The sequence below is a fragment of the Promicromonospora sp. NPDC060271 genome (assembly GCF_042726755.1).
Classification (GTDB): domain Bacteria; phylum Actinomycetota; class Actinomycetes; order Actinomycetales; family Cellulomonadaceae; genus Promicromonospora.
Genome location: NZ_JBHXBG010000021.1, coordinates 1 through 45773, shown reverse-complemented (window position 1 = coordinate 45773; position 45773 = coordinate 1). Strand labels below are relative to the sequence as shown.

The 45773-nt window shown below is 72.6% G+C and carries 48 protein-coding genes, 1 pseudogene and 1 riboswitch; of the genes and pseudogenes, 45 read left to right on the top strand and 4 right to left on the bottom strand.

Annotated elements, in window-relative coordinates:
- A partial coding sequence (locus tag ACFWE2_RS05765) for a type II 3-dehydroquinate dehydratase (protein ID WP_377223256.1) occupies positions 1–106 on the top strand: 106 nt, incomplete at its 5' end.
- Between the two features lie 20 nt (positions 107–126).
- On the opposite strand, the gene ACFWE2_RS05760 is transcribed toward ACFWE2_RS05765, so the two are convergent.
- Positions 127–585, bottom strand: coding sequence for a Pycsar system effector family protein (locus ACFWE2_RS05760; RefSeq protein WP_377223251.1), 459 nt, complete (start codon positions 583–585; stop codon positions 127–129).
- A 295-nt stretch (positions 586–880) separates the two neighbouring features.
- On the opposite strand from ACFWE2_RS05760, the gene ACFWE2_RS05755 reads away from it, so the two are divergent.
- From ACFWE2_RS05755 to ACFWE2_RS05660, 20 genes and pseudogenes are all read left to right on the top strand, one after another.
- The gene (locus tag ACFWE2_RS05755) at positions 881–1597 is read left to right on the top strand and encodes a hypothetical protein (RefSeq protein ID WP_377223250.1); all 717 of its coding nucleotides are present in this window, start codon (positions 881–883) and stop codon (positions 1595–1597) included.
- Positions 1594–2121, top strand: coding sequence for a hypothetical protein (locus tag ACFWE2_RS05750; protein WP_377223249.1), 528 nt, complete (start codon positions 1594–1596; stop codon positions 2119–2121). Before ACFWE2_RS05755 ends, ACFWE2_RS05750 begins: the two co-directional genes overlap by 4 nt.
- Positions 2122–2264: 143 nt before the next feature.
- A complete protein-coding gene (gene efp, locus ACFWE2_RS05745) occupies positions 2265–2828 on the top strand; it encodes an elongation factor P (RefSeq protein WP_377223248.1) in 564 nt (187 codons plus the stop codon).
- Positions 2829–2919: 91 nt separating this feature from the next.
- On the top strand, positions 2920–3336 hold the full coding sequence (gene nusB, locus ACFWE2_RS05740; RefSeq protein ID WP_377223247.1) for a transcription antitermination factor NusB: 417 nt from the start codon (positions 2920–2922) through the stop codon (positions 3334–3336).
- Positions 3337–3373: 37 nt separating this feature from the next.
- Positions 3374–3928, top strand: a pseudogene (locus tag ACFWE2_RS05735) (MFS transporter); the annotation flags it as partial.
- Between the two features lie 106 nt (positions 3929–4034).
- Complete coding sequence (locus tag ACFWE2_RS05730) at positions 4035–4613, top strand: MFS transporter (protein ID WP_377223246.1); 579 nt, start codon at positions 4035–4037, stop codon at positions 4611–4613.
- Between the two features lie 168 nt (positions 4614–4781).
- Positions 4782–5441 carry a bifunctional pyr operon transcriptional regulator/uracil phosphoribosyltransferase PyrR gene (gene pyrR / locus ACFWE2_RS05725; RefSeq protein WP_377223245.1) on the top strand — a complete coding sequence of 220 codons (660 nt, stop codon included), beginning with the start codon at positions 4782–4784 and terminating at the stop codon, positions 5439–5441.
- Entirely contained in the window at positions 5438–6469 is a 1032-nt protein-coding gene (locus ACFWE2_RS05720) for an aspartate carbamoyltransferase catalytic subunit (protein ID WP_377223244.1), read from the top strand. The genes pyrR and ACFWE2_RS05720 overlap by 4 nt, the downstream gene beginning before the upstream one ends.
- The gene (locus tag ACFWE2_RS05715) at positions 6466–7809 is read left to right on the top strand and encodes a dihydroorotase (protein ID WP_377223243.1); all 1344 of its coding nucleotides are present in this window, start codon (positions 6466–6468) and stop codon (positions 7807–7809) included. Before ACFWE2_RS05720 ends, ACFWE2_RS05715 begins: the two co-directional genes overlap by 4 nt.
- Positions 7806–8426, top strand: coding sequence for a hypothetical protein (locus ACFWE2_RS05710; RefSeq protein WP_377223242.1), 621 nt, complete (start codon positions 7806–7808; stop codon positions 8424–8426). Before ACFWE2_RS05715 ends, ACFWE2_RS05710 begins: the two co-directional genes overlap by 4 nt.
- An 8-nt stretch (positions 8427–8434) precedes the next feature.
- Positions 8435–9721 carry a glutamine-hydrolyzing carbamoyl-phosphate synthase small subunit gene (carA, locus tag ACFWE2_RS05705; protein WP_377223255.1) on the top strand — a complete coding sequence of 429 codons (1287 nt, stop codon included), beginning with the start codon at positions 8435–8437 and terminating at the stop codon, positions 9719–9721.
- Positions 9721–13113, top strand: coding sequence for a carbamoyl-phosphate synthase large subunit (gene carB, locus ACFWE2_RS05700; protein WP_377223241.1), 3393 nt, complete (start codon positions 9721–9723; stop codon positions 13111–13113). Before carA ends, carB begins: the two co-directional genes overlap by 1 nt.
- 38 nt (positions 13114–13151) lie before the next feature.
- Complete coding sequence (gene pyrF / locus ACFWE2_RS05695; RefSeq protein ID WP_377223254.1) at positions 13152–14021, top strand: orotidine-5'-phosphate decarboxylase; 870 nt, start codon at positions 13152–13154, stop codon at positions 14019–14021.
- Positions 14022–14288: 267 nt separating this feature from the next.
- The gene (mihF, locus tag ACFWE2_RS05690; RefSeq protein WP_116675126.1) at positions 14289–14600 is read left to right on the top strand and encodes an integration host factor, actinobacterial type; all 312 of its coding nucleotides are present in this window, start codon (positions 14289–14291) and stop codon (positions 14598–14600) included.
- Between the two features lies 1 nt (position 14601).
- Positions 14602–15201 carry a guanylate kinase gene (gene gmk / locus ACFWE2_RS05685; RefSeq protein ID WP_377223253.1) on the top strand — a complete coding sequence of 200 codons (600 nt, stop codon included), beginning with the start codon at positions 14602–14604 and terminating at the stop codon, positions 15199–15201.
- 118 nt (positions 15202–15319) lie between these two features.
- Positions 15320–15655 (top strand): DNA-directed RNA polymerase subunit omega, encoded by a 336-nt coding sequence (gene rpoZ / locus ACFWE2_RS05680; RefSeq protein WP_377223240.1) that lies wholly within the window; start codon positions 15320–15322, stop codon positions 15653–15655.
- A gap of 61 nt (positions 15656–15716) precedes the next feature.
- On the top strand, positions 15717–16970 hold the full coding sequence (gene coaBC / locus ACFWE2_RS05675; RefSeq protein ID WP_377223239.1) for a bifunctional phosphopantothenoylcysteine decarboxylase/phosphopantothenate--cysteine ligase CoaBC: 1254 nt from the start codon (positions 15717–15719) through the stop codon (positions 16968–16970).
- 91 nt (positions 16971–17061) lie between these two features.
- Complete coding sequence (gene metK / locus ACFWE2_RS05670; protein WP_377223238.1) at positions 17062–18252, top strand: methionine adenosyltransferase; 1191 nt, start codon at positions 17062–17064, stop codon at positions 18250–18252.
- Between the two features lie 111 nt (positions 18253–18363).
- The gene (locus ACFWE2_RS05665) at positions 18364–20679 is read left to right on the top strand and encodes a primosomal protein N' (RefSeq protein ID WP_377223237.1); all 2316 of its coding nucleotides are present in this window, start codon (positions 18364–18366) and stop codon (positions 20677–20679) included.
- Positions 20676–21341, top strand: a complete 666-nt coding sequence (locus tag ACFWE2_RS05660; protein WP_377223236.1) for an HAD family hydrolase — start codon at positions 20676–20678, stop codon at positions 21339–21341. Before ACFWE2_RS05665 ends, ACFWE2_RS05660 begins: the two co-directional genes overlap by 4 nt.
- A 46-nt stretch (positions 21342–21387) precedes the next feature.
- Here ACFWE2_RS05660 and ACFWE2_RS05655 read toward each other — a convergent pair whose 3' ends face one another.
- Positions 21388–22137 (bottom strand): hypothetical protein, encoded by a 750-nt coding sequence (locus tag ACFWE2_RS05655; RefSeq protein WP_377223235.1) that lies wholly within the window; start codon positions 22135–22137, stop codon positions 21388–21390.
- A 134-nt stretch (positions 22138–22271) separates the two neighbouring features.
- Here ACFWE2_RS05655 and fmt point away from each other — a divergent pair, with 134 nt between their 5' ends.
- Positions 22272–23219 (top strand): methionyl-tRNA formyltransferase, encoded by a 948-nt coding sequence (gene fmt, locus ACFWE2_RS05650; RefSeq protein WP_377223234.1) that lies wholly within the window; start codon positions 22272–22274, stop codon positions 23217–23219.
- A gap of 52 nt (positions 23220–23271) precedes the next feature.
- The gene (locus ACFWE2_RS05645; protein WP_377223233.1) at positions 23272–24828 is read left to right on the top strand and encodes an RsmB/NOP family class I SAM-dependent RNA methyltransferase; all 1557 of its coding nucleotides are present in this window, start codon (positions 23272–23274) and stop codon (positions 24826–24828) included.
- A 36-nt stretch (positions 24829–24864) separates the two neighbouring features.
- Here the strand turns inward: ACFWE2_RS05645 and ACFWE2_RS05640 are convergent, their stop codons facing one another.
- Complete coding sequence (locus tag ACFWE2_RS05640; RefSeq protein ID WP_377223232.1) at positions 24865–25293, bottom strand: DUF1761 domain-containing protein; 429 nt, start codon at positions 25291–25293, stop codon at positions 24865–24867.
- A 94-nt stretch (positions 25294–25387) separates the two neighbouring features.
- Between ACFWE2_RS05640 and rpe the strand changes: the two genes are divergently transcribed.
- The 12 genes from rpe (at position 25388) to ACFWE2_RS05580 (ending at position 35501) form a co-directional block, all read left to right on the top strand.
- On the top strand, positions 25388–26050 hold the full coding sequence (rpe, locus tag ACFWE2_RS05635) for a ribulose-phosphate 3-epimerase (RefSeq protein WP_377223231.1): 663 nt from the start codon (positions 25388–25390) through the stop codon (positions 26048–26050).
- 217 nt (positions 26051–26267) lie between these two features.
- A complete protein-coding gene (locus ACFWE2_RS05630; protein WP_377223230.1) occupies positions 26268–27419 on the top strand; it encodes a sensor histidine kinase in 1152 nt (383 codons plus the stop codon).
- A complete protein-coding gene (locus ACFWE2_RS05625) occupies positions 27416–28111 on the top strand; it encodes a response regulator (RefSeq protein ID WP_377223229.1) in 696 nt (231 codons plus the stop codon). Before ACFWE2_RS05630 ends, ACFWE2_RS05625 begins: the two co-directional genes overlap by 4 nt.
- 86 nt (positions 28112–28197) lie before the next feature.
- Positions 28198–28851, top strand: coding sequence for a DUF2306 domain-containing protein (locus ACFWE2_RS05620; protein ID WP_377223228.1), 654 nt, complete (start codon positions 28198–28200; stop codon positions 28849–28851).
- 58 nt (positions 28852–28909) lie between these two features.
- Positions 28910–29044: riboswitch (FMN riboswitch) on the top strand.
- Between the two features lie 117 nt (positions 29045–29161).
- On the top strand, positions 29162–30352 hold the full coding sequence (ribD, locus tag ACFWE2_RS05615; RefSeq protein ID WP_377223227.1) for a bifunctional diaminohydroxyphosphoribosylaminopyrimidine deaminase/5-amino-6-(5-phosphoribosylamino)uracil reductase RibD: 1191 nt from the start codon (positions 29162–29164) through the stop codon (positions 30350–30352).
- Positions 30352–31062: a riboflavin synthase gene (locus ACFWE2_RS05610; protein ID WP_377223226.1), complete on the top strand. Its 711-nt coding sequence runs from the start codon at positions 30352–30354 to the stop codon at positions 31060–31062. The genes ribD and ACFWE2_RS05610 overlap by 1 nt, the downstream gene beginning before the upstream one ends.
- On the top strand, positions 31059–32474 hold the full coding sequence (ribA, locus tag ACFWE2_RS05605) for a GTP cyclohydrolase II (RefSeq protein ID WP_377223225.1): 1416 nt from the start codon (positions 31059–31061) through the stop codon (positions 32472–32474). Before ACFWE2_RS05610 ends, ribA begins: the two co-directional genes overlap by 4 nt.
- Positions 32471–32956 (top strand): 6,7-dimethyl-8-ribityllumazine synthase, encoded by a 486-nt coding sequence (gene ribH / locus ACFWE2_RS05600; RefSeq protein WP_377223224.1) that lies wholly within the window; start codon positions 32471–32473, stop codon positions 32954–32956. Before ribA ends, ribH begins: the two co-directional genes overlap by 4 nt.
- Positions 32957–33047: 91 nt before the next feature.
- Positions 33048–33743 (top strand): hypothetical protein, encoded by a 696-nt coding sequence (locus ACFWE2_RS05595; protein ID WP_377223223.1) that lies wholly within the window; start codon positions 33048–33050, stop codon positions 33741–33743.
- 65 nt (positions 33744–33808) lie between these two features.
- On the top strand, positions 33809–34072 hold the full coding sequence (locus ACFWE2_RS05590) for a phosphoribosyl-ATP diphosphatase (RefSeq protein ID WP_108494143.1): 264 nt from the start codon (positions 33809–33811) through the stop codon (positions 34070–34072).
- Positions 34073–34128: 56 nt separating this feature from the next.
- On the top strand, positions 34129–34992 hold the full coding sequence (gene hisG / locus ACFWE2_RS05585) for an ATP phosphoribosyltransferase (RefSeq protein WP_377223222.1): 864 nt from the start codon (positions 34129–34131) through the stop codon (positions 34990–34992).
- 5 nt (positions 34993–34997) lie between these two features.
- On the top strand, positions 34998–35501 hold the full coding sequence (locus ACFWE2_RS05580; RefSeq protein ID WP_377223221.1) for a PH domain-containing protein: 504 nt from the start codon (positions 34998–35000) through the stop codon (positions 35499–35501).
- A 104-nt stretch (positions 35502–35605) separates the two neighbouring features.
- On the opposite strand, the gene ACFWE2_RS05575 is transcribed toward ACFWE2_RS05580, so the two are convergent.
- Complete coding sequence (locus ACFWE2_RS05575) at positions 35606–37555, bottom strand: DEAD/DEAH box helicase (RefSeq protein ID WP_377223220.1); 1950 nt, start codon at positions 37553–37555, stop codon at positions 35606–35608.
- 363 nt (positions 37556–37918) lie between these two features.
- Here ACFWE2_RS05575 and ACFWE2_RS05570 point away from each other — a divergent pair, with 363 nt between their 5' ends.
- From ACFWE2_RS05570 to ACFWE2_RS05525, 10 genes are all read left to right on the top strand, one after another.
- Complete coding sequence (locus tag ACFWE2_RS05570) at positions 37919–38473, top strand: CDP-alcohol phosphatidyltransferase family protein (protein WP_377223219.1); 555 nt, start codon at positions 37919–37921, stop codon at positions 38471–38473.
- Entirely contained in the window at positions 38470–39399 is a 930-nt protein-coding gene (locus tag ACFWE2_RS05565) for a DUF881 domain-containing protein (protein ID WP_377223218.1), read from the top strand. The genes ACFWE2_RS05570 and ACFWE2_RS05565 overlap by 4 nt, the downstream gene beginning before the upstream one ends.
- On the top strand, positions 39396–39728 hold the full coding sequence (locus tag ACFWE2_RS05560; protein WP_377223217.1) for a small basic family protein: 333 nt from the start codon (positions 39396–39398) through the stop codon (positions 39726–39728). The genes ACFWE2_RS05565 and ACFWE2_RS05560 overlap by 4 nt, the downstream gene beginning before the upstream one ends.
- Positions 39729–39854: 126 nt before the next feature.
- A complete protein-coding gene (locus ACFWE2_RS05555; protein ID WP_377223216.1) occupies positions 39855–41081 on the top strand; it encodes a glycoside hydrolase family 27 protein in 1227 nt (408 codons plus the stop codon).
- 88 nt (positions 41082–41169) lie between these two features.
- Positions 41170–42006: a DUF881 domain-containing protein gene (locus tag ACFWE2_RS05550; RefSeq protein WP_377223215.1), complete on the top strand. Its 837-nt coding sequence runs from the start codon at positions 41170–41172 to the stop codon at positions 42004–42006.
- 260 nt (positions 42007–42266) lie between these two features.
- Entirely contained in the window at positions 42267–42740 is a 474-nt protein-coding gene (locus ACFWE2_RS05545; protein ID WP_116675148.1) for an FHA domain-containing protein, read from the top strand.
- Positions 42737–43540 carry a MerR family transcriptional regulator gene (locus tag ACFWE2_RS05540; protein WP_377223214.1) on the top strand — a complete coding sequence of 268 codons (804 nt, stop codon included), beginning with the start codon at positions 42737–42739 and terminating at the stop codon, positions 43538–43540. Before ACFWE2_RS05545 ends, ACFWE2_RS05540 begins: the two co-directional genes overlap by 4 nt.
- A gap of 132 nt (positions 43541–43672) precedes the next feature.
- Positions 43673–44182 carry a bifunctional nuclease family protein gene (locus ACFWE2_RS05535; protein WP_377223252.1) on the top strand — a complete coding sequence of 170 codons (510 nt, stop codon included), beginning with the start codon at positions 43673–43675 and terminating at the stop codon, positions 44180–44182.
- Positions 44183–44304: 122 nt separating this feature from the next.
- Positions 44305–44895 (top strand): MerR family transcriptional regulator, encoded by a 591-nt coding sequence (locus ACFWE2_RS05530; protein WP_377223213.1) that lies wholly within the window; start codon positions 44305–44307, stop codon positions 44893–44895.
- A 109-nt stretch (positions 44896–45004) separates the two neighbouring features.
- Positions 45005–45682: an MBL fold metallo-hydrolase gene (locus ACFWE2_RS05525; protein WP_377223212.1), complete on the top strand. Its 678-nt coding sequence runs from the start codon at positions 45005–45007 to the stop codon at positions 45680–45682.
- Positions 45683–45773: the final 91 nt, after the last annotated feature.

The following is a 45773-nucleotide window of genomic DNA, read 5'->3' as shown; positions in this document are numbered from 1 at the left end:
GCACTACTCGGTGGTCGCCGGGATCGCGACGGGCACCATCGCGGGGTTCGGGTTCGACTCGTACCGGCTGGCGCTGGCGGCCATGGCATCGAAGCTGAAGGCGTAGCAGGAGGTCGGGCTCTCGCCCTACCCGCTGACCGTGCTGGCGAGTACGAGGATTGCTCCTGCCACCGCGAACCCCATGGCCAGGCGGATCCGGCGGAACTTTCGAGCGACGACATGGGACACGCGCCACAGTTGATGTCTCGTGCGCGCGGCGTGGTCGATGCGTTGCGCGGTAAGCGCCTCGTTCAACGCCGCGAGAGTGGTGAACCTTGCGGCGTGACCCCAGTAGTGCACACCGTCGTTCACATCGGTCGACGTGTACCGAGGCCAGACGGCGGAGCCGGCGAAGTAGACGGCGAGGGCGCCGGCGGCGAGGCCGCACCACCACATGGCTTGACTCCAGGGTGTGAGCTCGTCAGGGCGCCAATCGCCGGCGACCAGGCCGGACAGCGAGGCGCCGAACCCTAGGCCGAGCACCGCGAGGATCACGGAGGCCTTCTGGTCGGCCGAGATCACCTCGTCGCGTGCCTCCTGCAACATCACCTGCTCGACTTCCGCCTGCTCTGTGACGTGCGGTCGTTCGCGCGCCGTGGACGCGCGCTTCCGGGCGCGCTGCCGTAGCCGGTGGGACGGATGCACCAAGGCCCCCCGATCCAGGTTTCAGGCTTGATGGGTTCGAATCCAGGTACTGTTGCGTATCTGCAACGGTACAGGTGAGAGACTAGGAAACAGCCAGACTCGGCGTCGAGACACGTCGAACAAGGCCCAAGCATTGATCGCAGATAATCAAGCCTCCGACCTTGATTGGGATTTATTCAGTGTGTGTGGTTGATCCGTGATTGTCCTGACTGTCGACCAGCGAGGTTCGACACGCGCGGGGGACAACGTTCCAGATCTGCTTCTACGTCTGGAGAGCTGGACGCGCGGTCGTGCCGGGCTCAACCTGGCGTTCGAACGAACTGTTGGCGATGAGGTCCAAGGGGTCCTTGACGGCACGGCCGACGGAGCCGAGCTCGCGGTCGATCTCACGCTGGACCTTCTGCGGGATCAGGGGTGGAGCGTCGGCATCGGAGTCGGATCCGTCGAGCTGCCCCTGCCAAAGGTGTCTCGTGATGCGCGGGGTCCGGCGTTCTACCGAGCTCGCGACGCCGTGGAGCGCGCCAAGTCGCGGGCGAAAGGCGTTTCGGTCGCTGTGGAAGGGCCGGGCGGCGCTGGCGGTTCGAGTCGCGCACGAGAGATCGAATCACTCCTGCGACTGCTCGGCGCGATTCGTGCACGCCGGACACCGCAGGGGTGGGAAGCCGCCGACACTCTCGCGTCGCTCGCCGACCGGCCCGGAAGGCAGAAGATCGCCGCGCAGGCGCTCGGGATCAGCGAGCAGGCGGTGAGCCAACGGGTCCGTGCCGCCCTGTGGCAGGAAGAAGAGGGCGTGCGTCCCGTCGTGGTCCGGCTGCTCGCCGAGCTCGCCGAGCAAGGCGGTGCGACGAGCAGCGCGCCGGACGGTGCCACGGAAGACGACGTACACGACGAGCGAGGGGACCTGGAGCCGTGACCTGGGAGACGCTGGACGACATCGACGGGTGGCGCTGGGTCGCGATGACAGCGATCTGGCTGGTCACCCTCTTGCTGAGCGTCGTGGTGGGCTCATGGGTGGTGCCATGGGTGCTCCGTCAGGCAAGCGGGGGAGACCTGCCCTGGGCGCGCTATCAGCCGCCGGTCCGTCCGCAGGCGCTGGAGCCGGACGAGGGGGAACCCGGGAGCGCGCCCAAAAGCGAGCCGTCGGGCGACGGCAGCGAGCCGCCGACAGGCACCATGGACCCTGCGGCCGTGGACATCCTGCGCGGCGGCGCGTGGCTGGGTCTCCTGGAACGCCTGGCGATCACCGGCGCCCTGCTCGCCGGCTACCCGTACGGCATAGCGGTGGTGGTGGCGATCAAGGGCCTGGGGCGCTACGCGGAGCTGCGTGACCAGCCGGTCGCGTCGGAGCGGTTCGTCGTGGGTACGCTCGCCTCGCTCATCTGGTCGGTCGCCATGGGTCTGCTGGGCCTTGTCGTCATCAACACGCTGGTGGTCTGACCGGTCGGCCAGATCCGAGCCTTCCGTTAGACTTGACCGCTGCTGCTTGACACCTGCTTGATCACCCAGCTCGATCACCCCAGCCGCCGGCCCCATGTCGGTGTGCCCTGGGTGCAACCCTTCACCGACACAGGAAGACGAACGTGGCTACCTCCAACGACATCAAGAACGGCACCGTGCTCCGGATCGACGGCAACCTCTGGACGGTCATCGAGTTCCAGCATGTCAAGCCGGGCAAGGGTGGAGCGTTCGTCCGGACGAAGATGAAGAACGTGCTGTCCGGCAAGGTCGTCGACAAGACGTTCAACGCCGGCATCAAGGTCGAGACGGCCAACGTCGACCGTCGTGACTTCCAGTACCTGTACATGGACGGCGACGACTTCGTCTTCATGGACAACGACACGTACGACCAGGTGACCGTGCCCGCGGCGACGGTCGGCGACGCCAAGGACTACATGCTCGAGGGCATGAGCGTCATGCTCGCCTCGAACGACGGTACGCCGCTGTACATTGAGCTGCCGGCGTCGGTGGTCCTCGAGATCACCTACACCGAGCCTGGCCTGCAGGGCGACCGGTCCACCGGTGGCACCAAGCCGGCGACGCTCGAGACCGGCGCCGAGATCCAGGTCCCGCTGTTCCTCGAGCAGGGCGTCAAGGTGAAGGTCGACACGCGCACCGGCGACTACCTCGGTCGCGTCACGGAGTGACGTGCTGCTGACGGGCAACCGGCGCACACCAGCCCGCCAGCGGGTTTCGTAGCAGAGCTCCAGTAGCGAACTTCAGTAGCAGAAAGAGACCATGGGCGCACGCACCAAGGCGCGCAAGCGCGCCGCCGACATCCTCTTCGAGGCGGAGCAGCGGGGCATCGACCCGCTCAAGCTCCTCGCTGACCGCGTGGCGGTGCCGCACACCGAGGCGGCCGTGCCGCAGTACACGGTCGAGATCGTCGAGGGTGTGGTCGAGCACCGCGACCGCATCGACGAGGTGCTCGAGACGTACTCGCAGGGCTGGACGCTCCAGCGCATGCCGGCCGTCGACCGTGCACTGCTGCGGATCGGTTCCTGGGAGATCCTGTTCAACGACGAGGTGCCCGACGCCGTCGCGGTCGACGAGGCGGTCGACCTCGTCGGCGACCTGTCGACGGACGACTCGCCGGCCTTCGTCAACGGTCTCCTCGGCCGGGTCAAGGACCTGAAGCCGACTCTGCTGGCGTGAGCGCCCACGCGAGGACGGGCACAGGTCCGCAGGACGCGTGAGCACCGGTCCCGGCGCTGAACGGTTCGACGAGCGACGTCTGCTCGTCGCCCTGTTCGGCGCCGGGACCGCTGCGTTCGCGCAGCTCTACGCGCCGCAGTCCGTCCTGCCCGACGCCGCCCGCGAGCTCGCGACGTCCGCCTCCGCGACGGCGCTGCTCGTCTCCGCCGGCACGCTCGGCCTGGCCGTCGGCGTCCTGCCGTGGGCCTGGGTGGCCGACCGTGTCGGGCGCGTGCGGGCGATGACCTTGGCGATGCTCGGCGCGACGGCGGTCGGCCTCGCGGTCCCGTTCGCGCCGACGTTCAACCTGATGGTCGCCGGGCGAGCGCTGGAAGGGCTGCTCGTCGCCGGGGTGCCCGCGGTGGCGATGGCGTACCTGACCGAGATGCTCGTCGACGCGGGAGCGGCCTCCGCCGTGCCCCGCGCCGCGGGGACGTACGTGGCGGGCACCTCGATGGGCGGGCTCCTGGGCCGGCTCGTGGCAGGTGGTGTCGCCGAGCTCTTCGGCTGGCGTGCGGGCGTGGCCGCCGTCGCGGTCGCCTGCCTCGTCGCGGCGGCCGTGTTCGTCTGGCTGGCGCCGCGCGACCGGAGGGTCACGAAGGGCGACGGCGAGCCGGCGGCGCCGCCGGACGACGGCCAGGCGCCACCAGAAGCACCAGGTGCCGAACGGCGGCCGCCCGGGCCGGCTCAAGGTGCTGCTCAGCCCGCGCCTCCTCGTGCTCGACGCGCAGGGCCTCCTGCTCATGGGCGGCTTCGTGGCCGTCTACAACTACCTCGGCTTCCGCCTGGCCGACGAGCCGTTCGGGCTGTCGCCCGGCGTGGTGAGCCTCGTGTTCCTCGCGTACCTGGCCGGCACGTGGTCGTCGGCGCGGACGGGCCGCCTGGTGGTGCGGCACGGGCGGCGCCGGGTGCTGCTCGCCTCGACCGGTCTGATGGCGGCCGGCGTCGCGGCCACGCTGTCGGGCCGGCTGCCGCTCGTCCTGGCTGGCCTGGTCGTGCTGACGGCGGGGTTCTTCGGCGCGCACGCGGTGGCCAGCGGGTGGACGCCGGTCGCGGCGCCGCAGGCCCGCACCCAGGCCGCGGCGGTCTACAACCTGGCGTACTACGCGGGGTCCAGCGTGTTCGGGTGGCTGGGCGGGGTCGGGTTCGCGCTGGCCGGCTGGCCGGGGACGGTGGGGATGGTGCTGGTCCTGGTGGCCGCCGCCGCGAGCCTGGCGGCCGCCGTGCTGCGGGAGTGACGGAACGGGAACGAGGTCGCCCTGCGGATGTGAGCAACGCCGCTCCGGCGGTCATGGGCGGCGGCTTCCTGCGCGTGGGCGGCGGGTTAGGGTGGTGGCTGTCAGACTCCCTTTAATCCCGTCCCGTGAGGCGGAGAAGGAGGTCGCCAGATGAAACCTGGCAGCCGCATGCCCGAATCCAGCACGACCCCCGGCAGCGCCGAGCCCGGCCCCGCCTCCGGCCCTGCTCCGAGCTCAGTTCCCGGCACCGCCGCACGGACGGTGCTCGGTGAGGCCGACATCGCCAGGGCCCTGACTCGCATCGCCCACGAGATCGTGGAGCGGAACAAGGGCGCCGCCGACCTCCTCCTGCTCGGCATCCCGACCCGCGGCGTGCAGCTCGCGCACCGGCTGGCCGAGCGCCTGGCGCAGATCGAGCCCTCGTTCAACGGCGAGTACGGCACGCTCGACGTCACCATGTACCGCGACGACCTGCGCCGCCAGCCCACGCGCGCCGTCGGGCAGACGGTCCTGCCGGGCAGCCTCGACGGCACCATCGACGACAAGGTGGTCGTCCTGGTCGACGACGTCCTGTTCTCGGGCCGCACCATCCGCGCGGCGCTCGACGCCCTGAACGACCTGGGCCGTCCCCGCGTGGTGCAGCTCGCCGCCCTGGTCGACCGCGGCCACCGCGAGCTCCCGATCCGCGCCGACTACGTGGGCAAGAACCTGCCCACGTCGCGCAGCGAGCGGGTACGGGTCCGGCTGTCCGACGTCGACGGGGGAGCCGACTTCGTGGTGATCAGCGGCGCCGAGCCCACGAACACCAGCGAAGGGGGTGCGCGGTGAAGCACCTGCTGACCACCCAGGGCCTGTCCAAGGACGACGCGATCCTGCTGCTGGACACCTCCGCGCAGATGGCCGCCACGCAGTCCCGCGAGAACAAGAAGCTGCCGACGCTGCGCGGGCGCACCGTCGTGAACCTGTTCTACGAGGACTCCACACGCACCCGGATCTCGTTCGAGACGGCGGCCAAGCGGCTGTCCGCCGACGTCATCAACTTCTCCGCCAAGGGATCGAGCGTGTCCAAGGGCGAGTCCCTGAAGGACACGGCACTGACCCTGCACGCCATGGGTGCCGATGCCGTGGTGGTGCGCCACTCGGCGTCGGGCGCGGCGCACCAGCTCGCCCATGCCGGCTGGCTCGACGCCGGTGTGCTCAACGCGGGCGACGGCATGCACCAGCACCCGACGCAGGCGCTGCTGGACGCGTTCACGATCCGCCGGCACCTGGTGGGCAATGTCGGGACGGGCGGCCCCGGGGGCAGGCAGAGCACCGATACCTCGGTGGGCGCGGACCTGGCCGGCCTGCGCATCGCGATCGTCGGCGACGTGCTGCACTCCCGCGTGGCCCGCTCGAACGTGTACCTGCTGCACACCCTCGGCGCCGAGGTGACGCTGGTCGCGCCGCCGACGCTGGTCCCGGTCGGCGTGGAGACGTGGCCGTGCCGCGTGTCGTACCACCTGGACGAGACGCTCGAGCAGTGGCAGCCCGATGCGGTCATGATGCTGCGGGTGCAGCGCGAGCGGATGTCGGGCGGCTCGGGTTCGTTCTTCCCGAGCCCCATGGAGTACAGCCGCAAGTTCGGGTTCGACGCCCGGCGGCTCGCCGTCCTGCCGGACCACGCCATCGTGATGCACCCCGGGCCGATGAACCGCGGCCTGGAGATTTCCGCGGCCGCCGCCGACCACCCGCGCTCCGTGATCGTGGAGCAGGTGGCCAACGGCGTCGCCGTCCGGATGGCTGCCCTGTACCTGCTGCTGTCCGGCGACACGGGCACCGAGAAGACCAGCACCGACGAGAGGAACACTCTGTGAGCGCCCCTTCAACCACGACCTACGTGCTGCGCGGGGTGCTTCCCTACGGCGCGGAGGCGGTCGACGTCGTCCTGGCGGACGGAGTGGTCGCCGCGATCGGGGCCCCCGGCACGGTAGTGGTGCCCGAGGGCGCCCGCGAGGTCCGCGCGGAGGGGCACGTGCTCCTGCCCGGCCTGGTCGACCTGCACACCCACCTGCGCGAGCCGGGCCGCGAGGACGCCGAGACGGTGTTCTCCGGCACCCGGGCCGCCGCCGCGGGCGGCTTCACGGCGGTGCACGCCATGGCCAACACGACGCCGACGCAGGACACCGCGGGCGTCGTCGAGCAGGTCTACCGGCTCGGCCAGGAGGCCGGCTGGGTGGACGTGCACCCCGTCGGCGCCGTCACCGTTGGTCTGGGCGGCGAGAAGCTCGCCGAGCTCGGCGCCATGGCGGACTCCGCCGCCCGCGTCCGGGTGTTCTCGGACGACGGCAAGTGCGTGCACGACCCGGTCCTGATGCGCCGCGCGCTGGAGTACGTCAAGGCGTTCGACGGCGTCGTGGCCCAGCACGCGCAGGAGCCACGGCTGACCGAGGGCGCGCAGATGAACGAGGGCGTCGTCTCGGCCCAGATCGGCCTGACGGGCTGGCCCGCCGTCGCCGAGGAGTCGATCATCGCGCGCGACGTGCTGCTCGCCGAGCACGTGGGCTCCCGCCTGCACGTGTGCCACCTGTCGACGGCCGGGTCCGTTGAGATCATCCGCTGGGCCAAGGGCCGGGGCATCGACGTCACCGCCGAGGTGACGCCGCACCACCTGGTGCTGACCGACGAGCTGGCCCGCGACTACGACCCGGTGTTCAAGGTCAACCCGCCGCTGCGTACCGCGAAGGACGTCGAGGCGGTCCGCGAGGGCCTGGCCGACGGCACGATCGACATCGTCGCGACGGACCACGCCCCGCACCCGGTCGAGGACAAGGACTGCGAGTGGGCCTCGGCCGCGTTCGGCATGACGGGCCTGGAGACGGCACTGTCCGTCGTCCAGCAGACCATGGTCGACACAGGCCGCATGACCTGGGCCGACGTCGCGCGCGTGCTGTCGGAGAACCCTGCCCGGATCGGCCGGATCGAGCACAGCCAGGGTCGCCCGGTCGCCGTCGGCGAGCCCGCCAACCTGACGCTCGTCGACCCGTCCGCGGTCCGGGCGATCGACGGCCGCACCCAGGTCACCGCCAGCGACAACACGCCGTTCGCGGGCATGGAGCTGCCGGGCCGCGTGGTCGCCACGTTCCTGCGCGGCCGTGCGACGGTGCTCGACGGCGCGGTCGTCGAGAGCACGCCCCTCGAAGGAGCCACCCGATGAAGATCCTGGCCGTCGCCCTGCTGGTCCTCCTGGCGATCTTCCTGGTGCTGTACGTGACGCTCATCGGCCGACGCCGGCTCGCGCAGCGCACCACGGACCTAGTGCCGCGGCCGCCCGCGGTTCCCGGCACTGACCCCTCGGGCGTGGCCGAGACGGGCTCCGTACGGTTCGGCCCGCTGGAGGCGGTCTACGTCTCCACGACGCTGCACGGCGACTGGCTCGCCCGCGTCGGCGCGCACGGGCTCGGCGACCGGTCCAGCTCGCTCGTCTCCGTGCACGACGGCGGTGTCCTGATCGAGCGCGAGGGCGCCGACGACCTCTGGGTGCCCGTGCACGCCCTCCGCGGCACGAGCCTCGCCCCTGGCATGGCCGGCAAGTATGTCGGCGCCGACGGGCTCGTCGTCCTGACCTGGGCGGTCCCGGAGGCCGACGGCGTCGCCGCCGCCCTTGTCGACACCGGCCTGCGCACCCGGCGCGCCGAGGACCGCGGTGCGCTCGTCGACGCCGTCCGGCACCTGCTCGCCACCCAGCAGCAGCCCGCCCAGCAGGACCCTCAGCAGTACCCGCACCAGCAAGACCCGCACCAGCAAGACCCGCACCAGCAGGAGGCCCGGTGACCATCCCGATGACACCCGCAGCACAGACCGCCGCGGAGTCCGCAGCGCTCGTCCTCGAGGACGGCACGACCTACCGCGGCCGCGCGTACGGTGCCACGGGCACCACGTTCGGCGAGATCGTCTTCTCCACCGGCATGACCGGCTACCAGGAGACGCTGACGGACCCGTCCTACCACCGGCAGATCGTCGTCATGACCGCGCCGCACATCGGCAACACCGGCGTGAACGACGAGGACCCCGAGTCCGGCCAGATCTGGGTCTCCGGCTACGTGGTCCGCGACCCCGCGCGGCGCGTGTCGAGCTGGCGCGCGCAGCACTCGCTCGGCGAGGAGCTCGCCGAGCAGGGCATCGTCGGCATCTCCGACGTCGACACTCGCGCCCTGACCCGCCGGCTGCGCGAGGAGGGCGTGATGCGCGCGGGCATCTTCTCGGGCGAGGACCTCGTCCGAGACGGCTACCCGCGCTCCGTCGAGGAGCTCGTGGCCCAGGTGCAGGCCTCCCCGCAGATGGCGGGCGCCGACCTGGCCCGCGAGGTCTCCACGAACGAGGCCTACACGGTGGAGCCCCGGGGGAATTTCGAGGGCAAGACCCCCGTCGCCACGGTGGTCGCCGTCGACCTCGGCATCAAGACCATGACGCCGGTCCGCCTCGCCGAGCGCGGCGTTCGCGTCGTCGTCGTGCCGCAGTCCTCCACCGTCGCCGACATCGAGGCCGTGTTCGCCGACCTGCCCGACGCCGCCCCGCGCGGCGTCTTCTTCTCCAACGGCCCCGGCGACCCGGGCGCCGCCGGCCACGAGGTCGAGCTGCTCCGCGAGGTCCTGGACCGCCGGATCCCGTTCTTCGGCATCTGCTTCGGCAACCAGCTCCTCGGCCGCGCGCTCGGCTACGGCACCTACAAGCTGGACTACGGGCACCGCGGCATCAACCAGCCGGTGCTCGACCGCACGACCGCCAAGGTGGAGGTCACCGCGCACAACCACGGCTTCGCGGTCGACGCCCCGCTCGACGAGCAGGGCTCGACGGCCCCGCACGACGGCGGCCGCTACGGCCGCGTCGTCGTCTCCCACGTGGGGCTCAACGACCAGGTCGTCGAGGGTCTGACCTGCCTCGACCTGCCCGCCTTCTCGGTGCAGTACCACCCGGAGGCGGCCGCGGGCCCGCACGACGCCGCCTACCTGTTCGACCGGTTCGTCGGCCTGCTGACGAACCCGGCGGCCTGGCCGCCCGCTCTCAAGACCGCTCCCGCCGCCGCACAGCTCAACACCGCCCCGATCAACACCGAGGAGAACCACTGATGCCTCGCCGTAACGACATCTCCTCGGTCCTGGTGATCGGGTCCGGCCCGATCGTCATCGGCCAGGCCTGCGAGTTCGACTACTCCGGGACCCAGGCCTGCCGGGTCCTGAAGGAGGAGGGCCTGCGGGTCATCCTGGTGAACTCCAACCCGGCCACGATCATGACCGACCCGGAGTTCGCGGACGCGACCTACGTGGAGCCCATCACCACCGAGGTGCTGACCAGCATCATCGCCAAGGAGCGCCCCGACGCCCTGCTGCCAACCCTGGGCGGCCAGACGGCGCTCAACGCCGCCATCGCCCTGGACGAGGCCGGCGTGCTGGAGAAGTACGGCGTCGAGCTGATCGGTGCGAACATCCCCGCCATCCAGAAGGGTGAGGACCGGCAGCAGTTCAAGGACGTCGTCGAGAAGTGCGGCGGCGAGTCGGCCCGCTCCGAGATCGTGCACTCCATCGACGAGGCCCTGAAGGCCGCCGAGGTGCTCGGCTACCCGATGGTCGTGCGCCCGTCGTTCACCATGGGCGGCCTCGGCTCCGGCCTGGCCTACGACGAGGCGGACCTGCACCGCATCGTCGGCCAGGGTCTGCACTACTCGCCCACCACGGAGGTGCTCCTCGAGGAGTCCATCCTGGGGTGGAAGGAGTACGAGCTGGAGCTCATGCGCGACCGCAACGACAACGTCGTGGTCGTCTGCTCCATCGAGAACGTCGACCCCGTCGGCGTGCACACCGGCGACTCCGTCACCGTCGCGCCGGCGCTGACGCTGACGGACCGCGAGTACCAGAAGCTGCGCGACATCGGCATCGCCGTCATCCGCGAGGTCGGCGTCGACACGGGCGGCTGCAACATCCAGTTCGCGATCGACCCCGCCAACGGACGGATCATCGTGATCGAGATGAACCCGCGCGTCTCGCGCTCCTCGGCGCTGGCCTCCAAGGCGACCGGCTTCCCGATCGCGAAGATCGCGGCCAAGCTCGCCGTCGGCTACACGCTGGACGAGATCCCGAACGACATCACCAAGGTGACCCCCGCGAGCTTCGAGCCCACGCTCGACTACGTGGTCGTCAAGGTCCCGCGGTTCGCGTTCGAGAAGTTCCCCGCCGCGGACGACACGCTGACCACCACCATGAAGTCGGTCGGCGAGGCCATGGCGCTCGGCCGGAACTTCACCGAGGCGCTCGGCAAGGCCCTGCGGTCCATCGACAAGGGCGGCGTCCAGTTCCACTGGGACGGCGACGCCCCGTCGGGCGAGGAGCTGGCGACGCTGCTGAAGGAGATCGAGCGGCCCACCGAGGGGCGGATGGTCGCCGTCCAGCAGGCGCTGCGGGCGGTCGCGACCGGCGAGACGACGCTCGAGCAGGTCTTCGACGCCACCAAGATCGACCCCTGGTTCCTGGACCAGATCCAGCTCGTCAACGAGGTGGCCGCCGAGGTCGCGGCGTCGCCGACGCTGACGGAGGACGTGCTCCGGCACGCCAAGCGGCACGGGCTGTCCGACGCCCAGGTCGCGCGGCTGCGCGGCATGGGCTCCTCCGGCGAGGTGACGGTCCGCGAGATCCGGCACGCGCTCGGCGTCCGCCCGGTCTACAAGACCGTCGACACCTGCGCCGCCGAGTTCGCGGCCAAGACCCCGTATCACTACTCGAGCTACGACTCCGAGACCGAGGTGGCACCCCGTGAGCGCGAGGCGGTGATCATCCTCGGCTCCGGCCCCAACCGCATCGGACAGGGCATCGAGTTCGACTACTCGTGCGTGCACGCCACCCTGGCGCTCAAGGAGCGGTACGAGACCGTCATGGTCAACTGCAACCCCGAGACCGTCTCGACGGACTACGACACGTCCGACCGCCTGTACTTCGAGCCGCTGACCTTCGAGGACGTCCTGGAGGTCTACCAGGCCGAGCTCGCGGCGGGACCGGTCAAGGGCATCATCGTGCAGCTCGGCGGGCAGACGCCGCTGAGCCTCGCGCGGCGCCTGGCCGAGGCCGGCCTGCCGATCCTCGGCACCAGCCCCGAGGCGATCGACGCCGCGGAGGACCGTGGCATCTTCGGGCAGGTCCTGCTCGACGCCGGTCTGCCGGCCCCGGCCTTCGGTACCGCTCGCTCGCTCCCGCAGGCCCGCGAGATCGCCGACCGCATCGGCTATCCGGTGCTCGTGCGCCCCTCCTACGTGCTGGGCGGCCGCGGCATGGAGATCGTCTACAGCGAGGACCAGCTCACGGGCTACGTGGAGCGCGCGCTGGAGGCAGCGGCGGCGACGCACGCCGACTCCGGCGCGCACGGCACCCTGGCCGCCCCGCTGCTCATCGACCGCTTCCTCGACGACGCGATGGAGATCGACGTCGACGCGCTGTTCGACGGCGAGGAGATGTTCCTCGGCGGCGTCATGGAGCACATCGAGGAGGCGGGCATCCACTCGGGCGACTCGGCCTGCGTGCTGCCGCCCGTGTCGCTGAGCGAGACCGAGATCGCGCGCATCCGCCGCTCCACCGAGGCCATCGCCCGGGGCGTCGGGGTGCGGGGCCTGCTCAACGTCCAGTACGCGCTCGTGAGCGACGTCCTGTACGTCCTGGAGGCCAACCCGCGCGCGTCGCGGACCGTGCCGTTCGTCTCCAAGGCGACGGGCACGCCGCTGGCGAAGGCGGCGGCCCGGGTCATGGTCGGCGACTCGATCGCCGACCTGCGGGCCGAGGGCCTGCTCCCGGAGCACGACGGCGCCACGCTCGACCTGGGCGCGCCGCTCGCGGTCAAGGAGGCGGTGCTGCCGTTCAAGCGGTTCCGCACCCGCGAGGGCCTGGTCGTCGACTCGGTGCTCGGCCCCGAGATGCGCTCGACGGGCGAGGTCATGGGCTTCGACAAGGACTTCCCGCACGCGTTCGCCAAGTCGCAGGCCGCGGCGTTCGGCGGCCTGCCGACGTCGGGCACGGTGTTCGTCTCCGTCGCCGACAGCGACAAGCGGCACGTCGTCTTCCCCGTGAAGCGGCTCGTGGAGCTCGGCTTCAAGGTCCTGGCGACCGAGGGCACCGCAACGGTGCTGCGCCGCAACGGCATCGAGGCGACGGTGGTGCGCAAGCACACCGAGGGCCGCGGGCCGGACGGCGAGCTCACCGTCGTTGGGCTCATCACCGAGGGGCAGATCGACCTCGTGGTGAACTCGCCGTCGGGCCAGGGCGCCCGCGCGGACGGCTACGAGATCCGCGCGGCCACGACGGCGGCGGACAAGCCGATAGCGACCACCGTGGACCAGCTCGCGGCCGCGGTGCAGGGCATCGAGGCGGTGCTCGCGGGCCCGTTCGAGGTGGCGAGCCTCCAGGAGCACCAGGCCGCGACGGTGGCCCGCCTCGCGGCGGCCAAGCTGGTGGGCGCGGTTCCGGCGGGAGCCGGCGCGTGAGCGGCGTCGTGCCTTTCGGCGCCCGGCTCGCCGCCGCGATGGACGAGCACGGTCCGCTGTGCGTCGGCATCGACCCGCACGCGTCGCTCCTCGCGGCGTGGGGCCTGCGGGACGACGTCGACGGGCTGCGCGAGTTCTCGCTGCGGGTCGTGGACGCGCTCGGGGGCAGGGTCGCGGCGTTCAAGCCGCAGGCGGCGTTCTTCGAACGGCACGGCTCGCGTGGCCTGGCAGTGCTGGAGGAGGTCGTCGCGGCGGCTCGCACCGCAGGTCCCGGGGGCGCAGGCACGCTGACGATCGTCGACGCCAAGCGGGGCGACATCGGCTCGACGATGGGCGCCTACGCGGAGGCGTTCCTCGCGGACGGCTCGCCGCTGGCGGGGGACGCCCTCACGGTGTCGCCGTACCTCGGGTTCGGCTCGCTGCAGCCCGCCGTCGACCTGGCCGCTGCCACCGGTCGCGGGCTGTTCGTGCTGTGCCTCACCTCCAACAAGGAGGGCTTCGAGGTGCAGCACGCGCGCACCGGGAGCTCGGGGCAGCCGGGACCGGATGGCGTCCCGGACGGTGCCCCCGGGGGCACGGTGGCCGCCCTCATGGCCGCGCGTGCCGCGGTGCTCAACGCGGGGGCGGAGCCCATGGGTTCCGTCGGTCTCGTGGTGGGCGCGACGATCGGTGACGCCGTGGCCGCCACGGGAACCGACCTGGTCGCCGTCAACGGACCGCTCCTGGCTCCCGGTGTGGGCGCGCAGGGGGCTGGGGAGCGGGAGCTCGCCACGACGTTCGGGGACGCCCGGCGGAACGTGCTGGCGTCGTCGTCCAGGGGTGTGCTCGCGGCGGGACCGGACCCGGACGCACTGGTGAGAGCCGCACGAACGGCCGCGCAGGAGGCGGAGACCGCACTGCGGAGCTGAAACTCGTCCGCAGGACAAAGCGCCCTCGATCGCTATGGAACGAGGGCGCTTTGTCATGAAATGCACCAGATGCGTAAAAGCCCATGTGCATGAGTTTTCACGAAGTGGCGTTCTGCGATTGCCGACCGGTGGGGCGGTGGCTACTTTCGATGCAGCAGTTCACACCAGACCGGTCGCGGACCAGGTCACGGACTTGGGCATCCGGCCCGAGCGAGGACCGGACGTCCTAGCCCAGGAGGCCGGTCGAGACACGAGTAGGTGACTTGCGTGGCACTACCTCCCCTCACCCCCGAGCAGCGTGCGGCAGCACTCGAGAAGGCCGCCGAGGCGCGTCGCGCTCGGGCAGTGATCAAGAACAAGCTCAAGTACTCGCAGGGCTCCCTGAAGGAGGTCATCGAGCAGGGCCAGAAGGACGACGTCGTCGGGAAGCTCAAGGTCGTCTCGTTGCTCGAGTCACTGCCCGGGGTCGGTAAGGTTAAGGCCAGGGCGATCATGGAAGAGATCGGGATCGCCGAGACCCGCCGCGTCCGAGGCCTCGGACCGCACCAGTCGGCGGCGCTCATCGAGAGGTTTGGCTGAGATCAGTACGACACAACCCGCACGGCTGACCGTGCTCGCTGGCCCCACCGCGGTGGGCAAGGGCACGGTCTCCGCCGATGTGCGGGACCGCTATCCGCAGGTCTGGCTCTCCGTGTCGGCGACCACCAGGTCGCCGCGCCCGGGCGAGGTGGACGGAGTGCACTACCTGTTCGTGTCACCGGAGGAGTTCGACCGGATGGTCGCCGCCGGCGAGATGCTCGAGTGGGCAGTGGTGCACGGTCACAACCGGTACGGGACGCCACGGCGGCCGGTCGAGCAGAAGCTTGCCGCCGGGGTGCCCGTCCTCCTGGAGATCGACCTCCAGGGGGCGCGCCAGGTGCGCGACGCCGTCACGGCCTCGGGCCTCGAGGCCCGGTTCGTCTTCCTCGCCCCGCCGAGCTTCGACGAGCTGGTCCGCCGGCTCGTCGGGCGCGGTACCGAGGACCTGGAGGAGCGCGAGCGCCGGCTCGCCACCGCGCGGGTCGAGCTCGCCGCGGAGGAGGAGTTCGACGTCACGATCGTGAACGACGACGTCCACCGTGCGACGGACGCGCTCGTCTCCGTGATGGGTGTGGGTTCCACCACACCTGTCGCCGGCTAGCAGGCCCGCGCAGGCGAGAGCGGACCGGAGCCGGTCTGCTCTGCCGCGTCCGAGCGATCGAGCAGGTAGACTCGTGCCTCGGACTTTCCCCCGTACCTCAGACTTCTGGAGCTTCACCATGGCCGGAACCGTCGCCGCCCCCGAGGGCATCACCGACCCGCCGATCGACGAGCTGCTCGAGCGCATCGACTCGAAGTACGGCCTCGTGCTGTACGCCTCAATGCGCGCGCGTCAGATCAACGCCTACTACTCGCAGCTCAACGAGGGCCTGCTGGAGAACGTGGGTCCGCTCGTCGAGACCCGCAACCAGGAGAAGCCGCTCTCCATCGCGATGCGCGAGATCACCCAGGGTCTCCTCACGATCGAGGAGGTCGACCCGGCGGAGGTCCAGGCGCAGGCCGACGCCGCCGCGGCCGCCAAGGCCGAGCAGGCGCTGCCCGAGTTCCCGGCCTGACCTGCCTGGTTGTCGAGGCGCACGGTTCTTGAGCTGCACGGTTCTTGAGAGGTAACCACCGATGAGGATCCTCCTCGGCGTGAGCGGGGGGATCGCCGCGTACAAGGCGGTCCTCCTGCTGCGCCTGCTGCGCGAGCAGGGGCACGCCGTGCGGGTGATCCCCACCCGGGCCGCCCTCGAGTTCGTGGGCGCGCCGACCTTCGAGGCGCTGTCGGGCGAGCCCGTCAGCACGGAGGTGTTCGACGACGTGCCCGGCGTGCAGCATGTGGCGCTGGGCAAGGGCGCCGATCTCGTGATCGTCGCCCCGGCGACCGCCGACTTCATGGCGCGTGCGGTTGCCGGCTTCGCCGACGACCTGCTGACCACCACGCTGCTGGCGGCCCGCTGCCCGGTCGTGTTCGCACCCGCCATGCACACCGAGATGTGGGACCACCCCGCGACCCGGTCGAACGTGGCGACGCTGCGCGAGCGCGGCGTGCACGTGATCGAGCCGGCGTCGGGCCGGCTCACCGGCACGGACACGGGCCCCGGCCGTCTGCCGGAGCCGGAGGACATCGCTCGCGAGGCCCTGGCGCTGGTCGAGCCGGTCGAGACGCAGGACCTGGCCGGCCGCCGCGTGGTCATCTCGGCGGGCGGCACGCGCGAGCCGATCGACCCCGTCCGGTTCATCGGCAACCGGTCCAGCGGCCGGCAGGGTGTCGCGCTCGCGCAGGCGGCTGCCGCGCGCGGCGCTGACGTCACGCTGGTCGCGGCCAACCTCGCCCAGGACGTGACCGCCGAGGTCGAGTCCGGGCAGGGCGGGACCCAGCAGAGCGCGGCGGGCCGGATCGCCTGCTCCGTCGTGCGGGTCGAGTCGACCGCCGAGCTGCGCTCCGCCGTGCGGGCCGCCGGTGCCGCCGCCGACGTCGTGGTGATGGCCGCCGCCGTCGCCGACTTCCGGCCCGCCGTCACGCCGGACGCCAAGATCAAGAAGGTGCCGGGCCAGGGGCCCGCGCCGATCGAGCTCCTCGAGAACCCGGACATCCTGGCCGAGCTCGCGCACGAGCGCCTGCGTCCAGGCCAGGTGGTGGTGGGTTTCGCCGCCGAGACCGGCGACGCGTCCGGCAGCGTGCTCGACCACGGCCGCACCAAGGCGCGGCGCAAGGGCGCCGACCTGATAGCGGTCAACGCCGTCGGCTCGGGCCGAGGGTTCGGCACCGACAGCAACGAGGTCACGCTGCTGGACGGCACCGGCGAGGTGGTCGGTGCGGCGTCGGGCACGAAGCGTGAGGTGGCGGACGCCGTCTGGGACGCCGTCGTCAAGCTGCTGCCCTGAGCCGCTGCCGTGCTGATGGAGCCTCAGTCGTGATCCCCGTCTCACCTTTCAGGATCGACTGTTCGCTGTGCGAGACAGTAGGCTGGGGCTCATGAGCGAGCTGCGTCTGTTCACGTCCGAGTCCGTGACCGAGGGTCACCCGGACAAGGTGTGCGATCAGATCAGTGATGCGATCCTCGACGCGCTCCTGGAGCAGGACCCGACCTCGCGCGTCGCGGTGGAGACCATGGTCACCACCGGCCTGGTGCACGTCGCCGGGGAGGTCACGACCGAGGCCTACGTCGAGATCCCGCAGATCGTGCGGGACGTGGTGCGCGGGATCGGCTACACGTCCTCCACCATCGGGTTCGACGCCGACTCGTGCGGCGTCTCCGTGTCGATCGGCCAGCAGTCGCCCGACATCGCGCAGGGCGTCGACAAGGCCCTGGAGATGCGGGACGACACGAGCGACCTCGACCCCCTGGACGCCCAGGGCGCGGGGGACCAGGGGCTCATGTTCGGCTACGCGTCCGACGAGACGCCGTCCCTGATGCCGGTGGCCGGCTGGCTGGCGCACCGCCTCTCGGAGCGGCTGGCCGCGGTACGCAAGTCCGGCGAGGTGCTCGGCCTGCGCCCGGACGGCAAGACGCAGGTCACCGTCGGGTACGACGGCGACAGCCCCGTGGCGATCGACACGGTGGTGCTCTCCACGCAGCACGACGCCGACGTCCTGCAGGAGAAGCTGCACGTCGAGGTCGCCGAGCACGTGATAGCTCCCGTGCTGGAGTCCGCGGGCCTCGAGTGGTCGGGCGCCAAGAAGTTCGTGAACCCGACCGGCAAGTTCGTCATCGGTGGTCCGCAGGGCGACGCCGGGCTGACGGGCCGCAAGATCATCGTGGACACGTACGGCGGCATGGCGCGGCACGGTGGCGGCGCGTTCTCGGGCAAGGACCCCTCCAAGGTGGACCGGTCCGCCGCGTACGCCATGCGCTGGGTCGCCAAGAACGTGGTCGCGGCAGGGCTGGCGCGGCGCTGCGAGGCGCAGGTCGCCTACGCGATCGGCAAGGCGCACCCCGTCGGCCTCTACGTCGAGACGTTCGGCACGGAGACCGTGCCCGTCGAGCGGATCACCGCCGCCATCCGCGAGGTGTTCGACCTGCGCCCGGCCGCCATCGTGCGCGACCTCGACCTGCTGCGGCCCATCTACCGCGCGACGTCGACGTACGGGCACTTCGGGCGTGACCTGCCCGACTTCACGTGGGAGCGCACGAACCGCGTCGAGGACCTGCTGAGCCTGTTCTGAGCCGCTTCATGGGCCCGCCGTGGGCGCGTCCTGCCGGCGGTCCGCACCGGCGGCGGCCGGCCACCAGCGGGCCCGGCCCCGGATGTCGGTGGCGCGTGGTGGGATAGGCACGTGAACGGGGACACGGAGCAGGACACGCTGCCGGACGGAGCGCTGCTCGGGCTGGACGAGGTGGGTGCCGCGCCCGCCGGGGGCCGTGGCCGGACCGGGTCCAGGAACCCGCTCGACAACGCCGAGACCAACGGCGTGCCGATCGCTCGGACGCTCCCGGTGGCGCACGTCGTGCTCGATCTGCAGCCGGCGCACCTCGACCAGGCGTACGACTACCTCGTCCCGGTCACCATGGCCGACGACGCCCAGCCCGGTGTCCGCGTCAAGGCCCGGTTCGGGCGGCAGGACGTCGCGGGGTACGTGGTGGCCCGCCAGGAGACCTCGGACCACGACGGCCGCCTCGTGCCGCTGCGCAAGGTGGTGTCCGGCGAGCAGGTGCTGACGCCGCAGGTGCTCGACCTGTGCCGGGCCGTCGCGAACCGGTACGCGGGGACGCTGGCCGACGTGCTGCGCCTCGCCGTGCCGCCCCGGCACGCGCGCGTCGAGAAGGAACCGGTGCCGCCCCCCGCGCCGGCCGAGCCCGTCGAGACCGCTGAACCCGCGAGAACCCCGCCGTCGTCCACCGCGTGGGCGCCGTACCGCGGAGGGCAGGCGTACCTGCGCCGGATCATGGCGGGCGAGGCACCGCGTGCGGTGTGGTCGGCCCTGCCGGGAGTCGGCGTCGACACGGACGGCCGTACCGAGACCCGTACCGAGACCCGTACCGAGACCCGTACCGAGACCCGTACCGAGACCCGAACCGGCAGCACGGGCGCGAGCACGCCGCACTGGGCGGCCGCGGTCGCGCAGGCCGTCCTGGCGTGCGTCGCGGGCGGTCGCGGGGCGCTGGTGGTCGTACCCGACGCCAGGGACGCGGCGCGCGTGACCGCGGCGCTGGAGGTCGCCGGCCTCGCGGCGGACGACGTCGTGCGGCTCCTCGCGGACGACGGACCGGCCCCCCGCTACCGGGCGTTCCTGCGCGCTCTGCGGGGCGACGCGCGCGTGGTGGTCGGTACCCGGGCCGCGATGTTCGCCCCGGTCGTGAACCTCGGGCTGGTCGTCCTGTGGGGTGACGGCGAGGAGACCCTCGCCGAGCCGCACGCTCCGTACCCGCACGCCCGCGACGTGCTGGCGCTGCGTGCGGAGCGGGAGAGCACGGCGTTCCTGCTGGGCTCACCAGGGCGCACGGTGCAGGCGCAGGCGCTCCTGGCGTCGGGCTGGGCCCGTGAGCTGGCGGCGCCGCGGGACGTCGTCCGGGCCCGTGCGCCGCGGGTCCGGGCCCTGACCTCGGTGGAGCTGGCGCGGGACGGCGCCGCCGCGGCGGCCAGGCTGCCGTCCGTCGCCTGGAAGGCCGCCCGCGACGCGCTGGAGCGCGGCCCCGTGCTGGTGCAGGTGCCACGGTCGGGCTACCTGCCGGTCGTGGCGTGCGCACGCTGCCGCGTGGCCGCCCGGTGCGGCCACTGCCACGGCCCGCTGGGTCTCCCGCACGCGGACGGCGCCCCGCAGTGCTCGTGGTGCGGCCGGCTGGCGGGCGGATGGCACTGCGAGGAGTGCGGCTGGACCGGCCTGCGGTCGGTGCGTGTCGGTTCCGCGCGCACGGCGGAAGAGCTCGGGCGCGCGTTCACCGGCGTGCCCGTGCGGCTGTCCTCGGCCACGGCCGCGGGCGGGGTGCTCGACGCCGTCCCCGGCACGCCGGCGCTCGTCGTCGCGACGCCCGGCGCGGAGCCGGTCGCCGAGTCCGGCTACGCGACGGCCCTCCTCCTCGACGCGGCGGTCATGACGGGCGGCACCGGGCTGGCCTCGGGCACGGAGGCCCTGCACCGCTGGCTGGCCGCCGCGTCCCTGGTCCGGCCGGGGCCGGAGGGACAGGTGCTCCTCGTCGGCGACGGCGCCCCCGGCCCCACGCAGGGACTGGTGCGCTGGGACCCTGCCGGCTTCGCGGAGCGCGAGCTCGACGAGCGGGCCGAGCTGCACCTGCCGCCTGCCGTGCGCGTCGCGGCGGTGACCGGGGACCGGACGGCCGTCGAGGCCGTCGTCGCGCGGGTCGGGCTGCGGGAGGACCCAGGGGCGGGCTCTGGCGTGCTGGGGCCGGTCGAGCTCGACCCGGACGCCGCCGGGCGCGGGCCGGGCGGCCGGGGCACGGGGGCGCCGTCGTCCGGCCGGGGCGGGGCGGCCGGTGTGCAGGCGCTGGACCTGCCCGTGCGGACCGTGCTGCGCGTACCGCTCGCCCAGGGCGACGAGCTCGCCCGTAGGCTCAAGGCGAGCCTTGCCGTCCGCTCCGCGCGCCGCGAGGGTGGGACGGTCCGTGTCCAGCTCGACCCGAAGGAGATGCTGTGAGCTCTGCCGATCCTGTCATCGCACCCGGGGACCAGTCGGTGGTCCCGCCCGAGACCGTCATCGACACGGTCGTGTACGACTTCGGGAACGTGCTGGTCGGCTGGAACCCGTTCGGCCCGTACCCGGGGCGCCCCCGGGCCGAGATCGAGGCCTTCTTCGAGGCGGTGGACTTCACTACGATCAACCACGCCGCCGACGCGGGGACACCGTTCTCCGTGCTGCTCGAGCGCGTGGAGCGTACCCGCCCGGATCTGGCCCCGGACCTGCGTCGTTACATCGAGAACTACGAGCTGTCGCTCACCGGACCGATAGCGGGCTCGGCGGAGCTGGTCACCGAGCTGAAGGGCCTGGGGCTGCGGCTGTACGGGCTGACGAACTGGCAGGCCGAGACGTTCCACAGCGCCGAGCCCGCCGCGCCGGCGATCGGCCTCATGGAGGACGTCATCGTGTCCGGCCGCGAGGGCATGGCCAAGCCGGACCGGCGCATCTTCGAGCTGGTCGTGGAGCGGTTCGGCGTCGACCCGGCCCGCGCCGTGTTCATCGACGACAAGGACGTGAACGTGGACGCCGCGCGCGGCGTCGGGTTCCACGGTGTCGTGTTCACGACCACGGAGGCCCTGCGCAAGGACCTGCGCGCGCTGGGGCTCCCGGTGGCGGAGTAGCCTCGCGGGGTCGGCGTCGGCGGGCGCGGGCTCAGCGGGTTCCGGCTCAGCCGGCGGCGAGATCGACGGTACGTTCCTCGGTCGCCGCCGTCCGGAGATCCTCCAGCGTGGCCGCGTCGGCCTCGGGGTGGGCGTCAGCGGGGTTGTTCGCCGCGATCGCGTCCGCGACGGGCCAGGTGACGGTGCCGTCGTCGTGCACGTCGCCCAGGAAGGCACCGCCGAAGACGTTGATCCACTCCGGCGGCGGCCACGGCTCGGGACCCACGTGGTTCAGGAACAGCACCACGTCACCCAGCGCGACGAGCTCGTCGGCCACGCGACCGACGTCCGCGCAGGCGGTGACGCTCACGTGCACCGTGACGGTGCCACCCTCCAGCATCGAGAGATCACCCAGGGCATCGACCACCTCGCCGACCTCGAAGGTCAGGTCGATCACCCTGACGCTGGGGTACTCCCGCTCGCCCTCCTCCCAGGCGGTGAACCGGCCCACGGCGGCCAGCTCCGAGGCGTGCGCGTCCCCGGAGGCGTCCGTGTACGTGACCGACGGCAGGGCGGAGGTCACCGTCTCCGGGTACCAGGCGTAGTCGGCGGTCGGCGCGGACAGGGCGAGCACCTCGGCATAGCCGGCGTCGCCCGCACGGGCGCGTGCGCCGTTGCCGCAGCCGGCGGCGCTGCCTGGGCCGGTGGCGCACCCGGCGAGCAGGCCGACGGCGAGCACACCAGCTGCGAGGCCACCAGCAAGCCACCGGCCGGCGGGCAGACCGGCCACCTGGGAGACGAGCACGGTTCGACGCATCAGGGTCCTCCGAGCGGTGGGAGCCGTTACCCCGTCTCTGTGCCGTCGGCCACGGCACTTGCAGGCGTGCGGGAGCAGGATGCGGGCGCAGGGTGCGGGAGCACGGTGGCGGGCGCCGAACCTACACTGACCCGGTGCGTCTTCTCTTCGCAGGAACCCCCGAACCCGCCGTCGCCTCGCTGGAGGCTCTGCTCGGCTCGCGCCACGACGTCGTCGCCGTCCTGACCCGCGCCGACGCGCCGTCGGGCCGCGGCCGCAAGCTCACGCCGAGCCCAGTGCGGGCCCGCGCCGAGGAAGCCGGGATCCCCGTCATCACGGACGTCCCGCGCGGCGACGAGTTCATCGAGCGGCTGCGAGCCCTGGAGGTCGACGCCGCCCCCGTCGTCGCCTACGGGCACATCCTGCGCCCGGCGGTCCTGGCGGTGCCCCGCCTCGGCTGGATCAACCTGCACTTCTCGGTGCTGCCCGCCTGGCGCGGCGCCGCTCCGGTCCAGCGCGCGGTGATAGCGGGCGACGAGGTCACGGGCGCGACGACGTTCCTGCTGGACGAGGGCATGGACACCGGCCCGGTGCTCGGCACGGCCACCGAGACCATCCGCCCCACCGACACGTCGGGCGACCTGCTCGGCCGCCTCGCGACCTCCGGCGCGCAACTGCTCGTCGCCACCCTCGACGCGCTGGAGGACGGCGCCCTCCAACCCCAGCCGCAGCCCGCCGACGGGGTGTCCGTCGCCCCCAAGCTCACCACCGACGACGCCCGCGTGACCTGGACCGACCCCGCGCTCGCGATCGACCGCCTGGTGCGCGGCTGCACGCCCGCGCCCGGCGCGTGGACGGTGCTGCCGGACGGCACCCGCCTGGGCCTCGGACCGGTCGCTCCGCGCCCGGAGGTCACCGACCTGCGCCCGGGCGAGGTACGCGCGCTGAAGCGCGAGGTGCTGGTCGGCACGGCCACGCATGCCGTCGCGCTCGGTGAGGTGCGGCCCGTCGGGAAGAAGGCCATGGCCGCGCCCGACTGGGCGCGCGGCGCCGGACGCCCGCTCGTGGAGGCGGGCCTCGTGCTGGGCGGCGCGGCTGTGTGAGACGACAGCCGGCTGAGACGGCCGAGCAGCCGCGCCAACGTAGGATCGGGTAGTGCCGAACACCTCTTCTCACCCGCCCCAGGACGATCCGCGCCGCGACGACCCGCGCCGGAACTCTCGAGGCCGGGAACGCAGCGCGGCGCGGTTCCGGACCGGCGACCGCCCCCGCACGTCGCAGGCGCCGTCGGAGCGTCGCAAGCGCACCGACCCGGCCCGGACGGTCGCGTTCGACGTGCTGCGCGAGGTGGACGAGTCCGACGCGTACGCCAACCTCGTGCTGCCCCCGCTGCTGCGCGAGCGGCACATCCGCGGGCGGGACGCGGGCTTCGCGACCGAGCTCACCTACGGCACGCTGCGCCTGCGCGGCCGGTACGACGCCATCCTGGCGACCCTGGTGGACCGCCCGCTGCCCGGGCTCGACCCGGCGCTGCTCGACGTCCTGCGGCTCGGCGCGCACCAGGTCCTCGGCATGCGAGTGCCCGTGCACGCCGCCGTCTCCGAGACCGTGGGGCTCGCGCGCAACCGCGTGGGCGCAGGACCCGCGCAGATGGTCAACGCCGTGCTGCGCCGCGTCGCGGAGCGTCCGCTCGACGAGTGGCTCGCGGTACTCACGAAGGAGGCGCCCGACACCCTGGCCGGCCTCGCGGCGACCGAGTCGCACCCGGTGTGGATCGCCCGGGCCCTGCGCGAGGCACTGGCCGGCAACGGTCGCGACGCCGACGAGATCGGTGCGCTGCTGGCCGCCGACAACGTGCCGCCGCGCGTCACCCTGGTGGCGCGGCCGGGCCTCGTCGACGTCTCGGACGAGGCCGCCTGGGGCGACGCCGACCTGGTGGGCGGGCGCTGGGCATCGACCGCACTGCGCCTTGAGGGCTCGGACCCCGCGGGGATCCCGGCGATCCGGGACGGGCTCGCCGGCGTGCAGGACGAGGGCTCACAGCTCGTGACCCTCGCCCTCGCGGACGCGCCCCTGTCGGAAGGCGAGGCGGGCCGGGACGAACGCTGGCTCGACCTGTGCGCAGGCCCGGGCGGCAAGGCGGCCCTGCTGGCGGCGCTCGCGGCCCAGCGTGGCGCGACGCTGGTCGCCAACGAGGTGGCGCCGCACCGCGCCCGCCTCGTCGCGAACGCCCTCGCGGCCATGCCCGACGGCGCGGTCGAGGAGGTGCGCACCGGCGACGGGCGCGACATGGGCGCCGACGAGCCCGGCGCCTACGACCGGGTGCTCGTCGACGCGCCCTGCACCGGGCTGGGCGCGCTGCGCCGTCGGCCCGAGAGCCGGTGGCGGCGGACGCCCGCGGACCTCGCCGCGCTGACCGGGCTGCAGCGCGAGCTGCTGGCCTCGGCGCTGGACGCCGTCCGGCCCGGGGGAGTGGTGGCGTACGTGACGTGCTCGCCGCACCTGGCCGAGACGCAGCTCGTGGTCGCAGACGTGCTGAAGAAGCGGGACGACGTCGAGCGGCTCGACGCGGCCGCCGCCGTGCGGTCGGTGGTCAGCGCCGGCGGCGGCACCGAGGAGATTCCCCTGTCGGACCGCGACGACGTCCAGCTCTGGCCGCACGTGCACGGGACGGACGCGATGCACCTGACGCTGCTGCGCCGGACGGCCTGAGCCGCCCGGCCCGGGCAGCGTGGGGCGAGCCGCCCGTCAGACGCCCGCCGGCGGCCACACCCCGATGATCACTGCCATGACCAGGATCGTCACGAGCTCGTGGGCCAGGTTCAGGGTGGTGAGCGCCGGGGGACGGCCCTCGAACGCGTCGTGCGTGATCATGCGCGCGGCGGTGAACCCGATCCAGAGCAGGACGGCGGTCACGACGGACGCCGTCAGGAATGCGCCCTGGTAGAACTCCCACGAGATGTAGACGGCGCCGGCCAGCACCCACGCCGTCAGGAAGCTGACGATGACGGTGACGACGATGGGCCAGATGCCCGCCGCCTCGGCGGCCTTGGGGTCCACCTTCGCCAGCCGCATCCAGCGGGTGCCGAACACCTTCGGCGTGTACCAGAGCGAGCCCACGACAAGCGTGGACAGGGTGGCCACGATCACTGCCCAGTAGTTCACTTCGGGGATCATCGTTGCTCCCGGTCGGTCGAGGCTGCGCGGTACGGGACGGTTCGGTGGTGCCGGCGTTTCGGTGGTGCTGAGAATCGCGCTCTACGCTGGCATCATGGCAGCACTCATCGCCCCGAGCATCCTGTCCGCCGACTTCGCGAACCTGGAGCGCGACCTCGGCCGGATCGCCGACGCCGACTACGCGCACGTCGACGTCATGGACAACCACTTCGTGCCGAACCTGACGCTGGGGCTGCCGATCTTCGAGCGGCTCGCGAAGGTGTCGCCCATCCCGCTCGACGCGCACCTCATGATCGAGAACCCCGACCGGTGGGCGCCCGCGTTCGCGGAGGCAGGGGCGGCGTCGGTCACCTTCCACGCGGAGGCGGCGCAGGCGCCCGTGCGTCTGGCGCGGGAGCTGCGGAGGCTCGGGTCGCGCGCGGGCGTCGCCCTGCGTCCGGCGACGCCGGTGGAGCCGTACCTCGACCTGCTCGCCGAGATCGACATGATCCTCGTGATGACCGTCGAGCCCGGGTTCGGCGGGCAGTCCTTCATCGAGGGCACCCTGCCGAAGATCCGCCGCGCGCGGGAGGCCGTGAGCGAGTCCGGCCTGGACGTGTGGATCCAGGTCGACGGGGGAGTGTCGCGGGAGACGATCGAGCGGGCGGCCGAGGCCGGGGCGAACGTGTTCGTGGCGGGTTCGGCGGTGTACGGGGCCGAGGACATCCCGGCCGAGATCGCGACGCTGCGCGAGCTGGCGGCCAACCACACGCACTGAGCTGCCCCGGCGTGGAGCGGACCGCTCTACGCAGCGATTGTGCCCACAATTCACCGGAGTTCTCGGCACAATCGCTCCGTCGACATAAATAGTGTGCCAAGCGCGTGCCGCGCAGCGCCCGGCCGCCGGGGCATGTCACCATGAGCCCCGAACGGGGGAGCCCGGCTCGTACTTTTGGTTGATCCGGCGGCGCCCCTGGTCCTCGTAGCATGAGCGCGTGTCCGCCATCCGCTCGGTCTGGGACGAACCGCGGCCCGCCGACCCGCCCGTGCGGGTGTGGCGGGACCGGGTGCTCGTCGCCGCCGTCGTGGCCGGAGCCGTGATCGAGGCGGTCACGCGGACGGACGTCCAGGGGCGGTGGCTGGAGCTCGCGACCGTCGTCGTGCTCGCACCGACGCTGCTGTGGCGCCGGACGCACCCGCTGAGAGCGGTCGTCGTCGCGTTCGTGGCATCGACGGTGCCGGCGCTCGTGCTCGGCCGGGACCTGGCCTTCGCCTCGAACATCTTCATGCTGGTGCTGGCGTACGCGCTGTTCCGGTGGGGGAGCGGGCGGGAGATGGTGCTCGGCGCGGCGGTGGTCCTCGCGAAGATGGGGACGAACGCGGCGCTCGGTTTCCTCACGCTCGCCGACGTGGGCATCGGCTGTCTGATCCTCGGTGCGACGTTCGCGCTCGGCCTGGCACTCCGGTACCGGTCCGGCGCGCGCCGGCGCGAGCGCGAGCAGGTGGTGCTGCTCGAACGGGAGCGACTGGCGCGGGACCTGCACGACGTCGTCGGGCACCACATCTCGGCCGTCGCGGTGCGGGCCCAGGCCGGGATCGCCGTGTCGCGGACCGATCCCGGAGCGGCCGCCGACGCCTTGCGGGTGATCGAGGAGCAGGCCTCCCGCGCGCTGGCCGAGATGCGCACGCTGGTCCGCGTCCTGCGGTCGGACGAGCTCCGCCCGGACGAGGGCGGCGGCGGTGCGCACGAGGCGGACGAGCTCGCTCCCGGGCCCACCCTGGCCGACGTCGAACGCCTCGCCGACCCCGCCCTACCGCGCGTCGAGGTCGATCTGGAGGGTGACCCCGCCCGGGTCTCGGCGGCCGTCGGCGGTGCGGTGCAGCGCATCGCGCAGGAGTCGGTCACGAACGCGCGGCGGCACGCCAGGGGCGCCACCCGGATCACGGTCCGTGTCACCGTCGGCGAGACGACCGTCCGGCTCCGGGTGTCCGACGACGGCGGTGTGCCGGTCTCCGTGGCCCACGGCGGGTACGGGATCGCCGGGATGCGCGAGCGTGCGGCACTGCTGGGCGGCACGCTCGACGCCGGGCCCGACGCGGCCGGCTGGACCGTCGAGGCGGTCCTCCCGCTCCCGGGTGCCGCATGACAGGGGGAAACCTCCGCGTCCTCGTGGCCGACGACCAGGAGATCGTCCGCACGGGTCTCACCATGATCCTGAACACCCAGGAGGGCATCGAGGTCGTCGGGCAGGCCGCCGACGGCCGGGCCGCCGTCGAGCTCGCGCAGCGGTTGCGTCCCGACGTCGCCCTGCTCGACATCCGGATGCCGGACGTCGACGGCATCGAGGCGACCAGGCTGCTCGCGGGTCCCGGCGTCGCCGACCCGCTCGCCGTCGTCGTGATCACCACGTTCGACCTTGACGAGTACGTCTACGCGGCCCTGCGCGCCGGGGCTCGCGGGTTCCTCCTCAAGGACGCCGGCCCAGAGCTCCTGGCCCAGGCGATCCGGGCCGCCGCGTCCGGTGACGCCCTGATCGCCCCGAGCGTCACCACGCGCCTCCTGCGCGCCTTCGCCGACGCCGGTCCGCGCGACGTGCCCGCCCAGCCCCTGGACCCGCTCACGGCACGCGAGGAGGAGGTGCTGCTGGCCGTGGCAGGCGGCCGGACGAACACCGAGATAGCGCGCGAGCTGTTCGTCACGCTGAGCACCGTGAAGTCCCACGTCGCGAACTTGATGACCAAGCTGGGGGCGCGCAACCGGGTGGAGGTGGCGCTCTGGGCGTACGACACGGGGCGGCTCCGCCCCGCGGGCCCCGCGCGCCCCATGCGCCGACCCTGACACGGTCCGCACTCGTACTTTCGGCCAGGCCGGGACTGGTCCGCGGGCCCATGACCCGCGGGGGTCCGGCGGAGCAGGCTCGCACCATGACCACATCCCAGGTGACGACCAAGCCCACCAGCCGCCGCCAGTGGCTCGTTCCAGCGGGCCTCCTCCTGCTCGCGCTCGTGCCCGCGCTCGGCGGCGCCGCGCGCGTCTCCGAGCTGGCCTCCGATCCGGTGCTCACCGCCGACAACGCGCGGTTCGTGACCCAGCCGGTGCCCGTGCTGGTGCACATCGTCTGCGTGACCGTGTACAGCATGCTCGGCGCGTTCCAGTTCGTCCCGAGCCTGCGACGGCGCAGCTGGCACCGGCTGGCGGGCCGCGTCCTGGTACCCGCCGGGCTCGGTGTCGCGCTGACGGGGCTCTGGATGACCGCGTTCTACGACCTGCCCACCAAGGACACAGTTGTCGTGAACGGGGTCCGCTACGTGGTCGGCGTCGTGATGGTGGTGTCGCTGGTCCTGGGCGTGCGCGCGGCGCTGCGACACGACTTCGTCGCGCACCCGGCGTGGATGATGCGGGCCTACGCGCTGGCCATGGGCGCGGGTACGCAGGCGCTGCTGATCGGTCCGTACATCGCGGTGGCGGGCATGCCGGGTCCGGTCGTCAACACGGTGCTCATGACGGCCGCCTGGGTCATCAACGCGGCGGTGGCCGAGTGGGTGATCCGTCGGCGGCGGATCGCGGCCAGGGTGTGACGCAAGCCATGCCGCCGGCGGCGAGGTTTGTGGCATGCTGGCACGCAGCAGTACGCACACACGTGCTCCGGGGTCGGTGTAATTCCGAGCCGGCGGTGACAGTCCGCGACCCGCGTCCTCCGTGAGGAGGGCCGGTTGATCTGGTGAAACTCCAGGACCGACGGTGAAAGTCCGGATGGGAGGAAGCACGTGCGGCGTCGCCGTCCCCTGGGCGTGCGTCGTCGTGACGTCGTGCGCGCGGGCAGGGCCGGTCGGCCTCGTCCGCGCCCCCGTCGTCCACCCCGGAGCACCGAAGCTCGGGGAGGACAGCATGACCCAGTCACCGCAGGGCCGCGCCGCGGCGCATGCGGCAACCCCCGCCGGAGCAGGCTCCGTCGCGGGCACGACGCTGGAGAACACGACGCTGCGGACCGCCATGCGCCGCGCCCTCGCGCTGGCCGCGCAGGGCCCCGCGTACGGCCCGAACCCGCGCGTCGGCTGCGTGCTCCTCGACCCGGCCGGTCGGCCGGTCGCCGAGGGCTTCCATCGCGGCGCGGGCACACCGCACGCGGAGGCGGCGGCGCTGGCCGCCGCCCGTTCGCGCGGCGTCGACCCGCGCGGTACGACAGCGGTCGTGACGCTCGAGCCCTGCGCCCACCACGGGCGTACCGGCCCCTGCGCGGACGCCCTGATCGAGGCAGGCGTGGCCGCGGTGCACGTGGCGGTCGCCGACCCCAACCCCGTGGCGACGGGTGGCGCGGCAAGGCTGCGCGCCGCGGGGATCGAGGTGACGACCGGTCTCCTCGCCGACGAGGGCGAGGAGCTGCTGCGGCAGTGGCTGCACGCCGTCCGGACCTCACGCCCCTACGTGACCCTGAAGCTCGCGACCAGCCTCGACGGACGGGTCGCCGCAGCGGACGGGACGAGCCGCTGGATCACCGGCCCGCAGGCACGGGCCCACGCCCACACGATCCGCGCGCAGGTCGACGCGATAGCCGTCGGCACGGGAACCGCGCTGACCGACGACCCGTCGCTCACCGCACGGACGATCGACGGCGGCCTCTTCGAGCACCAGCCGCTCCGGGTGGTCGTCGGCCGCCGCGCGATGCCCGACGACGCGCGTCTGCGCGGGCCGGGCGGTGCCCTGCTGCACCTGCCCGAGCACGACCTCGGCGCGGTCCTCGGCCGGCTCGCGGAGCTCGAGGTGCGTCACCTGCTCGTGGAGGGCGGCCCCACCCTGGCCACCGCGCTGCTCGCCGCCGACGCGGTGGACGAGCTCCACGCGTACGTGGCGCCCGTGCTGCTCGGCGCGGGCGCCACCGCCGTCGGCGACCTGGGCGTCACCACGATCGGCGACGCCGCACGCTTCACCACCCACGACGTGACCCGGCTGGGCGACGACGTGCTCCTGGTGGCGCGCCGCACCCGGCCCGCCCGGCCCATCGAGCCTGCCGAGTCCGTCGAACCAGTCCAGCCAGTCCAGCCCGGTCGGCCCAGCCGGCACCCCAAGGAGGAGATCTGATGTTCACCGGAATCATCGAGGAGCTCGGCTCCGTCGTCGCGCTCGACCGCCCCGACGGTGACGACGGCACCGACGCCGTCGTCACCGTCGCGGGCCCGCTCGCCGCGTCCGACGCCCGGCCCGGTGACTCGATCGCCGTCGACGGGGTGTGCCTCACCGTCGTCTCCGTGGCGGACGGCTCGTTCGTCGCGGAGATCATGCCCGAGTCGCTGCGCCGCAGCTCGCTCGGGGGTCTCGTGCCGGGTTCCGTGGTGAACCTGGAGCGCGCCCTGCCCGCGAACGGGAGGCTCGGCGGGCACGTGGTCCAGGGGCACGTGGACGGCATCGCGACGCTGGTGCGCCGCACGCCCGGCCCGCGCTGGGACGACCTGGAGTTCTCCGCGCCCCCGGCCCTCACCCGGTACGTCGCGGAGAAGGGCTCCATCGCGCTGGCGGGCGTCTCGCTGACCGTCACGTGGGTGTCCGACGGCGGCTTCGGGGTGTCGCTCATCCCGACCACGCTCGCCGCGACGACGCTCGGCAGGCTGGTCCCCGGCGACGTCGTGAACGTCGAGGTGGACGTGCTCGCGAAGTACGTCGAGCGGCTCCTCGCGGCGGGGGCTTCGGTGCCGGGCAGCACGGCCGCGGCGGATTCCGCGGCCGATTCTGCAGTCGATTCTGTGGCCGATTCCGTGGCCGGCGTCGACGGCCTGACCGGGGCCGCACGATGAGCGCGGGCGGGACGGTGCACGTCATGCACCAGGGCGTCGCGGGTACGGGCTCCGAGGGAGGCCGGTCGAGCACGGGAGGACCGGACACGAACGGGCCGGACACGCGCCTCGTGGAGCGGGCCCTCGAGGAGCTCGCCGCCGGGCGCCCCGTCCTCGTGGCGGACGACGCGGGCCGGGAGAACGAGGTCGACGTCGTGTTCGCGGCGAGCACCGCGACCGCCGAGTGGGTGGGCTGGACGGTGCGGCACTCGTCGGGGTACCTGTGCGCGCCGATGCCGGCACACCGCGCGGACGCGCTGGAGCTCCCGCTGATGGTGGAGCGGAGCGAGGACCCCCGAGGAACCGCCTACACGGTGTCCGTCGACGCAGCGGTGGGCGTCACGACCGGCATCTCGGGTGCGGACCGGGCGCGCACGCTGCGTGTGCTGGGCGACCCGGCCTCCGGTCCGCGGGACCTGATCCGGCCAGGGCACGTGCTGCCCCTGCGGGCGCGGGCCGGCGGCGTGCTGGAGCGCGCCGGGCACACCGAGGCGGCGGTGGACCTCGTACGGCTCGCGGGTGGCCCGGGACAGGACCTGGGCGAGGTCGGCGCCATCGCGGAGCTCGTCCGGGACGACGGCGCCGTGATGCGCCTGGCCGAGGCGCAGGCCTTGGCCGAGGAGACGGGGCTCGTGGTGCTGACCGTCGAGGACCTGGTGGCGTGGCGCCGGGTGCACGACCCTGCCCCGCGGGTCGGCGTCCCGGCCCGCCGGGTGCTCCGGAAGGGGGAGGCGATGCTGCCGACGCGGCACGGGACCTTCCGGGTGGTGGCGTACCGGGACCTGCGCTCGGGTGCTGAGCACCTGGCGCTGACGCCCGTCGCCGTGTCCGGCCCGCGACCGGCCGGCTCCCTGGTGCGCGTGCACTCCGAGTGCCTGACCGGTGATGCGCTGGGCTCCCTGCGGTGCGACTGCGGTCCGCAGCTCGAGGCCTCGCTGGCGGCGGTCGCCGCGGAGGGCGGCGCCGTGGTGTACCTGCGGGGTCACGAGGGCCGTGGCATCGGCCTGGCGGCGAAGATCCAGGCGTACGCGCTGCAGGACGGCGGCCGGGACACGGTCGAGGCGAACGTCGACCTCGGGCTGCCGGTCGACGCGCGGGAGTACGGCGCGGCGTCGGCCGTGCTCGCGGACCTCGGGCTCGACGGGGTGACGCTGCTGACGAACAACCCGGAGAAGGTCGCGGGCCTGCGGGCGGCGGGCACCGACGTCGTCGGGCGCCGGGGGCTCGTGGTGGGACGCGGTGTGCACAACCACCGGTACCTGGAGACGAAACGCGTGGTCATGGGCCACCGCATCGAAGAGCTGGACCTTGATCTCGAGCTCGAACCGAGCCTCGAACGAAGCCTGACCGAGGACGAAGGAGCATGCGCATGAGCGGGGCTGGAGCACCGAAGGTGACCGTGGACGGCAGCGGCCTGCGGGTCGTCGTGATCGCGGCGAGCTGGCACGAGCAGGTCATGGACGGGCTGCTGGCCGGGGCCAGGAGGGCGCTGCGGGCGTCGGGCGCCGACTGGACCGAGGTCCGCGTGCCCGGCTCGTTCGAGCTGCCCGTCGCGGCGGCGCGGGCGGCAGCCGGGGGAGCGGACGCCGTGGTGGCGCTCGGGGTGGTGATCCGGGGCGGCACACCGCACTTCGAGTACGTGTGCTCCGCGGCGACGACCGGCCTGACGGACGTGAGCGTGCGCACCGGCGTCCCCGTCGGGTTCGGTGTGCTGACGTGCGACGACGAGGCCCAGGCGCTGGACCGGGCGGGCCTGGAGGGCTCGAAGGAGGACAAGGGTGCCGAGGCGGTGGAGGCCGCCGTCGCCACAGCGGTGACGCTGCGCGATCTGACTCTCGCGCCCGTCCTGCATTAATAGTGTGCCAAGCGTCTGAAACATCACCCGGACCTGGCAAACAAACAGACCAGAGCCTGAAAGAACGGGCTCCCCGGCACATGTACGGGATATGAGAACCACACGGGCAGCAGCACGGCTGATCGCACGGTCGGCGCTGAGGACGGCGGTCGTCGGCGCCTCCGTCGCGGCGGTCACGGCGGGCGGGCTGGCCGGCTGCGCGACGGAGCAGCAGGCCGGGGGAGCGGGGCCCTCTGGCACGGAGGAGACCGCGGACCCGTCGCAGGACCCGTCCCAGGATCCCGCCTCGGATCCGCTGGGCGGGTCCTCCGCCTGCGTCGACTGGGTCTTGTTCGAGACCCCGGCGGAGGCGGCGTCCGACGCGGGTGCCGTGCTGCGGGGGACCGTGGTGGAGCAGGACGGCACGGCGCGGATGTACGGCGTCGAGTCCAACCGCTGGCTGGTCACCGTCGAGGAGGTGCTCGAGCGGCCGGATCCGCCCTCGGGCCGCGCGCAGACGCAGCCCGAGCTCGAGGTCTCGGCCGGGGAGCAGATCGCCGTCGTCTCGACGCCGGAGACGTGCGGCGAGGCGGCATACTCCGGGGGCGACCCGCTCGACCCGGCGAGCGGTCTCGGCGGCGCGGACGGCTCCGTCATCATCCTCCTGTCCGCCGCCCTGGGCGACGGTATGGGCGACGGCTCGGCGGACGAGGACGATGTCGACGACTTCCACCTGATCACGCCGTACCAGGGCGTCCTGACCCCGGCCGAGGACGGCGGGCTGCCGTCGAAGTGGCCCGCGTCATAGCGGCGATTGGTCACCACGTGGGACGCCGAAGGCCCGCGCCCCCGTCGCCCGACTAGGCTGGGCCCGTGAAGACCTTCGAGACCTTGTTCGCCGAGCTGACCGAGAAGGCCGAGACCCGTCCAGCGGGTTCCGGCACCGTGGCCCAGCTGGACGCCGGCGTCCATGCGATCGGCAAGAAGGTGGTGGAGGAGGCCGCGGAGGTGTGGATGGCGGCCGAGTACCAGTCGGACAGCGAGACCGCCGAGGAGATCTCGCAGCTCCTGTACCACCTGCAGGTCCTGATGGTCGCCAAGGGACTGACCCTCGAGGACGTGTACACGCATCTGTAGCGAGGCCGTGTGTCTCGCGCCCAGATCCGTCGTACACCCAGAGAGGAACCAACCGCATGTTGCGCATAGCCGTCCCCAACAAGGGTGCCCTGTCCGGCCCCGCCTCCGAGATGCTGCGCGAGGCGGGCTACCGCCAACGTCGCGACACCCGTGAGCTCGTGCTCGCCGACCCCGACAACGACGTCGAGTTCTTCTTCCTGCGCCCGCGCGACGTCGCGGTCTACGTGGGCACCGGGACGGTCGACGTCGGCATCACCGGGCGTGACCTGATGCTCGACTCGGGCGCGGACGCCGTCGAGCACCTCGGCCTCGGGTTCGCCCGGTCCACGTTCCGCTACGCGGCCCCCGCCGGCCCGGGCGAGACCGATCCCGTGACCTCCGTCAGCCAGATCGCCGGGCGGCGCGTGGCGTCGTCGTACACCACGCTCGTGGCCCAGCACCTGGCGAAGCAGGGCGTCGAGCCCGCCGCGATCGTGCACCTGGACGGCGCCGTGGAGTCGAGCGTGCGGCTCGGCGTCGCGGACGTCATCGCCGACGTGGTCGAGACCGGCACCACGCTGCGGGCCGCGGGCCTCGAGGTGTTCGGCGAGCCGATCCTGCGCTCGGAGGCCGTGCTGATCCGGCAGTCCGACGCCGAGCCGCCCGTCGGCCTCGACATCCTGACGCGCCGCCTGGAGGGCGTGATCACGGCCCGTGAGTACGTGCTCATGGACTACGTGGTCCCCGTGTCGCGGCTGGACGAGGCGGTGGCAATCACGCCGGGCAAGGAGTCCCCGACCGTCTCGGCGCAGCACCACAGCGACGCCTGCGCCGTGCGCGTCATGGTCCCGCGCCGGGAGACCAACCGGATCATGGACGCCCTGTACGACGTCGGGGCGCGCGCCATCATCGTGACGTCGATCCACGCCTCGCGGTTGTAGACCTCATGGGTGCGGGGGCGGACACGGGTCGGGGGGCGGCAGGCAGCGCCCCCCGCCGTGACCGTGACCGCTTCCGCACCTTCCGGGGTCGTTTCGGCACGCCGACGGCGTACGGGCTGGCGATCCTGGCCGGGGGTGGCTGCACGTTCGTCGCGCTGGCGTCGAGCACCGCTGACACCGCCAACCGCGTGGCGATGATCGTCTTCGGGCTGGTCGGCGCCATGATCGCGTGGCGCTTCGGCGCCGTGCGCGCCGTCCCGGACCCCGGCGGCCTCACCGTTATCAACTACGCCACGAGCCGACGGCTCGTCTGGGCCGAGATAGTGACCGTGCGGTTCGGGCCGAACGACCCGTGGGTGCACCTCGACCTGGCCGACGGCGACGTGCTCGCCGTGATGGGCATCCAGCGGGCGGACGGCGAGCACGGCATGGCCGAGGCGCGCCGCCTGGTGGCGCTCATAGCGGAGCTCGGCGAGGCGACGGAACCCACACCGGGCTCCGCGAAGTAGAGCGCCTGTCCGGACACCTGCTCTATCTCGGCACCTCAGGGAGGCCGAGATAGAGCGTGTGTCCGGACAGGCGCTCTACTTCGCGGTCTGTCGACTGGCCGGGGTCAGCGGGGGGTGCGGGAGTCCCAGTGGGCCCCGCGGGTGCGGGGGCCACGCTCGCCGTCGGGACGGCGGTGGTCGCCGCCGCTCCGGGGGGCACGGTCCCGGTCGCCGCCGGTACGCGCCGGACCGCGGTCGAGCGTGATGCGGAGCGGCTTGCCGGCCACGCGGGCGCGGCCCAGACGGTCCAGCGCCGCGGTGTCCAGCGGCGCGATGATGTCCACCAGCGAGAAGCTGCCGAAGATGTCGATCTTGCCGACGTCGGCGCCGGTGATTCCACCCTCGCCCGTCAGCGCGCCGACGATCCCGCCCGGCTGCACGCCGTGCGTGTGCCCGACGGCGATGCGGTAGCGCGTGCCCCGGGCCGGACGGCGGATGCCGCGCTCGCCCTCGGACCGGCCCCGCGCGGGACGGTCGCCGGACCGGTCGTGCCGGTCGCCGTCGCGGGCGGTGCGCCTGGCGGCCGCTGCCTTGGCCTCGCTCCGCTCGCGCTCGTACTCCTCCTGCTCCGCACGGGCCCGGGGACCGTCGTCGCCGACCGCGAGCGCCGCCATGGCGGCTGCGATCTCGATGGGGTCGGTGCCGGTCTCGTCGGCGTAGGTGCGGATCATGTCGGTGTACATGTCGAGGCGTCCGGCTTCGCGGCGGGCCGCTACCTTGCCGAGGGTGCGCTTGACCTGGTGGGCCGAGACGTCGCGGGGGGAGGGGATCTCTACCTCTTCGAGCGAGGCGCGGATGGTGCGCTCGATGCTGCGGAGCTTGCCGCGCTCGTGGGGGGTGACGAAGGTGAGGGCTTCGCCGGTGCGGCCGGCGCGGCCGGTGCGGCCGATGCGGTGGACGTAGGTCTCGGGTTCGCCGGGGACGTCGAAGTTGACGACGAGGCCGATGCGGTCGACGTCGAGGCCGCGGGCTGCGACGTCGGTGGCGACGAGGACGTCGAGGGCGCCGGAGCGGAGGCGCTCGACGATCTTCTCGCGTTCCTTCTGTGCGACGTCGCCGGAGATGGTGGCGGCGGAGATGCCCTTCTCGATGAGGGCGGAGCCGACGTCTTCCGCTGCGCCGCGGGTGCGGGTGAAGACGATGGCGGCGTCGGCGTCGGAGGTGGCCAGGACGCGGGCCAGCGAGCCGACCTTGTGGCGGAAGGGCACGACGGCGTAGGTCTGGCGCACCGCGGTGACGGTGGAGGCCTGCCGGGTGACGGCGATCTGCACGGGGTCGGTCATGTGGTGGTCGGCGACCTTGCGGATCGCGGGTGGCATGGTCGCGGAGAAGAGGGCGACCTGGCGCTTGGTGGGTGCCTGGCCGAAGATCTCCTCGACGTCCTCGGCGAAGCCCATGCGGAGCATCTCGTCGGCCTCGTCGAGGACGAGGAAGCGGATGTCGTCGAGCTTGAGGGCGCCGCGGTCGAGGTGGTCCTTGATGCGGCCGGGGGTGCCGACGACGACGTGGACGCCGTCGCGCAGGGCGCGCTGCTGGGGGATGTAGGGGGCGCCGCCGTAGACGGGCAGGACGCGGACGTCGTCGAGCTCGGTCGCGAAGGACTCGACGGCGTCGGCGACCTGCATGGCGAGCTCGCGGGTGGGGGCGAGGACGAGGGCCTGGACCTTGCGGAGCGCCGGGTCGATGGCGGCGAGCAGCGGGAGGCCGAAGGCGGCGGTCTTGCCGGTGCCGGTCTGGGCGACGCCGGTGATGTCGCGGCCGGCGAGGAGCTCGGGGATGGCGCGGGCCTGGATGGCCGACGGCGTGACGAAGCCGAGCTTGTCGACGGCTGCCATCAGCGGTGCGGGGAGGCCGAGGCTTGCGAAGGTCGGGCCGGTGGGCTCGGGGGTTGTGTCCTCGGAGGTGGTGTTCTCGGTGGTGACGGCCGCGGGGGTCGTCTGGTCGCCGGTTTCGGCGATGGCCTGCTCGGTGTCCTGCTCAGCAGGCGCGATCAGGTCATGGGTGTCGATAGACATGCAGTGATGCACCGTTCGTCGTCGCGGGCGGAGTCAGGGCCGAGGTGAGGGCCCTCGCGTCGCTCGCTCCCGAAACACCTTCCCCGCAGCCGAGGCTGCGGGCCTGTCTCGCACGTTTTGTGCACACACGGGAAGACGACGAACTCCAAGGGGATGTGGTCCCACCCTATCCGCTGGTGGGGCCTTCGGCACAGGGTTATGGAGCGTGACGTGCAGCACGCGGGTGATGTCGTGCGTGGTGAGGGGCGTTGTGGGGCCGTCGGACGGCGCGCCGGTGCGGATTCGCGACGCTTGCCCCGTAGTATTGCGGCCGAGACGAAACCGGCGTGAGCAAGGGCGGTGCGCGTGTCCAGTGGGGCGGAGATGAGCTCCCGGGTCCTGACCGTGCCCAACGTGATCAGCCTGGTGCGGCTGGCGCTCGTGCCGGTCTTCGCGGTGCTGATCGTCGTGGGCGAGGACGGTTGGGCGCTGCTGGTGCTCGCCGTCTCGGGTGCCTCGGACTGGCTCGACGGTGTGCTCGCCCGTCGCTTGAACCAGGTCACCCGGCTCGGGCAGGTCCTTGACCCGTTCGCCGACCGGCTCTTCATCTTCGTGACGCTGATCGGTCTGGCGTGGCGCGAGGTGGTTCCGCTCTGGCTGGTGCTGGGGATCGTGGCGCGGGACGTGCTGCTCGTGCTGACGGTGCCGGTCCTGGCGCGCCTGGGTTACGGGACGCTTGAGGTGACAGTGGTCGGCAAGGTCGCGACGTTCGCCCTGCTCTACGCGTTCCCGCTGCTGCTCCTCGCCGCGGTGCCCGGTTGGCTCGGCGCCACGGCGCACGTGGTGGGCTGGGCCTTCACCTGGTGGGGAGTCGGCCTGTACTGGCTGGCGGGTTTGCAGTACGTGGCTCAGGTGCGGCGCCTGGCGGCCGCGGCATGACCGCTCCGCACGCCCCGGCGGGGCGACGTCCCGACGAGTCGATGACGCTGCTGCGTGAGGTCACGGAGCGTCCGCTGGACCCTGGCTACGCGCTGGTGGCACGGCGGCGCGCGGAGGCGGGGGAGACGACGTCGCGCCGCGGGGCGACGAGCACGCTGGGTCTGCTCCTGGTCGCGGTGCTGCTCGGTGCGGCGACGACCGTCGCCGTCCTGGACCTGCGAGCGCCGCAGCCGTTGGTCACGAGGGGTCGTACGGTACTGATGGAGCGGATCCAGGAGCGCAGCGCCGAGGTGGAGTCGCTGTCGCGGCGTGCCGCGGAGCTCAGCGCGGAGGTGGACGGTCTGCAGGGTGCCGCGTTGTTGCCGTCGGCGTTGGTGGAGATCAACGAGCTGGACCGGTGGGTGAACGGTGCGGTGCCGGTGCGGGGTCCCGGGGTGGTGGTGCGGCTGACCGACGGCGCGGGTGGTGGGCTGGTGGATCCGGGTGACGCGCCCGCGGAGTCGCGGGTGCGGGACGCGGACGTGCAGTTCGTCGTCAACGAGCTGTGGGCGGCGGGGGCCGAGGCGGTTGCGGTGAACGATCAGCGGCTGACGTCGTTGTCGGCGATCCGGAACGCGGGTGACGCGATCCTGGTGGATCTGCAGCCGTTGAACGGTCCCGTGTACACGGTCGAGGCGGTGGGTGACCCGGAGGACATGCAGGTCGAGTTCGCGCGTTCGGCGGGTCTGGGGTTCCTGCAGCTGCTGAGCGCGGAGTACGGCATCGAGCACGAGGTGACCGCGAGCGAGGGGATGTACCTGCCGGGTGCGGGTTCCCCGACGTTGCGGTACGCGCACTCCGAGCGGTCCGGGGGTGCGCGGGAGACGGCGCGGGCGACGCCGTCAGCGCAGACAACGCAGGACCGAACCGAGGAGGACAACGGATGATCCCGATCGTCGGGCTCGTGATCGGGGTGGTTGCCGGTCTCGTGCTGCAGCCGACCGTCCCGCTGATGCTGCAGCCGTACCTGCCGATCGCGGTGGTCGCGGCCCTGGACGCCCTGTTCGGAGGTCTGCGGGCGATGCTGGACGGGCTGTTCGACGACAAGGTGTTCCTGGTCTCGTTCCTGTCGAACGTGGTGGTGGCGGCGTTCATCGTGTTCCTGGGTGACCAGCTCGGCGTGGGCGGGCAGCTGTCGACGGCGGTGGTGGTGGTGCTGGGTATCCGGATCTTCTCGAACGCCGCCTCGATCCGCCGGCACATCTTCAAGGCCTGAGGCGCATCGGCCACAGGATTCCGGAAGTCTGCCGCAGGCATCCGGATGCGGGCACCGCACGCGCTGCGGTGAGGTAGCGACGTGCATATCGATTCGCAACGCAAGGTTCGTGCGGGACTGCCGCCGATGGGGTGGAACAGCTGGGACTGCTTCGGCAGCTCGGTGACCGAGGCCGAGGTCATGGCCAACGCCCGGTTCATGGCCGAGCACCTGCTGCCGTACGGCTGGGACACGGTGGTGGTCGACATCCAGTGGTACGAGCCGGCGGCGGGGGTGCACGCCTACCAGCCGGTGTCGGATCCGGTGCTGGACCAGTGGGGCAGGCAGCTGCCGGCTCCCGGGCGGTTTCCGTCGGCGGCGGACGGCTCGTTCCGGCAGCTCGCGGACCAGGTCCACGCCCTGGGGCTGCGCTTCGGCCTGCACATGATGCGGGGGATCCCGCGCAAGGCGGTCGAGCTCGACCTGCCGGTACTCGGCGGGAACACCACGGCGGCGCAGATCGCCGACCGGGACAACGTGTGTCACTGGAACCCCGACAACTACGGCATCGACCACTCGGCTCCCGGGGCGCAGGCGTACTACGACTCCCAGGTCGCGCAGTTCGCCGAGTGGGGGGTGGACTTCGTCAAGCTCGACGACGTCCTGCACCCACCGACCCAGAGCGTCGAGATCGCCGCCTACTCGCGCGCGATCGACCGGTGCGGACGACCGATCGTCCTGAGCCTCTCGCCGGGCAAGGAGCTGTCCCTGGCGCACCTGGACGAGCTGGCGCGGCACTCGGAGATGTGGCGGATCTCCGACGACCTGTGGGACGGGTGGTCGCAGCTGAAGGAGATGTTCCAGCGCGCCGCCCGGTGGGCGCCGCACCAGCGCCCGGGCGCCTGGGCCGACGCGGACATGCTGCCCATGGGGCGCCTCGGCGTCCGCGCGCACGTCGGTCAGGAGCGGGACTCCCGGCTGACGCTGGAGGAGCAGCGCACGATGATCACCCTCTGGGTGATGATGCGTTCACCGCTGATGTTCGGCGGGCACCTGCCCGACACGCTGCCCGAGACCGTCGGGCTGCTGCAGAACCCGGACGTGCTGGGGCTCCTGTCGAGCACCGGGAGCAGGGAGATCGTGCGGGACGGCTCGCTGGTGATCTGGCGCGCCGACTTCCCGGACCACGAGGTGTGCGCGGTCTTCTGGCTCGGGGACGAGTCCCAGGACGTGACCGTCCATCTCTCCGACGTCGGCAGCGAGAACCGCGGGCAGGCCCACGACCTGTGGGCAGGGGAGGACGTCCCGCTGCGCGACGGCAGCGTGCGCCTGACCGTGCCCGCCCACGGCACGCGCCTGCTCCGGCTGAGCTGACCCGCCGAGCTGACCCTCGACCCGACGCCCCGAGTAGAGTGTTGGCGATGTACCCACACACCAGCACCCACGGGCACGGCTGCACGGCGTGAGCACGGGAAACGGCAAGGACCGCGTCGAGGACGAGGCCCACGACGACGCGGAGCCGACGCGATCCGTGCCGTCGGCGGCCGTGCCGGGGCCGGCAGCGCCAGGGCCGGCAGCGGCGGCGTCGGGCTGGAAGCGGGTGGCGCAGCTGCTGCGGCCCCGTGGCACCCGTTCCGAGGTGCTCACCGGCCTGCTGTGCCTCGCGCTGGGCTTCGCGCTCGCCGTCCAGGTGGGGCAGTCGACGGGGGACCAGCTCAGCAGCCTGCGCCAGGACGAGCTCGTACGGCTCCTGGACGAGGTCACGCAGCGCGCCGACCAGCTCGACGCGCAGGTGGCTGACCTCGAGGAGATCCGGGACGACCTGCGGTCGGCGGACGGACGCGACCAGGCCGCGCGCGACCTCGCGCGGCAGCGCGCCGAGCAGGAGGGGATCCTCTCGGGCCGGCTCCCCGCCCACGGTCCGGGCGTCCAGGTCCACGTGGCCGACGGCGCCCGGCCGCTGGAGGCGCAGGTCCTGTTCAACCTCCTGGAGGAGCTGCGCAACGCCGGGGCCGAGGCCATCGAGGTCAACGGGGTACGGCTGGTCACCACCAGCTACTTCGTCGACTCCGGCGGCGGCGTCGTCCTGGACGGCGCCGCCATCGCCTCCCCGTACGAGTGGACCGCGATCGGCAACCCCGAGACGATCGACCGCGCCCTCGAGATCCCCGGCGGCGCCCTGCCCCGGATCCGGGAGGAGGGCGGCGAAGCGACCACCACGGTCTCCGACCAGGTCAGCGTCGATGCCGTGCGCATACCCGGCGAACCGGAGCATGCCGAACCGGCCCAGGAAAAGTGACTCGCGCCACGTTTGCACCGGTTCCTGGCGGAGATCACCGGAACATCGGGCCGAGCTGTGAAAACTGGCATGCGAAACGCCCGTGACCTGGGTAGTTTTATCCGGGTTGGTTCCCTTCCATGGTTCCCGCGTCGATCCCGATCGAGGTAGGTTGAGTGGAACCCGGACACGGTCCCGACCGTTGTCCGGACGTAGCGACCCGCCTCATCACCGCTGCAGCATCACTACCGCAGAACTACTACCGCACCCGAGGAGACCTGATGACGGACCCCAGCGCCCATCCGGTCGGGCCCGATACCACGGCCAACCTGGGTCGGATCGCGTTCCCGACCTCAGACGAGCAGGCGCCCCGCACCGCGCTCAGCCCCGAGGAAGCCGCCGCCGTCGCCGCGCTGCCGCGGCACTCCGCGCTGCTCATCGTGCAGCGCGGCCCGGGATTCGGCGCCCGCTTCCTCCTGGACACCGGCCGCAGCGTCGCCGGCCGCAGCGAGCAGGCCGACATCTTCCTCGACGACGTCACGGTCTCCCGCAAGCACGCCGAGTTCGTCCGCGAGGGCGACTCGTTCGTCGTGCGCGACATCGGCTCCCTGAACGGCACCTACGTCAACCGCGGCCGCATCGACGCCGCCACGCTGGTCACCGGCGACGAGGTGCAGATCGGCAAGTTCCGCCTCACCTTCCACGCCAGCCCGCAGTCGCCGGCGCAGTGGGGCGCGGGGACGCCCGCCCCGTGACAGCCGGAGCCGCACGCGACCATCGTGGGGTCCACGGCGGCACCGAACCGCGTCATGACCGCGCCCACGAGCGCACCCGTGACGATCACGACGCCGCGCAGGACGACCTCGACGCGCCCTGGCCCCGCGGGATCTCCCGCCAGCCCACCATGCGCATCAGCGACGTCCTGCGCGCGCTCGGGCAGGAGTTCCCGTCCGTGTCGCACTCCAAGCTCCGCTTCCTCGAGGAGCAGGGCCTGATCGAGCCGGTGCGCACGCCGTCGGGCTACCGCCAGTACAGCCAGGCCGACGTCGAACGCCTGCGCTTCGTCCTCACCGAGCAGCGCGACAGCTACATGCCGCTGAAGGTGATCAAGGAACGCCTCGCCGCGATGGACGCCGACCCCGACTCGGCCGAGCACCCCGCGCCCCGCCTCGCCGGAACGGGCTCGCCCGCCCGGCGCCGCTGGACCGCGCAAGCCGTGGCCGAGGCCGCGGGCGTCACCGAGGAGTTCGTGCACGACCTCGCCCAGGCAGGGCTCCTGCCCGCGTCGGGCGGCACGTTCGGCTCGGGCGCCGTCGAGGTGGCCCGTATCGCGGGCGCGCTGGCCGAGTTCGGCGTCGAACCCCGCCACCTGCGTTCCTACCGCACCGCCGCCGACCGGCAGGTAGCGCTCGTTGACCAGGTCGTCGCGCCCCTGCGCAGCCAGCACGCGAGCGCCGCCCGCGGTCGCGCCGCGAGCATGGCCAGCGACATGGGCGAGCTGTTCACCCGCTTGCACGCCGCATGGGTCCGGCAGGGTATCGACGACCTCGGTTGAGCCGTCACCACGACAAGAATTCACCCACCATTGCCACCGGGTGGCCGGTCCGTGACCAGAAATTTGTCCCCGGGCGCGACGAGTGACCGTCAATGGCCGTACGGTGAAAGCGTGAGGCCGGACGACGTGCCGATGGTCCCCGTGGAGATCCTCGGTGTTCGACAGCAGCAGCGCGATCAGGAGATCGTCGTGCTGCTGCTGGACAGCGCCGCTGACCTGGCCATCCCCATCGTCATCGGGGCGCGCGAGGCCAGCGCCATCGCCATGGCGCAGGCCGGGCTGGCCACGCCCCGGCCCATGACCCACGATCTCCTGCGCGACGTGCTCGGCGCGGTGGGCGTCACGCTCGAACGGGTGGACATCGTCGCGCTGGAGGGCGGGATCTACTTCGCCGAGCTCGTTCTCAGCAACGGCGTCCACCTCGACTCGCGGGCCTCCGACGCGATAGCGCTGGCCGTTCGCACCGGCAGCCCCGTCCTGTGCTCCGCCGAGATCGTCGCGCTGGCCGGCGTGGAGATCGTCGACGTCGACCAGCAGGCGGAGGTCGAGCGGTTCCGTGACTTCCTGGACCACGTCACGCCCGAGGACTTCCTCGGCCCACCAGGAGGTGGCGCCCAGGGCGGCGGTGGTCGAACCGGGTGAAACGGGATCAATCTGGTGGGTGAAAACCCACCAACTCGCGACACGCCGAACCTTTCACGGCGCGCATCTTTGAAATCACCTCCGACGCGCCTTAGCGTGGCCACGACACCCCAGGAGGCACAGTGAACACCAGCGGTGAGAGAGCCACACGCGCTACGGTCCCGCACGGCGCGCAGGGTCTCCTCTTCGGTGAGGACCTGACGGAGCAGGACGCCACGACGGGCTACCGCGGAACCACGGCATGCCACATCGCCGGCATCACGTACCGCCAGCTCGACTACTGGGCCCGCACCGGCCTCGTCGAGCCGAGCATCAAGCCGGCCACCGGCTCCGGCACGCACCGGCTGTACAGCTTCCGCGACATCCTCGTGCTCAAGGTCGTCAAGCGGCTCCTCGACACGGGCGTCTCCCTGCAGCAGATCCGCACCGCCGTCACCGCGCTGCGCGAGCGCGGCGTGGAGGACCTGGCGCAGATCACCTTGATGTCCGACGGCGCGAGCGTGTACGAGTGCACCTCGCCCGACGAGGTGGTCGACCTCGTGGCGGGCGGCCAGGGTGTGTTCGGCATCGCCGTCGGGCGGGTGTGGCGCGAGATCGAAGGCACCCTCGCCCAGATGCCGACCGAGACCCTCGACCAGGGCGAGACGGGTGAGGTCCCCACGGTCGAGGGCGACGAGCTCGCGCAACGCCGTGCCGCCAGGTCCGCCGTCTGACAGTCACACACCGACCGACACGCGATCGACTCAGCCGTCTGGAACGGGGGCGCCACGCACCCCGACCAGGCGGTCTGCCGTATCCAGGGGGCAGGCGTAGCCTGCGAGCATGCAGCTCATCTTCCACGGTCACGCGTGCGTCTCCCTCGGCCTGCCCGACGGCGGCGGCACCCTCGTGATCGATCCCGGCACCTACAGCGACACCACAGCGGCCCTCACGGGCGCCGCGGCCGTGCTCGTCACCCACGACCACCCCGACCACGTGGACGTACCCGCCGTCGTCGAGCATCTCGGAGCCGCGCCGGACGCCCAGGTGTGGGCCACCGCGCCTGCCGCCGAGGCCCTGCGCGCCGGTGGCGCACCGGGCGACCGTGTGCACCAGGTGGCCCCCGGCCAGGTGCTCGAGATCGCGGGTGCGCACGTCACCGTGGGCGGCGGCGACCACGCCCTGATCCACCCGGAGATCCCGCGTGCGGTCAACGTGACGTACCTCGTGGAGGCCGGCGGGGCCAGCGTGTTCCACCCTGGCGACTCCTACGAGGCCCCCGCGGCCCTGCCGGCCGCCGGCCTGGACGTGCTCCTGCTGCCCGTGGCGGGCCCGTGGATGAAGCTCGCCGAGGCCATCGACTTCACGCGGTCGGTCCCGGCCCGTACGGTCGTCCCGATCCACGAGGCATTGCTCTCCGAGATCGGGCTCACCATGGTCGGGGCACGGCTGGACACGGCGCGGCTCAGCGGCGAGTACACGTACTCGCGGCTCGCGTCGGGGGAGGCGCTGGCGGTGTGAGCCCCGCGGCCGGCCGGCGCGCTGGCGCACGAGGTTGGTCGCACACCTGCTGACTTCGGTCGGTTGCTCTGAGATCGGTCGTTTGATTGAC

Bases quoted from the DNA above. Each gene is read 5' to 3' on its own strand.
- coaBC (WP_377223239.1), top strand. From the start codon at position 15,717: ATGAGGATCCTCCTCGGCGTGAGCGGGGGGATCGCCGCGTACAAGGCG.
- ACFWE2_RS05555 (WP_377223216.1), top strand. From the start codon at position 39,855: ATGGGGTGGAACAGCTGGGACTGCTTCGGCAGCTCGGTGACCGAGGCC.
- ACFWE2_RS05610 (WP_377223226.1), top strand. From the start codon at position 30,352: ATGTTCACCGGAATCATCGAGGAGCTCGGCTCCGTCGTCGCGCTCGAC.
- ACFWE2_RS05580 (WP_377223221.1), top strand. From the start codon at position 34,998: ATGGGTGCGGGGGCGGACACGGGTCGGGGGGCGGCAGGCAGCGCCCCC.
- ribA (WP_377223225.1), top strand. From the start codon at position 31,059: ATGAGCGCGGGCGGGACGGTGCACGTCATGCACCAGGGCGTCGCGGGT.
- ACFWE2_RS05545 (WP_116675148.1), top strand. From the start codon at position 42,267: ATGACGGACCCCAGCGCCCATCCGGTCGGGCCCGATACCACGGCCAAC.
- ACFWE2_RS05535 (WP_377223252.1), top strand. From the start codon at position 43,673: ATGGTCCCCGTGGAGATCCTCGGTGTTCGACAGCAGCAGCGCGATCAG.
- ribH (WP_377223224.1), top strand. From the start codon at position 32,471: ATGAGCGGGGCTGGAGCACCGAAGGTGACCGTGGACGGCAGCGGCCTG.
- ACFWE2_RS05625 (WP_377223229.1), top strand. From the start codon at position 27,416: ATGACAGGGGGAAACCTCCGCGTCCTCGTGGCCGACGACCAGGAGATC.
- hisG (WP_377223222.1), top strand. From the start codon at position 34,129: ATGTTGCGCATAGCCGTCCCCAACAAGGGTGCCCTGTCCGGCCCCGCC.
- ACFWE2_RS05575 (WP_377223220.1), bottom strand. From the start codon at position 37,555: ATGTCTATCGACACCCATGACCTGATCGCGCCTGCTGAGCAGGACACC.
- ribD (WP_377223227.1), top strand. From the start codon at position 29,162: ATGACCCAGTCACCGCAGGGCCGCGCCGCGGCGCATGCGGCAACCCCC.
- pyrR (WP_377223245.1), top strand. From the start codon at position 4,782: ATGCCCGAATCCAGCACGACCCCCGGCAGCGCCGAGCCCGGCCCCGCC.
- rpe (WP_377223231.1), top strand. From the start codon at position 25,388: ATGGCAGCACTCATCGCCCCGAGCATCCTGTCCGCCGACTTCGCGAAC.
- ACFWE2_RS05570 (WP_377223219.1), top strand. From the start codon at position 37,919: ATGAGCTCCCGGGTCCTGACCGTGCCCAACGTGATCAGCCTGGTGCGG.
- ACFWE2_RS05655 (WP_377223235.1), bottom strand. From the start codon at position 22,137: ATGCGTCGAACCGTGCTCGTCTCCCAGGTGGCCGGTCTGCCCGCCGGC.
- ACFWE2_RS05640 (WP_377223232.1), bottom strand. From the start codon at position 25,293: ATGATCCCCGAAGTGAACTACTGGGCAGTGATCGTGGCCACCCTGTCC.
- pyrF (WP_377223254.1), top strand. From the start codon at position 13,152: ATGGACGAGCACGGTCCGCTGTGCGTCGGCATCGACCCGCACGCGTCG.
- rpoZ (WP_377223240.1), top strand. From the start codon at position 15,320: ATGGCCGGAACCGTCGCCGCCCCCGAGGGCATCACCGACCCGCCGATC.
- ACFWE2_RS05525 (WP_377223212.1), top strand. From the start codon at position 45,005: ATGCAGCTCATCTTCCACGGTCACGCGTGCGTCTCCCTCGGCCTGCCC.
- ACFWE2_RS05560 (WP_377223217.1), top strand. From the start codon at position 39,396: ATGATCCCGATCGTCGGGCTCGTGATCGGGGTGGTTGCCGGTCTCGTG.
- nusB (WP_377223247.1), top strand. From the start codon at position 2,920: ATGGGCGCACGCACCAAGGCGCGCAAGCGCGCCGCCGACATCCTCTTC.
- ACFWE2_RS05595 (WP_377223223.1), top strand. From the start codon at position 33,048: ATGAGAACCACACGGGCAGCAGCACGGCTGATCGCACGGTCGGCGCTG.
- carA (WP_377223255.1), top strand. From the start codon at position 8,435: ATGACACCCGCAGCACAGACCGCCGCGGAGTCCGCAGCGCTCGTCCTC.
- ACFWE2_RS05710 (WP_377223242.1), top strand. From the start codon at position 7,806: ATGAAGATCCTGGCCGTCGCCCTGCTGGTCCTCCTGGCGATCTTCCTG.
- metK (WP_377223238.1), top strand. From the start codon at position 17,062: ATGAGCGAGCTGCGTCTGTTCACGTCCGAGTCCGTGACCGAGGGTCAC.
- ACFWE2_RS05565 (WP_377223218.1), top strand. From the start codon at position 38,470: ATGACCGCTCCGCACGCCCCGGCGGGGCGACGTCCCGACGAGTCGATG.
- carB (WP_377223241.1), top strand. From the start codon at position 9,721: ATGCCTCGCCGTAACGACATCTCCTCGGTCCTGGTGATCGGGTCCGGC.
- ACFWE2_RS05760 (WP_377223251.1), bottom strand. From the start codon at position 585: ATGTTGCAGGAGGCACGCGACGAGGTGATCTCGGCCGACCAGAAGGCC.
- ACFWE2_RS05620 (WP_377223228.1), top strand. From the start codon at position 28,198: ATGACCACATCCCAGGTGACGACCAAGCCCACCAGCCGCCGCCAGTGG.